Here is a 56704-nt window from a genome sequence, read left to right on the forward strand (position 1 = left end):
ACGCGGTGCGCGAAGCCCGCCGCCGCGCCAAGAATGCGCGCCGGTTCTGGACCAAACCCACCGCCGACGGGATGGCGCAGGTCGCGGCGACCATGTCGGCCGAGGACGCGCAGATCGCCGCCGCGGCGGTGACCGCCCTGGCTACGTCGGTGTGCGGACATGATCCGCGGACCACCGGGCAGCGCGAGTCCGATGCGTCGTTCGCGCTGCTGACCGGAAACCCGTTCGAGTGCCTGTGCGGCTCGGCCGAGTGCACCGCCGCGATTCCCGAGCCCGCCACCACGCCACCCTCGACGGCGGTAGTCATCCACGTCGTCGCCGACGCATCCACCGTCGCCGGCACCGCCGAACACGCCGGGTTCCTCGCCGGCCACGGTGTGATCGCCGACGAACACGTGCGCGACCTCGTTGCCCGCCCCGACGCGGTCATCCGGCCGCTGATCCCGAATGGGACGCCGGAGAACCCGGACGGCAGTTTCACACTGCACGCGCACTCGGCGGACAACCCGTACCGGCCCTCCACCGCGCTGGACACCTTCGTGCGCATCCGGGACGGCTACAGCGTGATCCCCGGTGACGCCACCTCGGCATTCGACGCCGACCTCGATCATGTCGACGAATTCGACCATATCGACCCGGCATTCGGCGGTCAGACCACCGCCGAAAACATCAATGCCAAAGGCAGATTCGGGCACCTGCTCAAAACGTTCGGGATGTGGGTCGACGACCAGATGCCCGGCCCTGACGGCACCACCATCACCGAGTTCACCACGCCCGAAGGCCTGATCATCCCCGGTGAGCCGGAAACCCTGGAGAACCTGCTCCCCGGACTCTGGCGCATCAGGTTCAAAAGCCCACCGGCGAAAGAGGATTCGGAGGAACACGGTACACCACCGGCGACGACCCTACCGCCCGCTCGCAGGCAGAGCCGGGTGGCGAACAAGCACGCCCGACGCCGCCGAGAACGGGAGCGCAACCGCCGACGCCGCGGGTAGGGCTCAGAAGTCCCAGTCCTCGTCCTCGGTGTTGACGGCCTTGCCGATGACATAGCTCGAGCCCGACCCGGAGAAGAAGTCGTGGTTCTCGTCGGCGTTCGGCGAGAGCGCGGACAGGATCGCCGGGTTCACGTCGGTGTCGTCCTTGGGGAACATCGCCTCGTAGCCGAGGTTCATCAGGGCCTTGTTCGCGTTGTAGCGCAAGAACTTCTTGACGTCCTCGGTCAGGCCGACCTCGTCGTAGAGGGCTTCGGTGTAGTCGGACTCGTTGTCGTAGAGCTCGAAGAGCAACTCGAAGGTGTAGTCCTTGAGTTCGGCGCGACGTTCGGCTGACTGCACCTCGAGACCGCGCTGGTACTTGTAGCCGATGTAGTAGCCGTGCACCGCCTCGTCGCGGATGATGAGACGGATCAGGTCGGCGGTGTTGGTGAGCTTGGCGCGGCTCGACCAGTACATCGGCAGGTAGAAGCCGGAGTAGAACAGGAACGACTCGAGCAGCGTCGAGGCGACCTTCCGCTTGAGCGGATCGTCGCCGCGGTAGTAGTCCATGACGATCTGCGCCTTGCGCTGCAGCTGCTCGTTCTCCTCCGACCAGCGGAACGCCTCGTCGATCTCCTTGGTGGAGCACAACGTCGAGAAGATGGAGCTGTAGCTCTTGGCGTGTACCGACTCCATGAACGCGATGTTGGTGAGCACCGCCTCCTCGTGCGGTGTCGTGGCATCCGGGATGAGCGATACCGCTCCGACCGTGCCCTGGATGGTGTCGAGCAGTGTCAGCCCGGTGAACACCCGCATGGTGAGTTGCTTCTCGTACGCGGTCAGCGTGCCCCAGGACGGGATGTCGTTGGAGACCGGCACCTTCTCCGGCAGCCAGAAGTTGCCGGTGAGGCGATCCCACACCTCGGCGTCCTTCTCGTCGGGCACGCGGTTCCAGTTGATCGCCGAGACCCGGCTCACCAGCTTGATGGGTGCGCCGTCGGCGGGACTGTGGGTTCCTGCGGTCATGCTGATCGCCTCCTGCGGCGGGTGTGATGGGCGGGGAGTCATTGCACGTGGACGAGATCGAGAATCGGTTCGACCAGCGACGCATCGCCGACGACGTCGAGGTCTTTGTACGATCGCCGGTGCCACAGCATGAGATCGAGGTCCGAGACCGGACCGCGCACCGCGACATCGGCTTTCGCGTGTTCCCGACGATGATCGAAGCCGTCGGCGGTGACCTCGATCAGCCATTCGGCATCCGGCGCGTCGGTGGCATGCAGGTGCAGCGTGTGGCCGACGAGTTCGGCCGGTACACCGGGACCGAAGCCGATGAACCGCGACGCGAACACCTCGAGCCACTCGTCGATCCCGTCGGTGGCCAGCGCGGCGTCGATCGGCCGCTGCTCCCCCGGCCGCATCGCCGACTCCAGATCCCAGCGATGCACCGCGAGTTCGTTGGCCTGCCGGCGATACCAGAACGCGACGGTGCCGTCGCCGACGAACGTGCGAGCCGGTTCGCCGGGATCACGGCCGGTGAGTGCCTCCATGATCAGGTCGCGGCCGTCGACGTACCAGTCGACGACCGCCGCGCCCTCGGGCACCGGGATGCCGTCGTACCCGCGGTAGAGGCGGGTGCCCTCGACCTTGTCGGCGGCCCACCGGTGCACGGCCCCAACATGTCCCAGCAGATCGTGCACGGTCCAGTCCGCGCACGTGGGTACCGGGAGCTCCATGGCGTCGGCGGGAGTCGCCGCCAGCACCGCACTCTCCTGCCCGATCGCCGCCATCCAGTCGTCGGGGTTCATCGTGTCCGTCCGCTCACAACATGCACGAGACGCAGCCCTCCACCTCGGTCCCCTCGAGCGCCATCTGCCGGAGCCGGATGTAGTAGAGCGTCTTGATGCCCTTGCGCCACGCGTAGATCTGCGCCTTGTTGACGTCGCGGGTGGTCGCGGTGTCCTTGAAGAACAGTGTGAGACTCAACCCCTGGTCGACGTGCTGTGTCGCCGCCGCGTAGGTGTCGATGATCTTCTCGTACCCGATCTCGTATGCGTCCTGGTAGTACTCCAGGTTGTCGTTGGTCAGGTAGGGGGCCGGGTAGTAGACGCGCCCGATCTTGCCTTCCTTGCGGATCTCGATCTTCGACGCCACCGGGTGGATGGAACTCGTCGAGTGGTTGATGTAACTGATCGACCCGGTCGGCGGCACCGCCTGCAGGTTCTGGTTGTAGATGCCGTGGGCCTGCACCGATTGCTTCAGCTCCCGCCAGTCGTCCTGGTTGGGGATGTGAATCCCGGCCTGGCCGAACAGATCCCGCACCTTCTGGGTTTCCGGCTCCCACGCCTTGTCGATGTATTTCGCGAAGAACTCACCGCTGGCGTACTTCGAGTTCTCGAAGCCGACGAAGGCCCGGCCGCGCTCCTTGGCGATCTTGTTCGACGCCCGCAACGCGTGGTAGAGCACCGTGTAGAAGTAGATGTTCGTGAAGTCGATGCCCTCCTCGCTACCGTAGTGCACCCGTTCCCGGGCGAGGTAGCCGTGCAGGTTCATCTGGCCGAGGCCGATCGCGTGGGAGTCGTTGTTGCCCTTCTCGATCGACGGCACCGACGTGATGGCGGTCTGGTCGCTGACCGCGGTCAGCCCACGGATCGCGGTTTCGATGGTCTGCCCGATGTCCGGGGAGTCCATCGTCTTGGCGATGTTGAGCGAGCCGAGGTTGCACGAGATGTCCTTGCCCACTTGGGCATAGGACAGGTCGTCGTTGTAGCGCGACGGCGTGGACACCTGCAGGATCTCCGAGCACAGGTTGGAGTGGGTGATCTTGCCCTCGATCGGGTTCGCCCGGTTCACTGTGTCCTCGAACATGATGTACGGATAGCCCGACTCGAACTGCAACTCAGCGAGCGTCTGGAAGAACTCGCGCGCCTTGATCTTGGTCTTGCGAATCCGCTTGTCCTCCACCATCTCGTGATAGGTGTCGGTGATGTTGACGTCGGCGAACGGTTTGCCGTAGACGCGTTCCACGTCGTACGGGCTGAACAGGTACATGTCGTCGTTGGCCTTGGCGAGCTGGAAGGTGATGTCCGGGATCACCACGCCGAGCGACAGTGTCTTGATGCGGATCTTCTCGTCGGCGTTCTCCCGCTTGGTGTCGAGGAAGCGGTAGATGTCGGGGTGATGCGCGTGCAGGTACACCGCGCCCGCCCCCTGACGTGCGCCGAGCTGGTTGGCGTAGGAGAACGAGTCCTCGAGCAGCTTCATGATCGGGATGACACCCGAGCTCTGGTTCTCGATCTTCTTGATCGGGGCGCCGTGCTCGCGGATGTTGCTCAGCAGCAGCGCGACACCACCGCCGCGCTTGGACAGTTGGAGAGCCGAATTGATCGATCTACCAATGGATTCCATGTCATCTTCGATGCGAAGAAGAAAGCAACTGACCGGCTCACCGCGCTGCTTCTTCCCCGAGTTGAGGAACGTCGGCGTGGCCGGCTGGAACCGCCCCTCCATGATCTCGTCGACCAGATTGCGGGCCAGCGCGGTGTCACCATCGGCCAGCGTGAGCGCCACCATGCACACCCGGTCCTCGAACCGCTCGAGGTAGCGCTTGCCGTCGAAGGTCTTCAGCGTGTAGCTCGTGTAGTACTTGAACGCCCCGAGGAAGGTCGGGAAGCGGAACTTCTTGGCATAGGCGTGGCCGAAGAGCAGTTTCACGAACTCGCGGTCGTATGCGGCCAGCACCTCGGGTTCGTAATAGTTCTCCTCGATGAGGTAGTCGAGCTTCTCGTCGAGGTCGTGGAAGAACACCGTGTTCTGGTTGACGTGCTGCAGGAAATACTGGTGGGCCGCTTCGCGATCCTTCTCGAACTGGATCTTGCCGTCGTTGTCGTACAGGTTGAGCATCGCGTTGAGCGCGTGGTAGTCGAGCTCACCCGGCTCGTGTCCGGACGGACCGGCATGCACCCCCGACTGGCTGGCGGATGCGGTGTCAGAGACGGCGGCGGTTGGCGACACGAAGACTCCCGGGATCGATGTGAGGATGTATGTCTGTGTGAGAACGAAGCTAGCGCGTGGGTCCGACAGGATTTCAGGCCCGCGCGGCGCCGACGACGGCTGCGGCCGGATCGGCGAATGCCGCACTCGCGGCGAAATCGGTGAGCCCCCGGCGCACCCGCTCGACGTCGTCGGCGGTGCCCATGAGCTCGAAGCGGTACAGATACGGCACCGAACACTTCCGCGCGATGATGTCGCCGGCGTAGCAGAACTCCTCACCGAAGTTCGTGTTGCCGGCCGCGATGACCCCGCGGATCAGTGATCGATTGTGCTCGTTGTTGAGGAACTTGATGACCTGCTTGGGTACATAGCCCGCCCGGTCACCGGTGGCCTTGCCGCCACCGTAGGTCGGGCAGACGAGCACATACGGCTCGTCGACTCCGAACGCGCCGGGATCGCCGACGATCGGGATACGCGCGGTGCGCATGCCCAGCTTGTCGACGAACCGGCGGGTGTTCTCCGAGACCGACGAGAAGTAGACGATCAACGGCAACGGGGCCGGCATGGCATCCACCTCCCGACGGTGTCTCGTCTGCGAATGGTTGATCGGCGCGATGATCCGGCTTCCCCTTCGGATCGCGACGCCGGTCGTCTGCTGCTCAGGCCGCCTTGGTCGCCAGCGCCTTGATCCGGTCCAGCCGGAAACCCGACCAGTGCTCGTCTCCGGCCACGACGACCGGAGCCTGCAGGTAGCCCAGCGCCATCACATAGTCACGCGCCTCGTCGTCCTGGCTGATGTCCACGACCTCGTACTCCAGGCCCATCTTGTCGAGCGCCTTGTAGGTCGCATTGCACTGAACGCAAGCCGGCTTGGTGTAGACGGTGATGCCCATGGAATCTCCTCGCTTGGTGATGTCAGCAGCAGTCGGTAGCTCTGGAACCCTCTGGTTGTCCCAACCCAGTCCAACGCCGTGACGTGCAGTTTCCCACCGTGAAGATTGTGATTCGCATCACGCTCTCCCTGCCTCTTCCGATCGACTTTCCGGCCTCTCGGACGTCCGCCGCGTTGGTAGTCAAAACACTACACCTAGTGGGTGACATTTCCCCCGACCACAACAACTTGTGAATAACATTCGTGAAACTCGCAGGTCGGAGGCCTGTGCACGATCACGAACCCGGCGTGTCCGGCGTGTCGTCCACAACTTGTCCCGTATCACTCCACAAACAACGCCGAGCAGTCCACAGGTAGTCCACTTCCCGACACGCCGAGCAGAAAAAGTCACCCCACCGATCCCCCTCGTTCTCCGCTGCGATGGGGGAACGAGAGCGATCGGTGGGGTGGGACATCGGCGAGGCACACGGCCGGATCAGACGGCCGGGTCACCCTGCCGATCAGTCGGCGATGCCGATCAGTCGGCGATGCCGATCAGGCGGCGACGGCCACCTCGGCGACGAGGCGCTCGACGGCCGAGACGACCTGCTCCACGACGGCGGCGTCGGTGACACCGGCCTCGCCGAGCGTCCCGGTGGCGATGCCGACCTCGATCTCCTCGATCACACGACCACCGGCGATGCCGACGGACTTGCGGCTGTCCTCACGCGACCAGGTTCCGGCGAAGCGACCCAGCGCGGCACCGATGACGCCGACCGGCTTGCCCGAGAGCGCACCGGCCCCGTAGGGCCGCGACAGCCAGTCGATGGCGTTCTTCAGGACCGCCGGAATGGTGCCGTTGTACTCGGGGGTCACCAACAGCACCGCATCGGCGCCACCGACCTGCTCACGCAACTCGGCAACACCCGCGGGCAGCGCGGCGCCCGAATCGGCCGACGGATCGTCGTCCTCGTTGTAGAACGGCAACGCGCCCAACCCCTCGACGATGCGCACATTGACCCCGGACGGTGCGTTGGCGACGGCGACCTCCGCCAACTGCCGGTTGATCGACGCCTTCCGCAGGCTTCCCACCAGCACGGCGATCTCCATGGTGCGTTCGGTCACGGAATACTCCTTGTTCTCGATGACGTTTAACAGGATGACTAACCGGACCGCGGTCCGATTAATTCCGATCCATCCCCACGCGTTAGGCTCATCACATGTCGAATGGTTCCGACGGCAATCTCATCCGCCTCCGACTGACCGGGAGCGTGGACACCGAGCGAGCCGACGCTGCGCGGAATCGGCAGCTGCTGCTGGCCGCGGCGCAGAACCTCATCGACAACCACGGGGCCGCGGCGGTCACCATGGACGCGGTCGCCCGCGAGGCCGGCGTCGGCAAGGGCACCGTGTTCCGTCGGTTCGGCAGCCGCACCGGCTTGATGCACGCCCTGGTCGATCACTCGGAGTCGCAGATCCAGCAGGCGTATCTGTCCGGTCCGGTGCCGATGGGCCCGGGCGCGCCACCGCTCGACCGTCTCCTCGCGTACGGTCGCGCACGCCTGAAGATGACCATCGATCATCTCGACATCCTGCTCGAGGCGGTGGCCCCCGACGGCGACACGCTCGCCCACCCCGCCTACGCGGCGTCGAACCGCCACGTGCAGATCCTGTTGGGGCAGCTCGGATTCGGTGATCGCATCGACGTCGTCGCGGTCGCCATCCAGGCGCCGCTGGGCGCACCCGCGGTCAAGCACCTCATCGACGCGCTGGGCCTCGACTTCGAGACCATCGTCGCGGAGTGGGAACAGATGGTCCGCAGCCTCGTCGTCGGCACCACCCGCTGAAGACCGGACCCCATCCCGCATCCCGTTCGGCGGGCCGCGACAGGACCAGTCGGGTGAGTGCTCGCAAACCACTCACCGCGCGCCACCGGCGCGACGGTTCTAGCCTGATGGGGCACACCTCGGGGCTCAGCGGAAGGAACGCGACGTGAAGGCTGTCATCATCGGCGCCGGGATGGGCGGCCTGTCCGCCGCCATCGCCTTGAAGCAGATCGGCGTGGATGTCGAGGTCTACGAACAGGTCACCGAGAACAAGCCCGTCGGTGCGGCCATCTCCGTGTGGTCCAACGGGGTCAAATGCCTGAACTATCTGGGCCTGGAGTCGGAGGCCGCCGAGCTCGGCGGGATCGTCGACACGATGTCCTATGTGGACGCCCACACCGGGGACACGCTGTGCCGGTTCAGCATGCAGCCGCTGATCGACGAGGTCGGCCAGCGACCCTATCCGATGGCCCGGGCCGAGTTGCAGCTGATGCTGATGCAGGCCTACGGCCTCGACGACATCCACTTCGGCAAGAAGATGGTCTCGGTCAGCGACGGCCCGGACGCGGCGACCGTCGAGTTCTCTGATGGCACAACAGATTCCGCGGACCTGGTGATCGGCGCGGACGGCGCCAAATCGCTCACACGAGAGTATGTCCTCGGTGGTCCGGTGACACGCCGGTACGCCGGGTACGTCAACTTCAACGGCCTGGTCGAGGTCGACGAGGAGATCGGGCCCGCCACCGAGTGGACCACCTATGTCGGAGATCACCGCCGCGTCTCGGTGATGCCGGTGGCGCAGGGCCGCTTCTACTTCTTCTTCGACGTGCCGATGCCCGAGGGGGAACCGTTCGAGCGCGGCACGGCGCGCGAGGTGCTGAGCACGGAGTTCGCCGATTGGGCGCCGGGGGTGCAGGCGCTCATCGAGAAACTCGACCCGGCCACCACCAACCGGGTGGAGATCCTGGATCTCGATCCGTTCCACACCTGGGTCAAGGGCCGGGTCGCGGTGCTCGGCGACGCCGCGCACAACACCACCCCCGACATCGGCCAGGGCGGGTGTTCGGCGATGGAGGACTCCGTGGCGCTGCAGTTCGCGTTCCGCGACCATCCCGACGACGTGTATGCGGCGCTGGCGGCCTACGAGGCGTCGCGCACCGAACGGGCCGGCGATCTGGTGCTGCGCGCCCGCAAACGCTGCGACGTGACCCACGGCAAGGACCCGGTCGCCACCCAGGCGTGGTACAACGAACTGCGAGATGAGGACGGCACCAACATCATTCGCGGCATCGTCGGCAACATCATGGGCGGCCCGCTCACGTCGTGAGCCGAGCCCGCGGCGGTCACCCCGACGGCTCCGCGACAGCACGGCCATCGGCATCGGGTGAGATCCCGTCGTGGGCGACGAGTGCGGCGGTCCGCGACAGCGACGGGCCCGGCATGAGCAGTCCGATCATCGACCACGGCGCCCGCGCCGGGGTGTCGCCGAGGCCGAGGATCCGTCCGGCGGCGGCGTTGGCCACGCCGAAGCGGACGCCGACATCGGAGATGAAGTACCGGGATTCGGCACGGCCGCTGTCCAATTCGGAGCCGGTGACCTGAATGTATTCGCCCGAACCCGGACGCAGGTAGACCGCGTCGACGCCGGGTCCCGCACCGTCGGCGGAGGTCACGGCGACCGGCGTGGCTCCGGGCGGCAACGGCAGCGCGCGGCCGAGCAGGAGGCGGGTGGTCGCCGTCGGCTCGTCGGCCCCCCGCGACCAGGTCTGACACACGGTTCCCGCCGCCCTTGCATCAACGAGATCCGGTGCGCGCCTGGGGAAATCGCCGACCGGGAGGCTTGTCATGGTCCGGACGGCGGCCACCAGACCGGGCGCGAGGGCCGGCACCGGCGCGCCGTCGCGGTGATCGGCGAGCCGCAGGATCTCGGCCGTCGCCTCGCTGATCTGCTGGACGCCGCCGGCGAGCACGACGTAATAGGTCGTCCGGTCGTCGACGCCGACCGTCTTGATGACCGAGCCGACCCGCACCGCGTCCGACGGGAGCGGACCAGGCTCACCTCCGCCGTCGATCACGGGTACGGCGAGGGGCGCCACCTCCTCGACGGTGTTGAGGAGCCCGGGACTGATGGCCCGGGGCACGACCCCTTCGAGGTGCAGCGCACGCATCACCGCGACACTGGCCGTGTCCACCGCCGCACGGACCGCGACACGCTCGTCTCCGCGATCGATCGTGTAGATCAGGTATGTCGTTGCGCCGCTGGTCACCAGCAGACCGTCGTCGTCGGATGCGGCGTCGATCCCGCGGCCGAGGACCGGACGGTCGCCGATGACCGTCAGCTCGGTTGATTCGCCCGCGGCATCGGGCGAGGTGCGCGCGGTGTCACAGACCGACCAGTACGACCGCCCGGGATGAGCGGAGGCCGGCAGCGCGGAGGGTGCACCGGGAATGCCGAGCAGTGGGCCGCGTGGGTAGGCGCCGAGCTTGCCGTCGCTCACCGTCGCGGGACTCTCCGCACTGCCGGTGACGAGCCGGGCGGACGCAAGGTTGAGCACCGGATGCAGGGTGCCGTCGACGAGCACGTAGGTGCCACCGCCGGTCCGGCTGACCACGATCGTCGCGTCGCCCACCGACCCCTGCGGCCGGATCAGCGCCCACACGCCGCAGCCACCGAGCAGCATCAATCCGAGCACGCCGCCCACGACCAGCGCCTGCAGGTGCGCGCGCATCGGGTCGTGCAGCATCCGGACATCGCGCCGGACGAGTGCGTGCTCGAGTCGTCGCACCAGAAAGCGATAGCCGTTGACCTGTGCCTTGGTCGTGAGCTGCCGGGCCATCGATCCCCCTCGACATGGTGCGGTGCACCGCCTCTGACCTGTGGATGAACGGACCGCCGACGGTTCGACGCGTAGTAGCGTAACCGGCAATTGCGGCGCGGGGGCCTGCCTGCTCGCCCCTGTGGACAAGGGGAATCATGACGAACCGAGACACCCCGGTGCTCGACCCGACCCCGACGACGGTGGCGTCGGTGGGCGGGTCGGCCCTGCGTCGGGGGCTGCCGGTGGGGTCGCTGGTCGTCGTCGAGATCGTGCTCGCCGCCGGCCTCGCGGCCTGGGCGATCATCGGCGGCCGACCGGGCGTCACCGCGATGATCGTCGCCGCGGTGGCATCGTCGACGCTGCTCCCGGTGCGCGGCGGACAGTCGATCGTCGGCCGCGGCGCGCGACGTGCCGGCTTCCGCTGGGCCCGCTCCCGTCGCCGCCCCAAGACCCTCGCGCCGCCGCCCTTCGACATTCCGCTCGCCCGCGCATGTGTCCAGGCGACAGACGGCATGACCATCGGTGCGCGGTGGGTCGCCGACACGCTGATCACCGTGCTGCGAATCGCACCCATGTCCCCGACACCGACCTACCTCACCCCGCGGGGCGCGTCCGTCGCCGACCCGGTCGGCCAGACCGTCCCGCTGACCGCGCTGGCCGAGTGCATCGATAGGTACGACGTCGCGCTCGACTCGATCGAGGTGATCAGCCACGGGGTCCGTACCTTCGGGGCGGGTCCGGCGGCGCAGAGCTACCACCGCACCCTCGGACCGCTGCCGGCGACGGCGCATCGATCGGTGTTCGTGGTGCTGCGACTCGATCCGCTCACCTGCGCCGACGCGGTCGCCCGCCGCGGTGGAGGTGCCGTCGGCGCGTTGCGCGCCGCCACCGTCACGACCCGCCGCATCGCGAACCGACTGGCGGAGAACGGGTTACGGGTCTCGATCCTCGACGCCGCGCAGATCGCCGCGGTCACCGGGCAGCTCGCCGAGGGTGTCCGGATCGGCGATCTCGACGAGCAGTGGGACGCGATCGAGGCCGGCGCGCTGCGTTTCCGCAGCGCCGCCGTCGACCCGACGATGCTGCCGTCGGTCCTCACGTCGGTGTGGGCCAACGCCGCACTGTCCACCACTGCGACCATCAGGATGCGGCACGATGCCGCCGGGCGCCTCGAGGTCAGTGGGCTGATCCGCGTCGCCGAACGTCCCGACGCGGGCCGCGTCGTCGGCACCTGGCCGCCGGGCCTGACACCGCTGGCCGGCCACCAATTCGATGCGCTCGCCGCGACTCTGCCGATCGCGGTCTCCGCGCGCCTCGATCGCCGACTCCCGGCGGTACTAGGCGATGCCGCGGCGGACATTCTGCGCGCGGTGCTCCTGCCGGCCGGCGGCTGCGGGCAGCTCATCGGCGCCGATCACGCCGGGCGGGCGGTTGCCGTGCCGCTGCTCGGACCAGACGTGCGGTCGGTCGCGGTCGCGGCCACGTCCCGCCTGATTGCCCAGATCGCGGTGCGCGCCATCGCCATCGGCGCGGCGGTCACGATCCACACGGTGCGCCCGGCGCACTGGCGGGCGATGGTCGCGGCCGTCGGCGATCCGCGAGTGCTGGCGCTCGGTACCGATCGGGTCTCCCCCTCACCGGGGCATCGGGTGATCATCGTCGACGGTGTGCCGGACCCACCGCCCGAACCGCACACGACCCGGATCACCGTCGTGGCGCCGGGCGATCGCGTCGCAGCGGCCACCGATCCCCCGGCCACCGATCCCCCGGTCACCATCGAACAGAATCCCGATGCGCCAGAAGAGATTCTGGTGACCACGCCAACAGAACGGGTGCGCGTGCGGATGGTGGCCACCGCAGACGAGTGGGATCTGGCCGGTCGCGCCGGAAGCGCCACCGGGTACCGATCTCAGTCCGGCGCGCCGACCGGTACCAGCGCCCGGAAGAACACCGCCCGCGACGACGCCGCCCGCACCACGACGTCGGGTTCGTCGTCGGTGATCCACAACGCCCGGCCGGCGGGCACCGCGGTCACCTCACCGCCGGCCGACCGCGCCTCGATCGTGCCGTGCAGCACCGCGAGGATCTGGGGTCCGGGCATGTCGAAGCAGATCGACGACGCGTGATGCATTCCGGTGCCGTCGAGTTCGACTCGCGACAACCGGAATTCGGGTGCGGGCGTGAGATAGACGCGTTCGTCACCGACCGTACGGATGGGCGGGGACAGGTCGGACGGTTCGGCGGGGGTGAAATCGAGCACGCGCAACAGTTCCGGGACGTCGATGTGTTTGGGGGTGAGGCCCCCGCGTAACACGTTGTCCGAGTTGGCCATGATCTCCACCCCGGTACCCCGCAGGTAGGCGTGCAGGTTGCCGGCCGGCAGGTAGAGCCCTTCACCGGGTTCGAGGTGAATCCGGTTGAGCAACAACGACGCCAGCACGCCGGGGTCGCGTGCATAGTCCTCGCCGAGTTGCAGCACGGTGCGCAGTTCGGGGGCGAACTCCGTCTCCCCCGCCCCGAGTACCTCCACCGCGGCACCCAGCACCGCGGGCACCAGAGTCGCTATCAAAGCGTCCGGAAGCGTCAGCCACGTGGTGAACAGCGCTCGCAGGCCTTCCGAATCCGGTTGCCCGGCAAGCATTCCCAGATACGGATCGAGTTCGGATACCTGCAGCTGACGTAACAGCTCGACCGTCGCGACGGGATCGCGGAAGCCGGCGAGTGCCTCGAACTCGGTGAGGGCGACGATGAGCTCGGGCTTGTGCCACGGGTCACGATAGTTGCGGTTCGTCGCGTCGAGCGCGAGCCCGTGCGCGTTCTCCCGCTCGAAGCCCTCGCGCGCCTGCGCCGCGCTCGGATGCGCCTGCAACGACAACGGCTCCTCGGCGGCGAGCAGCTTGAGCAGAAACGGCAGCCGGCCGCCGAACCGTTCCGCCGTCGGCGCACCCAACGTCGCGGTGCGGTCGGAGTCGATCGCCGACAGCAGATCGGTGTCACCGGTCCCGTCGTCGCCCAGACACTCGGCCGGGCCGGCCGGGTGGGCTCCGAACCACAGCTCGGCCTCGGGATGTGGCGACGGGACGGTCTTGCCCCGCACCGACGCGATCGCGGTGCGCGAACCCCACGCATAGGGGCGCACCACCCCCTCCAGAATCCGCATCACAGTCAGTTCCTGATCAATCTGAGATACACGGCGGCCATCTCGATTCGTAACAACAGCAACAGCAACGACATCAGGTCGGCGGGCGCATCGGCGGCGATGTCCTCGTGGCCGAGCGGCGGTAGCGGAGGGGCCGCCGCGGGCCCTCCGACGTCATCGCCGACGAGGACTTCGACGTCGCCGACACCCTCGAGACGGTGGCGGACGTACCATTCCCGCGCCGGTGTGGTGGTGACGAACACTCGTGGGGGGACTTCCGGTGGCGGACCGTCGATCTCGGGGTCGTAGAAGATCGAATCGGTCGACGACGTCCCGGTGCGCACCGACCATTCGCGCGCCATCCGCGCGACGTCGCCGATCTGGGCGGCCGCGCTCATCACACCGGCCAGTGCGACCAGGGTGCGTGCCGCGTGGACGGCCACCACCGACGTCCCGGCGGTGTCGCCGACCCACACCGACGGTGGGCCGTCGAGCCGCGCGGCCAGCAGTTTCGCCCGGTTGTGAAAGCTCTCGTTGCCGGGGTGGTTGGCGCCCGCCTCGTCATCGAGGGCATCGGCGAGTTCGGCCACCTGCGGCACCTTTCCGGTGAAACGGACCGCGGACAGCGACGAGAACACCGCGAGCAGCGCCGCCACGAAACCGGGGAACCGGAACCGGGGGTCCACGTGCACCCGCGGCGAGAGGTCGATCCCACTGCCGCCCAAGGCATCTCGCAGTGGCCCTTCGATCGGCGCGGCCACCACGACCTCGGCACGACGCCGCAGCGACCGGGCCGCGGCATCGGCCAGCGACTTCTCGCCCGCGTCGTCACCGGCGAGGACCACCACGTCGAGGGGGCCGATCCAGCCGGGCAGAACCGGGGCGTAGACGATCGGGACATCCACGCGCGCGCCGATGGCGGCGATCACCAGATGGGCGGCGGGCGTCGCCGCGCCGGCCGAACCGCAGACGATGACCACGCTTCGCGGCCGGAGGTGAGACAGGGGTTCGAGCACGCCCTCGCGCTGCGCCTCGGCCACCGACCGAACCTGCGCGCCGGCGGATGCGACAGCCGGCAGGAGGCCGTCCACATCGGCGGCGATCAGCTCCTCGACATCGTCGAGATCGGGGGCACCGGTACGCATGACACCACCCTAACGCGCGGCGGGTGGCGCGGGTCAGTCGATCGGATCCGGCAGCACTCTCAGATGCCCACGACGTCCCGGACGCGGTGTGTTCGAGCGTGATGTGCGCCGGGGGGCTTCGTCGCCGACCGGCGTCTCGACGGGCCGGCCGGGGATCCGGTTGGCGCGATGACGGCCGGCCGCACCGTCGTCGGTTCCCTCGAACAGGTCCGGCCACCGCTGGGTCGTCGGCACGCGTCCGGCGTTGCCGACCTCGCGGACGGCCTCGGCCAGGGCGGTGAGTTCGTGGTCCTCGGCGACCGGGGCGGAGAAGCCGCGCTCGCTGCGCAGCATCTCCCAGCCGCGGGGCACGGTGATCCGACGGGCGTGGTCTTCGCAGAGATCCCACGAGTGCGGCTCGGCGCTGATCGCCAGCGGACCGATGACCGCCGTCGATTCGGCATACACAAAGGTGAGGGTCGCCACCGCGGAGCGGGCGCAGCCGGGCCTGCAGCACTGTCGGGGTAGCTTCACGCAGTCGAGGTTATCCCCCCGGCCGCCCGGGGGCGACGACGACACGCGCAGCCGGAAACGACCGTGACGACCCGCCGCCGACCCACGCGCGAGCGCCGCGACGGCGAACTACACTCTCGGCATGCGTTTCGATCCGCACCGAGCCTCCCGCGGGCGTGCCGACGACCCGCGCGGCCGGGACCGGGGACGGGCCGCCGAGGGCCGCACCCGCGGTGTACCGCGGGCGGAGAGTCCCCGTGTCGCCCGGCCCGCTCGGGTCCGTGACCGGCGCGGGCGGGGCCTGCGCTCACCGCTGCTGCCCCAGTACGTTCCGGCGTTCACCAGCCGCGCCGACGAGTTCGACGCCGTCGCGCTCGAGGCGTTCGCGGAGATCGACTCCCGGTGGCACGACCAGCTCGCCGGCCTCGACATCGCCGTCGACGACATTCCGCGGATGCTGCCGCGTGACCCCGAGTCGATCCAGTGGCCGGACGAGGTGACGGCCGACGGCGCGGTACCGCTGGCGCGGTTGATACCGGCCGGCGTCGACACGCTCGGGCATCCGACGCGGGCCCAGATCATCCTGTTTCGCCGACCGCTGGAGATCCGCGCCAAGCGCGGCGCGGATCTGCTGGAGTTGGTTCACGAGGTGCTCGTACAGCAGGTCGCGACCCACCTGGGCGTCGACGAGGACATCGTCGACCGTGGGCCGGAGTGACCGGCGCACGCCGATCCCCGACATGACGACGCGGCGGGCCCCGTCGGGGACCCGCCGCGTCGACGTCCAGGTTCAGATGATGCCGCGCTTGAGCCGCCGGCGCTCACGCTCGGACAGCCCGCCCCAGATCCCGAAGCGCTCGTCGTTGTGCAACGCGTACTCCAGGCACTCGGATTTCACCTCGCACCCCTGGCAGATCCGCTTGGCCTCGCGTGTCGATCCACCCTTCTCGGGAAAGAACGCCTCCGGATCGGTCTGCGCGCAGAGCGCACGGTCCTGCCACTGTTCCTCGACGGAGTCGAAGAGATCGTCGAAGTCGTTGGGCACCAACGAGAGATGACGCCGCTGCGGCCACGACGCATCGCCGTCGGGGTCCGGCAGCGATGACGGGCACGCCGCGGCGGCCGAATCACCTGCTACCCCAAGGTGATTCACGCCGAGCTCGGCCCCGGCAAGTAGTGGATTCGAAAAATTGCGTGGTTCAAGGGGATTGCCGATCGGGTTGTCGAAAGCCATCGTCGGCGCCTCCTAGCTCGAGAGTCTGTCAATTCCAGTCTTCGTCGTTCTGCGATGCACCCGGCCGCCCTGCCGCCACACCACCGCACCCACACCGTCGATCTTCACCGTGTGTCCGGGCGCTCCACCCACCGAGCCGTTCGAACACCTGATCGAAACCGTTGCGCTCCTTCGGTTCTCGATCGCGAACCCGGAATGACACTGATGTGATTAGACACGCTCGGCACAGGTGCGGTCAAGTTAAAGCGAAAGATTCCTTAATACCATCTTCAGTCGATCACCGATCGTCTCGACACGGGGGCGTGTCACAGTCGCCGCGAATCTCACAGGTGGGCCTCTCTCCGGCGAACCGTGACCCATCGTAGCGAATCGCATCGGTGTGATTCGCCGGCGCTCGTCCGGGGCCGGCCGGTGCCCGTGGATCCGCAGGTGACCACCGTGCCGTTCGCCGTGCGGTGCGCGGTCACTAGAGTGGCGGTGTGAAAGTGACGGTCCTCGTCGGTGGTGTCGGCGGCGCGCGATTCCTCTCCGGCGTACGCGAATTACTCGGCCCCACACCTTTTCCCGACATCGCGGATGAGTCCGCCGGTGTCGACGGGAGTCGTCGGGCCGGGCGACATGAGATCACCGCGATCGTGAATGTCGGCGACGACGCCTGGATGCACGGCGTGCGGATCTGCCCCGACCTCGACACCTGCATGTACACCCTCGGCGGCGGCATCGACCGCGAGCGCGGCTGGGGGCGCGTCGACGAGTCGTGGCATGCCAAGGAGGAGTTGGCGGCCTACGGTGCCGACCCCGACTGGTTCGGTCTCGGCGACCGGGATCTCGCCACCCATCTGATCCGCACCCAGATGCTCGACGCGGGCTATAGGCTCTCCGATGTCACGGCCGCGCTGTGCCGGCGCTGGCAACCCGGGGTGCGCCTGTTGCCGGCCACCGACGACCGCCACGAGACCCACGTCGTGGTGGCCAAGCCGGACGGTACCGACGACGAACGGATCGCGATCCACTTCCAGGAGTGGTGGGTGCGCCACCGCGCCAAGATCCCCACTTTCGGTTTCGCGCAGGTCGGTTCCGACGACACCGCCGCGGCCCCGGGTGTCGTCGACGCCATCGCGTCGGCCGACGTCGTGCTGCTCGCCCCCAGCAACCCGGTCGTGAGCATCGGGGCCGTCGTGAGCGTGCCGGGTGTGCGGGCCGCGCTGCGGACCACGTCGGCACCCGTCGTCGGCATCTCCCCGGTGATCGACAACCGCCCGCTGCGTGGCATGGCCGACGAATGCCTGGCGGTGATCGGGGTCGAGACGTCGGCCGAGGCGATCGCGGCGCACTACGGGGCGCGCAGTGCCAACGGCATCCTCGACGGCTGGCTGATCGCCGAGGGCGACCACGCCGCCGTCGACGGGATCGCCGTGGGCCACGCCCCCCTGCTGATGACCGACCCCGCGACGACGGCCCAGATGGTGCGTGACGCCTGCGCCCTGGTCGGGGTGGCCACCCCGCCGGGCAACGTCGGCGCCGATGCGGCCGAGCGCGCATGAGCGTCGGTCGACCCGGCGATCGGCATGCCGCCGATCACCGCGCGGAGGGCGCACTCGAGATCCGGCCCGTCACCGGTCTCGGCGAGTTCGGACCGGACAGCGACATCGCCGCCGAACTGCTGTCCGCGGCACCATGGCTGCGCGACGGTGACGTGGTGGTGGTCACCAGCAAGATCTTCTCCAAGACCGAGGGCCGGATGGTCGCCGCACCCACCGATCCGGAGGAGCGGGATGCGTTGCGGCGTAACCTCGTCGACGACGAATCGGTTCGGGTGCTGGCCCGCCGGGGCCGCACGCTGATCACCGAGAACCGGATCGGCCTCGTCCAGGCCGCGGCCGGCGTCGACGGATCGAATGTGGCCGCCGACCAGTTGGCGTTGCTGCCCGTCGACCCGGACGCCAGCGCCGCGCGGCTGCGCGCACGCCTCGCCGACGCCGGCGGAATCGATGTCGCGGTGGTGGTCACCGACACCATGGGCCGGGCCTGGCGCACCGGCCAGACCGATGTGGCGATCGGCGCGGCGGGTATCCGCGTGATCCATCCGTACGAGGGGTCGGTCGACGCCTACGGCAACCCGCTGATCGTCACCGAGATCGCCGTCGCCGACGAGATCGCGGCCGCCGCAGATCTGGTGAAGGGCAAACTGACCGGCGTCCCGATCGCCGTCGTGCGCGGACTCGATCCGGTCGACGACGGTTCGGCCGCGTCGGCTCTGGTGCGGCCCGCCGACGAGGATCTGTTCCGGCTCGGCACGGCCGAAGCCATCGAGCAGGGTCGTCGCGAGGCGATCCGAACCCGGCGCTCGGTCCGCGCCTTCGCGTCCGGCGCCGTCGACGCCGACATCATGCATGCCGCCTTCGCCGACGCCCTCACCGCACCGGCACCCCATCACACGCATCCGGTGCGGTTCGTGTGGGTACGGTCGGCGGACGCGCGCACGACGCTGCTCGATGCGATGACCGCCGCGTGGCGTGCCGACCTCGAAGGCGACGAGAAGACATCGGAATCGGTCGCCAAGCGACTGCGCCGCGGCCGCATCCTGTACGACGCACCCGAATTGGTGATCCCGTTCCTGACGCCCGAGGGCCGGCACGCCTACCCCGACGAGCGCCGCAACGACGCCGAGCACACGATGTTCACCGTGGCCGGCGGCGGCGCGGTCGCGGCCCTGCTGATCGCGCTGTCGACGCGCGGCGTCGGCAGCTGCTGGGTCGGCTCCACGATCTTCGCCCCACCGGTGGTCCGCACCGCGCTCGACGTCGACGACGACTGGGAACCGTTGGGCGCGATAGCGATCGGATGGCCGCTCGACGACGCGCCACTGCGTCCGGCCGCCCCGACCGACGGGCTGGTGATCGAGCGATGAGTGCCGACGGGCTTCGGAGATCGACGATCGACGCGCTGCAGCAGTGGGCGGCGCCCGACCCCGAACAGGACTCGCTGCGCCACACCTATCTCGCGTTCCTCGACGCGGCACCCGACGGATGTCTGCGCGCCTCGGTGCCCGGACACATCACCGCCTCGGTCATCGTGTTCGACGCGACCCTGCGTCACGTACTGCTGACGCTGCACCCGCGCGTGGGCCGATGGATTCAGCTCGGCGGCCACTGCGAGGCGACCGACCCGACGCTGCGCGATGCGGCCGCCCGTGAGGGGGCCGAGGAGTCGGGGTTGGGAGATCTGACGCTGACCGCGGCACCGGTGCATCTGCACACGCATCCGATCACGTGCTCGCTCGGCGTGCCGACCCGGCATCTCGACGTGCGCTTCGCCGCCGTCGCCGCACCAACCGCCGACGGTGATCCGCCGCCGGTGATCTGCAGCGACGAGTCGGTGGATCTCGCGTGGTGGCCGGTGGACGCGCTGCCGGCCGGCGCCGGCGACGTGACGGTCCTCATCGCACGCGGCCTCGCCGCGTGCCGCGCATCCCGATCGGACTGACGGCCGCGCCGGCGGATCAGACCTGGATGCCCTTGCCGACGGTGACCACGCCACCGCCGCTGACCGAGAAGCGTTCGCGGTCGGCGTCGGTGTCGACCCCGAGGTGCGCACCGTCGCCGACGACGACGTTCTTGTCCAGGATCGCCCTTCGGACCACCGCACCCTTGCCCACCCGGACACCGGGCATCAGCACGCTGCCCTCGATGATCGCGCCGTTCTCCACCATCACGTTGGACGACAGCACCGAATCGCGAACCGTCGCAGCCGAAATGATGCATCCGGCCCCGACTACCGAATCCTGCGCGAGCCCGCCCTGCACGAACTTGGCCGGCGGCAGATTCTCCATCTCCCCGCGGATCGGCCAGCGCCGGTTGTAGAGGTTGAAGATCGGGTGCACCGAGACCAGGTCCATGTGGGCGTCGTAGAACGCGTCGAGTGTGCCGACGTCGCGCCAGTAGCCCTTGTCCCGTTCGGTCGCGCCGGGCACCTCGTTGTACTTGAAGTCGTAGACGAACGCCGAGCCCTTGCTCACGAACGCCGGGATGATGTCGCCGCCCATGTCGTGGTCGGAGTCGGCATCGGCGGCGTCGGCGCGCAGGGCCTCGACGAGCGCATCGGTGGTGAACACGTAGTTGCCCATCGACGCGAAGGTGGCGTTCGGATCGTCCGGGGTGCCGGGCGGATCGCTCGGCTTCTCCAGGAAGCGGGTGATCTTGGCGGACTCGTCCGCGTCGATGCACCCGAACGCGAACGCCTCCGACCGCGGCACCCGAATCCCGGCGACGGTGACGTCCGCACCGGAATCGATGTGTGCCTCCACCATCTGCGACGGATCCATCCGGTACACGTGATCGGCGCCGAACACGACGATGTATTCCGGCTTCTCGTCGGTGATCAGATTCATCGACTGGAAGATGGCGTCGGCGCTGCCGGTGTACCAGCGCGGCCCCAGACGCTGCTGCGCCGGGACCGGCGTGATGTATTCGCCATGGAAACCCGACGCCCACCACGTCTGCGAGATGTGCCGGTCCAGCGAATGCGACTTGTACTGCGTGAGTACGCAGATCCGTTCATAGCCGGCGTTGACGAGGTTGGACAACACGAAGTCGATGAGGCGGTATGCACCGCCGAACGGGACCGCGGGTTTCGCGCGATCGGCCGTCAAGGGATACAGGCGTTTTCCCTCGCCGCCTGCGAGAACTATTCCGAGCACGTGCGGCTGTGATCTCACAGTCACCAACTTAACCGGCATCGAACCTCTGGGCTAGGCGAATCGGCGTGCTGGGCAAGCCAGTTTCACACATCGTTGGCGAAGTCGGGGTGTTGGCGTTAGCGTCATGCCCATGAGGGTGGCGATGATGACCCGGGAATACCCACCCGAGGTGTACGGCGGAGCCGGTGTGCACGTCACCGAGTTGGTCCGGCATCTGCGGGCGTTGACGACCGTCGACGTTCATTGCATGGGTGCCGACCGCGAGGGCGCCCACGTGTATCAGCCCGATCCCGCGCTGGCGGGCGCGAACGCGGCGATCACCACGCTGTCCACGGATCTGCGGATGGCGGTGGGCGCCCAGGGCGCAGACCTGGTGCACTCGCACACCTGGTACACCGGTCTCGCGGGTCACATCGCGGGTCAGTTGTACGGGGTACCGCACGTGCTGACCGCGCATTCGCTGGAGCCGAGCCGGCCGTGGAAGGCCGAGCAGCTCGGCGGCGGATATCGGGTGTCGAGCTGGGTGGAACGCAACGCCGTGGAATACGCGGACGCCGTGATCGCGGTGAGTTCCGGCATGAGCGCCGAGGTGTGCCGCACCTATCCGCGGCTCGATCCGGACCGAGTTCACGTGGTGCGCAACGGTATCGACACCACGGAGTGGTATCCGGTGGACGATCCCTTCGGCCCCGACTCGCCGCTGGTGTCATTGGGCGTCGACCCGAACAGGCCGATCGCGGCGTTCGTCGGACGCATCACGCGCCAGAAGGGTGTGGCGCATCTGGTAGCCGCCGCACACAGTTTCGATCCGTCGATTCAGCTGGTGCTGTGCGCGGGAGCGCCCGACACCCCGGAGATCGGCGCCGAGATCGAGGCCGCGGTGGCGTCACTGTCGGAGTCCCGCGACGGCGTGTACTGGGTCCGCGAGATGCTTGCCCGCCCCAAGATCCGCCAGATCCTCACCGCGGCAACGGTTTTCCTGTGCCCGTCGGTGTACGAGCCGCTGGGCATCGTGAATCTCGAGGCGATGGCCTGCAACACCGCCGTCGTCGCATCCGCGGTCGGCGGCATCCCGGAGGTGGTCCGCGACAACGTGACCGGACGCCTGGTCCCCTATGACCCGGCGGATCCGCGGGCGTTCGAAGCGGGGCTCGCCGAGGCCGTGAACGCCGTCGTCGGCGACCCGGAGGCGGCCGCGGCCATGGGTGTCGCCGGGCGGGAACGCGCCGAGGCCGAGTTCTCCTGGGAGACCATCGCCGAGCAGACCCTGGCGGTCTACACCTCGCTGTTGGGTTGATCGGCGCGCAGCCGACAGGTGGTGACGGTGACCGAGACGGACACGTCGACGGGTGCGGTGTCACCGGCGGTCAACGCGTCTGCAGCCGAAGCGATCTCGTCGATTCCCCGGTGAAAGGCGGAGGGCCCCATCGCGACGAGGTCGGTGATGGTGCCCGAACGCAGGGAGTGGGTGACCCGCACCGCCTGCTCGTCGACGATGTCGAAGGCACCCGACACCGCGGCGGCCAGCCGCGTGTCCTTGTCGGCCCCGACGCTCAACATGCGCATCGGGTGGACGATCTCGGCGAGGTGATCCGGTTCGGGGGTCACCACGACGAGGATGCCGTTCGGTCGGAGCGCGCGTGCGAACTCGTCGACGTTGCGAGGCGAGAAGATCGAGAGCACCGCATCGAGCGATGCGGTGCGCACCGGCAGCGGGCGCCAGATGTCGGCGACCACCCCGGCGGCCCGGGGGTGAGCGCGCGCGATGGCGCGGGCGCAGTACTTGGAGAGGTCGATGCCGATCCCGTGGGCCTGCTCGTCCGCCGCGAGCGCGGCGGCCAGGTAGTGACCGGTGCCGGCCCCGGCGTCGAGGATGACGCCCGCGCCGGGTGACGGCCGGGACCGGGCGACGACACCGGCGGCCGCGGCGGCCACCGGGGTGAACAGGCCGGCGTCATGTACCCGACGCCGTGCGGCGACCATCTCCGCGGTATCCGAGCGGTGTGGCGTCGACCGACCGTCGATCAGTGAGACATAGCCTTGTCGGGCGATGTCGAACCGATGCGCGAAACCACAGCTCAGGGACCGCTGGTCGGCGGAAACGGTGAGGCCGTCGCCGCAGACCGGGCATCTCAGGGCGGACTCGACGTCGGCCAGCGATGCCGTCCGACGGTCCGGGTCGTTCAGCCGGTGACCCCGCGGAGTTCTTCGCCCAGTGCGGCCGCCTCGTCGGCGGTTAGTTCGACCACGAGACGCCCACCGCCTTCGATCGGAATCCGGACAACGATTCCACGTCCTTCCTTGGCCGCTTCGAGGGGGCCGTCCCCAGTACGTGGCTTCATCGCCGCCATTCTCGAACTCCTTCCAGAGCCTTTTCACCGAGTGCAATAACACCCGAGCATCGGTCGGGAATGCTGCAGGTGCCACGACAATGATACGTGTTCACCCTGACGTCCCTGCGGCGCACGTGCCGGGGCGTCACCCGTCGACGGACTCCGGCCCCGGCCGATCGGCGGGGCCCACCGAGAAATCGTTGGCATCGCGGGCCTGCAGGTCGAGCACGACGTCGCGCAACTCGTCGAGCTCACGCGCCAGCTTCTCCAGCGCCCAGTCGACCTCGTGTGGTGAATAGCCGCGCAGGGTCTGGGTGAAAGTGAGTCCTCGCACGTCCTCCCCCGTGATGCCGGCACGCGGCAGCCTGGTCAGTGTGGTGCCGCGCGCCAGGGGTGGCAGATCTTCGCCGCGCCCGAAGACGAACCACACCGCCGCGAACACGACGGCCACCACCACGGCCATGATGAGCAGGTAGAGCAGGATCGTCTGCATGCGGTCAATAGTCGCAGACGGGCGGGCGCCGGAAAGCTACGAGGCCATCTCCTCGTCGTCGGTCTCGAGCGGACGCAGCGTGTTCATCGCGGGCCGGTCCTCGAGGTAGACCTCGGTGGTGTGTGGGGTGAACGAGCCGTCGGGTTCGGCGGTGAACTGGGTGAGTCCGATCCCGGAGTCGTCGATGCCGCAGCGCCGCATCAGGGTGCCCACGATCTGCCGGCTCATCACGCCGAGCTCGATCAGCGGTCGGTTGCGGTGGGTGCGGACGCCGAGGTTGACCTGGCCGATGCCCTCGAGGCCGTAGCGGTCGAAGGTGTCGATGAGCAGCCCGATCTCCACGCCGTACCCGGGTGCGAACGGCACCGAGGAGAGCAGTTCGCGGGTGCCGGCGTATTCACCGCCGAGCGGCTGGAGCACGCCGGTGAGATCGGGGCGCTGAGAGGCGAGCAGGGGTCGTGCGACGAGTTCGGTCACCCGGCCGCCGCCGTTGGCGTCGTGCTGACCGCCGGTCCGCAGCGGCCGCCGGTAATAGCCCTTGACCAGCTGGATCTTCGGGTCGACGAGCAGCGGGCCGAGCATCTTCGGCACGAACATCGGGTCGGGATCGATCAGGTCGGAGTCGACGAACGCGATGATGTCACCGGTCACCGCGGCGATGGACCGCCACAGCACCTCGCCCTTGCCCTTGACCGGCTCGACCTCGGGAACGGCCTGCTCACGGCTGATGACCTGGGCCCCGGCCGCGCGGGCGCGTTCGGCGGTGGCGTCGGTCGAGCCGGAGTCGAGCACGATGAGTTCGTCCACGAGGGTGCCGAACAAGGGGTAGATGGAGGCGATGACGTCGGCGACGGTCTCCTCCTCGTTGAGCGCGGGGAGCACCACCGACACGGTGCGCCCGTCCTTGGCGGCGACGAGTTCGTCGACGGTCCAGTCGGGACGTTCCCACGTGTTGGTGGATGCCCAGCGCTGCTTGGCGCCGAGGGTGTCGGCAGCGGTGGGCCAGATGGTGGTCTTGTTCCGGTTGTTGCCGGCGGTTGCCTTGCGCGATTTACGCTTGCGGGTCCGACGAACCTCTTCGGTCATGCGAGTCCCCTGACTGTTCGGGCGGGAGATCGTGTCCCCGCGATGGCAGCGACCATGTCGACCACTCGACGGGTGGCGGCCACTTCGTGCACGCGGAAGATCCGAGCGCCTGCGGCGGCGCTCAGAGCTGTTGCGGCAAGAGTGCCCTCCAACCGTTGATCAAGGTCCACTCCCAGAGTCTCCCCCACGAAATCCTTGTTGCTGAGCGCCATAAGCACTGGCCAGCCGGTATTAACAAGATCTTTTACACCACGTAACAAGGCGAGCCCGTGGTGGGTGTTCTTGCCGAAGTCATGTGTCGGATCGATCACGATCGAATCCTCGGCGACACCTTCGGCCAGCGCTCGTTCGGCGGACGCGGTCACCTCGGCGACCACGTCGGCGACGACGTCGTCATAGGCGACGCGGTGCGGACGGGTGCGCACCGTCGCCCCGCCGGTGTGCGAACAGACGATGCCGGACCCGGTCGCGGCGGCGACCTTCACCAGGTCGGGATCGGCTCCGGCCCAGGTGTCGTTGATGAGGTCGGCGCCGGCGGCGCAGGCTCGTTCGGCGACCTCGCTGCGCCAGGTGTCCACGCTGATCACGATGTCCGGGTGACGGTCGCGGACCCAGGCGATCATCGGCACCACCCGGGCGATCTCGGTGGCGGCGTCCACCTCGGCACCCGGCCCGGCCTTCACCCCGCCGATGTCGATGATGTCGGCTCCCTCGGCGACGACCTGATCGATCCGTGACTGCGCTGCGGTGTCGGCAAAACTGGCGCCCTTGTCGTAGAACGAGTCGGGCGTGCGGTTGACGATGGCCATGACGAGGGCACGGTCGGTCGCCACGGGTTTGCCGCACAGGGTCGAGAGCATGGGTTCCAGCGTAAGTCAGCCCTTCGGCGCCTTCGCTTTCGCGACGTCGGAGGGATAGTCGTCGTAGAACTCGACGTAGCCCTTCTCCTTGCCGGCGAGCACGTAGATCTGGTCGTCGCCCGCGTCGGTGTAGCCCTCGTCGCGCAGTTCGACCTTGCGGTTCTTGAACGTCGAGGTCTGTTCGAAGTCATCGACGACCCGGACGAACAGCGGTACCGCGTACGACGGCAGGTTGTCGTAGAGGTGGCCGGCCAGCTTCTCCGGATCGAGTTCCTGACCGTCGCGGATCTTGATCGCGGCCATTCCGGCCCGCCCGTCGGTGCCCTCGACCTCGACGCCGTAGACCACCGACTGTGCGATCGAGCCGAACGAGTCGAGCGCTCCTTCTACCTCGGTGGTGGCGACGTTCTCCCCTTTCCAGCGGAAGGTGTCGCCGAGCCGGTCGACGAAGGCGATGTGGGAGAAGCCCTGATCGCGCACCAGGTCCCCGGAGTTGAAGTAGGCGTCGCCGTCCTTGAAGGCGTCGCGGATGACCTTCTTCTCGGTCTCGTCGGGGTCGGTGTAGCCGTCGAGCGGCACGCGTTCGCTGATCTCGGCGATCAGCAGACCGGTGCCCCCCTTCGCCACCTCGATCAACCGACCGTTCTTGTCGCGCTTGGGGTCCCCGTGTTCGTCGTAGGCGACGATCTTGTACGGGAGCGGGCAGAAGCCCGCAGTGCGGGCGACGTCGAACGCGTTGACGAACGCCAGGTTCAGTTCACTGGCGCCGTAGAACTCCACGATGCGTTCGATGCCGAACCGCTCGGAGAACTCGTCCCAGATCTCGGGGCGCATGCCGTTGCCGATGATCACCTTGACGGCGTGCTGGCGGTCGGTCGGCTTCTCCGGCTGCGCGAGCAGGTAGCGGCACAGCTCGCCGATGTAGCAGAACGCGGTGGCGCGGTTGCGGATGACGTCATCCCAGAACTTCGACGCGGAGAACGAGCGCCCGATCGCGATGCAGGCGCCGGAGGCCAGCACCGAACCGAGCGACACCGAGAGCGCGTTGTTGTGATAGAGCGGCAGGGCGACGTACATGGTGTCGCTGTGCTTGAGCCGCACCGCCAGCCCGCCGATGCCGGAGAGGTTCGCCAGCCACCGGTTGTGGCTCATCACGCTGGCCTTCGGCATGCCGGTCGTCCCCGAGGTGAAGATGTAGAAGGCCTTGGTGGACGCGGGCAGAGTGGCGGTGATCTGGGGGTCGTGCTCGGATTTTCCCTCGGCCGCCGCGTCGAAGGCGTCGAAGTCGAACACGTGCTTCGGCCGGTCGTCGGCGGGGATGTCCTCGAACGCCTCGGCACAGTCCGGGTCGTACACGAGGACCTTCGCGCCGAGAAGAGAAACGCTGTGCGCCAACACTTTTCCACGCTGGTTGTAGTTCAGCATGCCGGCGGTGGCCCCGAGTTTGACCGTCGCGAGGATCAGCATCAGGTCGGTGGGGTTGTTCTTCGACAGGATGGCGACGACGTCGTCTCGCTCCACCCCGTTCTCGGCGAGTACCTCGGCGTAGCGGTTGACGCGCCGGTTGACCTCGCCGTAGGTCATCGAGCGACCCTCGAACCGGATGAACGGACGGTCCGGGTGTGCCGCGGCGTGCTTCTGGAAGATCGAGCCGATGGTGCGCTGCGCCTCCGGCGGCCGGTGGATCAGCCGCGGCAGATGCCGGACCATGTTGGGGGCGTGTGGCGCCATCTTCACGACGCCTCGGATGAGATCCGTGAGACCGACGGCAGTGTGGGTATCACTACTCGACATCAGCTGCTACTCCGCTTCCACGAGGAAATCTGGGGGTGACGCACGGCGATCGTCTCAACCACCGTTGCGATCATCACCCCTACATTACCGGCCAGTAGCAAGACGGATCGCGGACGGCACGGAATCGGTCACCAGCAGGCGGTCGAGCGCGGCTCGGGCGACGAATCCCCGACCGGACAGATCGTCGAGCCAGGTCAGCAGCGGCTCGTAGAAGCCGAACGGGTCGAGCAGCACGACCGGTTTGTCGTGCATCCCGAGGTACCCACCGGTCCACGTCTCGAACAGTTCCTCGAGCGTGCCGATGCCACCGGGCATCGTGATGAACCCGTCGGCCCGTTCGTCCATCTGCCGCTTGCGTTCCCGCATGGTCTCGGTGACGACGAGTTCGTCGGCACCGAGGTCGGCGACCTCGCGTTCCATCAGTGCGCGCGGGATGATGCCGATGGTCCGGCCCCCGCCGGCGCGCGTCGCCTTCGCGATCGCGCCCATCATTGAGACGTTGCCGCCGCCGGAGACCAGCGTGTGCCCATCGGCGGCCAGCGCGGTGCCCAGTTCGGTGGCGAGATCGAGGAACTCCGGCGCCACCGGGCCGGAGGCACAGTAGACGCAGATCGCGCTCATCGGGCACGTCCGGCCGCCGCGGCGGCGATGATCTCGACGACCTCGGCGGGTTCGTCGACGACCTGCAGGATCTCGAGGTCGTCGTCGGAGATCATCCCCTTGGCCAGCAGGACATCGCGCATCCAGTCGATCAGCCCCGCCCAGTGGTCGCGGCCGAGCAGCACGATCGGGAACCGCACCACCTTCTCGGTCTGCACCAGGGTCAGCGCCTCGAAGAGTTCGTCGAGCGACCCGAATCCGCCCGGCAAGCAGACGAAGGCCTGGGCGTACTTCACGAACATCGTCTTGCGGACGAAGAAGTAGCGGAAGTTCATGCCGACGTCGACCCAGCGGTTGAGGTGCTGCTCGAACGGCAGCTCGATGTTGAGTCCGATCGACTGTGCCCCCGCCTCCCAGGCTCCTTTGTTGGCGGCCTCCATCGCGCCCGGTCCGCCGCCGGTGATGACGGCGTATCCGGCCTCGCCGAGGGCCCGACCCAGACGTATCGCGAGGTCGTAGTACTCGCTGCCGGGTGCCAGGCGCGCGGAGCCGAACACCGTGACGGCCTCGGCGACCTCGCTCATGGCGTCGAAGCCGGCCACGAACTCCGACTGGATACGCAGCACCCGCCAGGAGTCGCGGATCGTGCGGTCGGCACGCACCTGCGCGTCGCGCGGGTCGACCCATTCGAGAAATCGGCGATCGGTGGTGGTGGCGTCTTCCGCGGTGGGGTCGCGCCGGACTCGCACCGGCCCGACGTAACACGTTTCGAGGTCCCCGAGGTCGGGATCCTCGACGCGATGGCGGCCGGGGTTGCTGTCATCCGACGACATGGTCACCCACGCTACCCCGCGCTCAGGACAGATAACGCCGCAAGAGCTCGGTCACCTCCCGGATCTGCGCGACCGGTACCCGCTCGTCGGCGCGGTGCGCGAGATTCGGATCGCCGGGACCGAGGTTGACCGCCGGGATGCCGAGCGCGGAGAACCGGGAGACGTCGGTCCACCCGTACTTGGCGCGGAAACGTCCGTCGGCCGCCTCGACCAGGGCGGCGGCGGCCGGATTCGACAGTCCCGGAAGGGCTCCCGCGGCCGAGTCGGTGACCTCGAAACCCACTTCGCCGTCGGCGAGGTGATCGGCGAAGACGTCGCGGACGTGATCGGTGGCCTGCTCGACGCTGCGGTCCGGGGCGAAGCGGAAGTTCACGTCGACCCAGGCCGTGTCGGGGACGACGTTCCCGGCGACACCGCCGCCGACACCGACCGCCGAGAGCCCTTCCCGGTACTCGCAGCCGTCGATGTCCACGCGGCGCGGCCGGTAGCCTGCCAGCGTGGTGAGGACGGCACCGAGTTTGTGAATCGCGTTGTCGCCCATCCATGATCGCGCGGAGTGGGCACGCACACCGGTGGTGGACAGACGCACCCGCAGCGTCCCCTGGCAGCCTGCCTCGATCAGCCCGGCGGTGGGTTCGCCGAGGATCGCGACGTCGCCGGCCAACCACTCGGGCGCGTCGCGCTCGATGAACCCGAGGCCGTTGTACTTCGCGGCGATCTCCTCGCAGTCGTAGAAGATCAGCGTGAGGTCGCACGACGGCTCGGTCAGGGTGGCCGCGAGGTGGAGGAACACCGCGTCACCGGATTTCATGTCGACGGTGCCGCAGCCGTGCAGCACGTCGCCTTCGTCGTCGTCGGTGGTCCGCCGGGACGGCAGGTTGCCCGCCACCGGCACCGTATCGAGATGCCCGGCGAGGATGACCCGGCGACCCGAACCGCGGTCGGTGCGTGCGAGCACCCGGTCGCCGTCTCGGACGATCTCGAAACCCGTTGTCTGCGTGCGTAAAGCGTGCTCGACCGCGTCGGCGATGGCGGTCTCGTGGCGGGACTCGCTCGCGATGTCGACGAGGGCGGCGGTCAGGTCGACGGGGTCGGCGTGCAGGTCGAGGGCGGGGATGGTCTCGGGCGCGGTCGTCACCCGACCAACCTAACCCGCACACCCGGACCGCGACCACACCCGCGTCGGCGGCTCCGACGAATCAGAGATCCACCTGCTCGAGATGCCACTCGATCGACGCGAAGTGCGGCATCTGGCGACCGTCGTCAACCCCGATCTCGTCGGCGATGATCGCCTCGAGGTTGGCGCTCGACGCCCTCCGGCTCGGACTCAAGCTGGCACTGCGGCGGCGCGACGAGGAGCCGTCGGGCCGAACGATCTATCTCGACAGCCGGACACTCACCGTCGACCGATTCGCCGCCCTGGTCCGCGACGCGGCTCCCGACCTCACCGAACGAAGCGTCGCGCTCATCGCGACCTATGCGATCGCCGGAGCCGACGGCCTGTTCATCGCACGTGAAATCGACGGAGATGCCATCGATTTCACGGCACTATTCGAGCTGCACGCGCGTCTGATCTTCACCGCCGCGATCGACATCGTGGCCGCCGACGAGAAGAGCAGATCGTCGTGAGCCGCCTGGTCTCATTTCTGATAGCGCGGCTCGTAGAGCTGCACCGTGAAGCCACCGGGAACGTGGAAATGGGTCACGAGTCCGTACCCGTGGTCCTCGACGGGTCCGGTGAACTCGACGCCGCGACCGGTGAGCTCCGCGACGGTCTGCTCGATGTCGTCGCAGTAGAACGAGATGTCGGCGGTGCCCGACGGTGGCTGCTCACCATCGGTGGGGTGCACGCCGAGATCGGCCTCCGGGGCGTCGAAGATGAGCCAGCCGCCGCCGGTGTCGCTGCCGGGTAGCTGCAGCTTGTCGCGGAGGAACTCGCGCAGTGCGCCGTCGTCGGAGGAATAGAACATGGCATGCATACCGCGGATCATGAGGTCCTCCTCGTGCCGACCGACGTGACCCCAAGTTACGCGTTTCGTCGTGCGCGTGGATGACACCGGACCGACGGACGGCGGTCGACAGGGGTCCTCGCCGTATCATCGTGATGCTCAACGGGGGAAGGACCGACATGATCATCTTCGGGAGCCGGACGACGACGGCGTTTCTGGCCGCGCTGTTCTTCACCTGCGGGTTCTGCCACACGCAGGCCGCTCAGCGACTGTTCCGGGTCCGTACCTGGTTCACGCTGTTCTTCCTGCCGATCTTTCCGTTCGGCCACGGCAACTACCAGATGACCTGCTCCTATTGCGGCCGGGCGTCGACATTGAGCCGGGAGAACGCGGAGCGTTTCGTCGCCGACGCGCGGGCGAAGCAGCACGGGGCGGCAGCGCCGTATCCGGCGCCGCAGCAGCACGCCGCGACGCAGCATCCCCAGCACCCGCAGCATCATCACCCGCAACAGCCGCAATCCTCGATGCGGCAGGGCGGGTTCTGACCGGCAGCGGTTCACGCCGACGACTCTCCGCAAACCTCACGACCGTCGCCGCACGCGCGGATAACGTCGGGGCATGACCACCGATTCTCCGGCCCCGACCTTCAACGCCCTGTCCCTCGTGACGCGCGACATGGGCGCGGCGCTGGCGTTCTACCGCATGGTCGGCCTCGAGTTCCCCGACGGCGCAGACAACCAACCTCATGCCGAGACTGTCGCCGGAGGGATCCGGATCCTGTTCGACACGTATGCCGTGGTCGAGTCCTTCACGCCGGGCTGGCATCCGCCCACCGGCGGTCATCGGATGGCGCTCGCTTTCGAGTGCGCGACACCCGACGCCGTGGATGCCGCATATGCCCGCCTCGATGCCGGGAATCGTTCGGCGGTGGAGCCGTTCGACGCGGTCTGGGGTCAGCGCTATGCGGTGGTGCTCGACCCGGATGACAATCCCGTCGACTTCTACTGCCCGCTCGGCTGACCCGTCCCAGCACGGCCCGGCCGTGGCCGTGGCGAGGCGCTCATGGCATCGGCTGTCCCCGCCCCGGTAGGCTTTTCTCCCGTGACGACGAATGGCGCTTACGCAACCGGCATAGCCACCGTGACGAACGGCGGGTCCGCTGATCCCGGTGTGGTTCTCGACGTGTGGTTCCCCTCCCCCGAGCTCGGCAGCCCGGAGGCGTCGGGAACGACGATCCTGGCGGCGGACGAGGTCTCCGAGGGTCTGCGCGACCTGGTCGGCGTCGACTCCGCGCGGGGCGTCAAGACGGTCGCGGTGCGGACCGCCATCACCGATCTGTCGTCGACCCCCGATGACGCCTACGACATCTACCTTCGGCTGCATCTGCTGTCGCATCGGCTGGTCACCCCTCACGGCACCAACCTGGAGGGGATCTTCGGCCTGCTGTCCAACGTCGTCTGGACCAACCACGGACCCTGCGCCACACACGATTTCGAGGCGACCCGGGCCCGGCTGCGTCGTCGTGGCCCGGTGACCGTCTACAGCGTCGACAAGTTCCCGCGGATGGTCGACTACGTGGTGCCCGGTGGCGTCCGGATCGGCGACGCCGATCGGGTGCGGCTCGGCGCACACCTGGCGGCCGGCACCACCGTGATGCACGAGGGATTCGTGAACTACAACGCCGGCACGCTCGGCTCGTCGATGGTCGAGGGCCGGATCTCGGCCGGTGTGGTCGTCGGCGACGGCTCGGACATCGGCGGCGGCGCGTCCACCATGGGCACGCTCTCCGGCGGCGGCAAGGAGATCATCTCGCTCGGCAAGCGGTGCCTGCTCGGCGCCAACTCCGGATGCGGTATCCCGCTCGGCGACGACTGCGTCATCGAAGCCGGCCTCTATGTCACCGCGGGAACCAAGGTGACCGGTCCGGACGGCACCGCGATCAAGGCGCGCGACCTCGCCGGGCAGTCGAATCTGCTGTTCCGCCGCAACAGCCTCACCGGCGGCGTCGAGGTCACGCCGTGGAAGGGCGACGGGATCGCTCTGAACGAGGCGCTGCACAAGCACAACTGAGGCTGTTTCTCGCTCGTCGCGCACCGCCTGTTCGTTGAGCGCGACGAGCGAGCGAAGCGAACCCGACGCTGGACGAACGGCGGAGGTCCGACGACATGCGCGGTTTCGACAAGCTCAACCAGCGGTAGGCGCTCAACCTGCGGGTGTGGTTTCGACAGGCTCAACCAGCCGTGTGGTTTCGACGGGCTCAACCAGCGCTGAGGCGATCGGCCGCCGCGGCGATGCGCTCGTCGGTGGCGGTCAACGCGATCCGCACGTGGCGGGTGCCGGCGGGGCCGTAGAAGTCGCCGGGCGCGACGAGGATGCCGCGGTCGGCGAACCAGTCCAGCGTGGCGCGGGAGTCCTCGCCGCGGGTGGTCCAGAGGTAGAGGCCGGCCTCCGAGTGATCGACCTGGAATCCGGCGCCGCGGACGGCGGCCAGCAGGGTGTCGCGGCGCGCGCGGTAGCGGTCGCGCTGTACGGCCACGTGTGCGTCGTCGTTCAGCGCGGCAACCATCGCGCCCTGCACCGGGAACGGCACCATCATCCCGGCGTGCTTGCGCACGGCGAGCAGTTCGGCGATCAGCTCGCGGTCACCGGCGAGGAAACCGGCACGGTAGGACGCCAGATTGGACACCTTGGACAGCGAGAACACCGCGAGCAGGCCGGTGTGGTCGCCGTCGCTGACGCGCGGGTCCAGGATCGAGTACGCATCCTGCTCCCACTCGAGGCCCAGGTAGCACTCGTCGGACACGACGATCGCACCCCGGTCGCGCGCCCAGTCGATGACCTTGCGCAGATGGTCGATGCCGAGCACCCGGCCGGTCGGGTTGGACGGCGAGTTGAGGAACACCAGCGCGGGTGCGCTCGGTCCGAGCGCCACCGTCGAGTCCGCGCGCACCGGTGTCGCCCCGGCCAGCAGAGCGCTGACTTCGTATGTGGGATAAGCGACTTCGGGCACCACCACGAGGTCGCCGGCGCCGATGCCGAGGGTCGAGGTGAGACCGGCGATGGCCTCTTTGGTGCCGATGACCGGTAGCACGCCCCGCTCGTCCAGACCGGCAACACCGTAGCGCCGGCCGACCGCCGAGACCGCCGCACGACGCAACTCCGGGGTGCCGATCGTCGTCGGATACCCGGGAAATCCGGAGGCATCGGCGAGCGCCGTGCGGATCACCGGGTCGACCGGGTCGACGGGGGTGCCCACCGACAGGTCGACGATGCCGCCCGGATGCGATGCGGCACGGGCCTTCGCGTCGGCGATCGTGTCCCAGGGGAAGTCCGGCAGGACCGAACTGACCCGACGGCGTGTGCGCGGCGTGTTCACGATCGCCGGATCAGGCTTCTTCGCCCATCGGGGGCAGGCCCTTGATGAAGGGCGGGTCGGCCTCGACCTTGCCGACCTTGCTCGCGCCACCGGGCGACCCGAGGTCGTCGAAGAAGTCCGCGTTGGCGCCGACGTAGGGTTCCCAGTCGTCGGGCACATCATCTTCGTAGAAGATCGCCTCGACCGGGCACACCGGTTCACAGGCACCGCAGTCGACGCACTCGTCGGGCTGGATGTAGAGCATCCGGCCGCCCTCGTAGATGCAGTCCACCGGGCATTCCTCGACGCAGGCCTTGTCCAGCACATCCACACAAGGCTCCGCGATGATGTACGTCACCACACTCTCCTTCACTGCAAAACTCTCACCCGGCCCTCGCCCGCACCCGCGTGTGGTCGGCGGAACGGCGCGTGGGCTGGACGCGCCGCAGGTCGGACACATGCGGGACCCACCGTCGGGTCGGCACACAGATATCCGAGTCCAGACTATCGGGCGGGTCGCCCGAACGACGAAACCATCCCCCGCCCGGCCCCGGGTGAGTAACGGGCATCACACCGGACGGTCCACCTTGTGCTCACCGTGCGGATAACCGTCGACGGGCGCACCTCGGGGCATCATGGTGGATTCCGTGATCGACCAGGCCACCGCTGTCGCCCCCATCCACGCCCGCACCGCGAATCTCCCGACTCGCCTGCGGCCCGCCGACCTGCTGCGGATCACCGACCAGGGGGTCGCCGACGTCGTCGACGGCGTCTACGACCACCTGCTGCCCGACTGCTGGGACCCGGTCGAACGCTGGTCGATGCGCCTGGAATCCGACGACGACCTCGATCTGTGGCTGATCAGCTGGACCCCGGACCGGTCGACGGAACTGCACGACCACGCCGGCTCCCTCGGCGCGCTGACCGTCCTGTCCGGATCGCTGCGGGAGTACCGCTGGACCGGCCGCGACCTGGCGCTGCGCATCCTCGACGCCGGCGACCAGGCGGCGTTTCCGCTGGGCTGGGTGCACGATGTGCAGCGCCACGATCCGCTCCCCGGACGCCACGACTCGGACGCACAGGCGCCCGCTCCGACGGCCGGACCGACACTCAGCGTGCACGCGTATTCGCCGCCGCTGACCGCGATGTCGTACTACGCGGTCACCGATCATGCGACGCTACGACGGACCCGCACCGAACTGACCGACGAACCGGAGTGATGCCGTGCCCACCATCGACGATCTGCTGGCGCAGGCGCGCGACGGCCTCGACCGGGTGTCGCCCGCCGACGTCGCCGGCGAGGTCGCGGCCGGCGCGGTGCTGGTCGACATCCGTCCGCAAGCGCAGCGCACGGCGACCGGCGGACCTCCTGGAGCGGTGGTCATCGAGCGCAACGTGCTCGAGTGGCGCTGCGATCCGGCCAGCGACGCGCGCATCGCCGAGGCCGTCGACCACGATGTCCGCTGGATCATCCTGTGCCAGCAAGGCTATGCGTCGAGTCTGGCCGCGGCCACGCTGCGCAGCATCGGACTGCACCGTGCCACCGATGTGATCGGCGGCTGGGACGCCTGGCGGCAGACCGCCGGCTGACGCCCGCACCGGGCCCGGGTCAGGCGACGGCCGGCCAGGGTCGCCCGTGCGGGATCACGTCGGCGGCCAGCCCGGTCACCGGATCTGCCAGGGCGGCAACGTGTTCGGCCAGTGACGCGTCGATCCACCCGTCGCCGGCGAGCACATAGCGGGGCTGCGCGGTGATCCGTTCGGCGAGGACGTAGCCGGATTCGGCGGTGATCTCCGCGAGCGCGTCGAGGTTGGGCCACGGCCGTTCGGGGTTGACGTGATCGGGGGTCAGCGGTGATACGCCACCCCAGTCGTCGATACCCGATGCGATGAGAGCCGCGCATTCGGAGCGCGACACCAGGTTCGGCGGCGCCTGCACCCGCATGTCCGGGCCCAGCACGATGCGGGCGACGGCCACGGCGGCGAGGAACTCGGTCATCTCCGCGTCGGGTGTACCGCGCATGGCGGTGTCGGGTTTCGCGCGGAAGTTCTGCACGATGACCTCTTGGATATGGCCGTACGCGCGATGTGCATCCGCGATCGCGACGATGGATTCGGCCCGCTCCCACAAGGTTTCGCCGATGCCGACGAGGATTCCGGTGGTGAACGGGACGCGGGTTCGGCCGGCGTCGTCGAGCACCTGCAGGCGGACGAGGGGGTCCTTGTCGGGGCTGCCGTAGTGCGGCTGCCCCTTCTCGGTGAACAGCCGCCGCGACGTCGTCTCGAGCATCATGCCCATCGAGGGTGCGACCGGCCGCAGCCATCGGAGTTCGTCGGCGCTCATCACCCCGGGGTTCAGGTGCGGCAACAGGCCGGTCTGCTCGAGCACCGCGACCGCGGCGGCACGAACGTAGTCCAGCGTCGAGGTGTAGCCATGCGCGGCGAGCCACTCCCCGGCCTGCGGCCACCTGTCCTCGGGCCGGTCGCCGAGCGTGAACAACGCTTCCTTGCAGCCGAGTTCGGCGCCCTGACGGGCGATGTCGAGGACCTCGTCGAGCTCGAGGTACATGCCGTGTCCGTCACGGGTCAGTTTGCCGGGCACGGTGACGAACGTGCAGTAGTGGCATCGGTCGCGACACAGTCGGGTGAGCGGCACGAAGACCTTGCGCGAGTAGGTGATCTGCCGGTCCCGGCCCACCGACGCCAGGCCGGCGTCGCGTAGCCGTCCGGCGACGGACTGCAGTTCCACCAGGTCGTCGCCAGCGCATGCCAGTAGCGCGGTGGCCGCGTCGACGGAGATCGGCGCACCGTTGTCCGCAGCGCTGCGCGCCGCGGACAGTGCTTCGGGAATTGTTGTGTGATGACTCATCTCGGCACTTACCCGTCCCCATCGATGGTGTCGAAAAGATAGGGCGCCGGGTCGAAGGTGCCGTTGCGCTCACGGAAGGACACCGCGGTCCCGGGCCACAGCAGCGTCAGGCGACCGCTTCGGGGATCGACGTACCAACTGTCGCACCCGGTGAGCCACACCGTGGAGGCGCTGCGTTCGTCGATCTCGGCCGTGTAGTCGCGCTCGGCGTCGGCGGTCACCTCCATCGTGGCGACTCCGTTGTGCGACAAGTACTCCAGCGCTCCCAGCACGTAGTCCAGCTGTGTCTCGATCATGTAGATGGCGGAGTTGTGGCCGAGCGCGGCGTTGGGGCCGTCGAGGACGAACATGTTGGGGAATCCGCTGACCGTCGTGGACGCGTACGAGGTCATCCCGCGGCTCCAGTGATCGTCGAGCACGAGCCCGCGGGCACCTCGGATGCGGGTGGCCACCGGGGGTCGAGTCGCCTCGAAACCCGTTGCCATCACGAGGACATCGAGATCGTAGGAGCGTCCGCTGGCGGCGCACGCCTTGCTCTCGAGGACCGACGCCAGTGCGCTGGGCTCGTAGACGACGTTGGGGCGCTGCAGGGCCGGGTAGAAGTCGTCGGACAGCAGGATGCGCTTGCAGCCGATCTCGTAGTCCGGCGTCAGCGCCGCGCGCAGGTCGGGGTCGGCGACGTGGTCGGCGAGATGGCGCAGCGACCGGTCCCGGATCTCGTCGATGTCGGGGCGCAACCCGAGCCGTTGCCGAAATGCCTTGTCCGCGTCGGTGAGCAGCCTCTCGCGCAGTGCCGCCGCGTTGTCCGGCACCTGGAGGTCGGCGCGCTCGCCCGGGGAGAACGCGCGGTCGCCGCGGGGCACCACATACGGTGGGGTGCGGCCGAAGACGACGATCTCCTCGGCATCCTCGACGAGGTGCGGGATCACCTGGACCGCCGACGCCCCGGTCCCGACGACACCGATGCGTTCGCCGCCGCGCAGCAGATCCGGGCGCCAGGCCGCGGTGTGCACGACGGCGCCCGCGAAGTCGCCGAGGCCGTCGACATCGGGCATCCGGGGTTCGGACAGACGCCCGACGGCGAGCACCAGCACCCGGGCGCGGATCGGCCCGGAGTCGGTGGACAGTTCCCACCGGGCGGCCTCGACGTCCCAGCGTGCGTGGTGGAGAGCACAGTTGAGCCGGATGTTCGGTGTGAGCCCCTCGTCGTCGACGGTCTGCTGCAGGTATCGCTGGATCTCGGCCCCGCTGGGGAACATGCGCGCCCAGTCCGACGGTGGGCGGAACGAGAACGAATACAGGTGTGCGGGGATGTCGCAGGCGATCCCGGGATACGTGTTGTCGCGCCAGGTGCCGCCGACCGCATCGGCACGTTCGATGACGACGAAGGATTCGCTTGCGCGCCTGGCCAATTGGGTGGCCATCCCGATGCCGGCGAAGCCCGCACCGACGATGGCGACGTCGACGTCGGTCACCGGCGCACCTGCGGGATCGGCAGCAGGCGGTCCGCTTCGGGCTCGCCGTATCCGGTGGTGCGCTGGCGCGGGGTGCGCCCGACGCGGGCGGCGATGTCGACGAGGTCGTCGACGGTCAGCACCCGGCCCGACTCCTGGCCGGCCGAGGGCATGAGCTCACCGTCGAGGAGTAGGCCACCGATGTCGTCGGCACCACCGGTGAGCAGCGCGAGGACGGTGTCGGGCTCCTGCTTGGTCCACGCCACCTGCAGGTGATCGAAGTGGCGCAGCGTGATCAGTCGGGCGACGGCGTGCACGGCCCGCGACTCCCGCTCCGACACCGTCGCGACCGCCTCGTCGGCGACCGGTGGCGGCGCATTCTGCGGGAGCAGCGGCATCAGGATCAGCTCACTGAATCCGCTTGTGCGGCGCTGGATCTCGGTGAGCAGTCGCAGATGCGCGACTTGCTGGGCCGGAGTCTCCACGTGGCCGTACAACAGTGTCGCGGTGGAGAACAGACCCACCGAATGTGCGGCCTCGATGGATGCGACCCAGTCGGACACCGGTGGCGCGGTGTTGCCGGACAGGCGGGCACGCACCTCGTCGTCGAGCACCTGCGCGGCGGTGCCCGGGACCGAACCGAGGCCGGCGGCGCGTGCGCGACGCAGGAACTCGGTGCGGTCGATGCCCATGCGCGCCGCGGCATCGGCCACCTCCGGCGGCCGGTATGCATGCAGATGCACATCGGGCGCGGCGGCGTGAATGCGCTCGACGAGCCGCAGGTAGGTGTCGGCGGGGGCGTCGGCGGGGATCGGCCCTTGCATGCAGATCTCGGTGGCACCGAGTTGCCACGCCTCGCCGACGAGGTCCTCGACGCTCGGCCCGCTGCGACGCTCGTCGGCGATGACGGCGGTGTCGAGGTTGCGGTTCACCACAAAGGTGAGCGCCGACGGGTCGGTCACCTCGCGCCGCACGGCGTCGGCGAGCGCGGTCAGTTCGTCGAGTTCGTCACCGGACGCGCCGAGCAGTGCCACCCATTCGTCATCGGTCAGCGCCGACGGGTCGTCGGATACGTGTCGCACCGCAGCGCGAACATCGTCTACCGCGGCGTGCGTGTCGGCAGCCCACTGACGCAGGACCATTCCCCCACTGTAACCGTCGGTCAGGACACATCCGGAGCGGGCAGTCGTCCGGTCCAGGCCAGCACGGCGGGCAGTCCCGCACCGATCACCAGCAACAGCAACGTCGGGATGGTCAGCGCGCCCGACGGGTCGAGTTCGACGTCCCCGCCGGGTCCCGGCAGACTGCCGATCACCAACGCGAGCAGCCACGCGAGCAGCGGCAGATACCGTGCGGGTCCGTCGGTGAACGACGACGCCAGCCACAGGAAGACACAGTTGAGAACTCCGGCGATGACCGCCGCGACGGGCAGGACCACACCGCCGAAGCGCAGGTACGCGAAGGCCACCGACAGCACACCGACGACGAAACCGTCGAGCACCAGGAAGGCCAGCAGCAGTCGGTCGGCCCACCGCATCAGGCGACCCCGTCGAACAGGTCGGTCTCGCGAGGTGCGGATGGGTCTGCGGGCGGCGCGGTACGGATGAAGAACTCGTGATCGGTGATCGGCTGCAGCACGTTGTTGGACAACGCGTATTCGGTGCCCGACGGGGCCACGGTGACCTGGGTGGCGTGCGCGGCAAGCGCAGCGACCTTTCTGTCGTACACGTCGGAGACGTCGATCTCGGCGGTGACGTGCCGGTCGGGATATCGCGGAAGCTCGCCGGGTTCCGGCATCCGCCAGCCGGCGGGGACGCGATCGACGGCGGCGTCGAGACCCGCGTCGAGCGCCGAGTGTTCGGTCACCGCCTCGTAGACCTTGATCGGGTGGCCGAGACGGTCGACGGCGATCGGGAGGGCGGCCATCGACACGTCGTGCACCATCACGTGATCGGGGTGCCCGTAGGTGCCGACCTTGTCGTAGGTGACGACCACCTGGGGCGCGAATTCGACGACGACTTCGAGCAGCGCGTCGACGAGCGCGTCGAACGGTGCCTGCACCAGCGCCCGGGGATGGGCGGCCGACGGCGACCCCGCCATCCCGGAGTCCCGCCAGCGGCCCGCGCCCCCGAGGAATCGGGGTCGCAACGGTTCACCGCCGGCGGGACTGAGTGCGGCCAGCGCCCGCGTCAGTTCCAGGATGCGGTAGCCGCCGAGCTGGTCGGCGCCGCCGTCGGCGACGAGCTGCGCCCATTCGTCGCCGATGACCTCCCCCTCCTCACCGAGGCTGAACGTCACCACCCGCACGTCGACACCCTCGGCGAGATACCGGGCGATGGTGCCACCGGTCTGGATCGTCTCGTCGTCGGGATGGGCGTGGACGAGCAGCAGCCGGCGGGCCGCGGGTGACGCGGCGGCGGATTCGGTCACGGAAGCTCCCACGAGACGGTGTCGCCGTAGATGGCAACCTGGATCGGGCCGGTCAGCGGCACGTTGCGGACCTTGCCGGTGGATCCGGCGAGCATGCTGTCCTGATAGATCGGCAGGTAGACGGACTGGGCGGCGAGCAGCGGTTCGGCCTCGGTGAGCTGCGGGGTGGGGTCGGGCGCCGACAGCGCCGTCCGCGCCAGACCGATCAGCTGGGGATCGCACACGCCGGAGATATTGCTCGCATAGCTGTCGTCGGCGCTGGTGCCGGTCTGGCCGGGTGCGACGCTGGTCGGGGTCGGCGGCGTGGACAACGACGGGGCCGTGCCCGGCTTGGGCTGGTCACAGTCGACCTGCGAGGCGAGTCCCGCGGCGGGGGTCTCACCCAGCCCGGTCCACCCGACGACGAGGTCGACGCGTGCGTTGGTCAGTGCCGCACCGTAGAGGTCGCTGTTGGGCAGGGCCACCACGCCGGCCCGCACGCCCTGGCCGCGGAGCTGGTCGACGATGTTGGAGGCGGCCGACGTCGAACGCGGGTCGCCGCTGATGGCACCCACCCGGACCGTGAGGTCTCCGGTGCCGTTGCGGTAGGGGTCGACCCCGGCGGGGAGCGGTTTGATCTCGGTCGTCTCCGACGCGGTTCCGTCGGCCGTGCTCGCGTCGGTGCTCGATGCGGCGGCGCTGCCCGACGGCGACGCGGTGGCCGATGCTCCGGCGCTCGGCGCCGGCGTCGACACCTCCGGTGCACGCACGTAGCCCGCCTCCCCGAGGAGTGCGGTGATCTCCGCCTCCGACGGCCGCGGCCGGTCCACCGGGGTGTAGCCGGGATCGGTGGGCGCGTAGACGGTATTGGCGAACGGCGTGACGATGTCGTCGCCGGCGGCGGCGTACGCGACGAGTCCCGAGTTGATCATGCCGAGGACGGCGGTGCGCACCTGCACCGACCGCATCGTGGAGGTCCGGGCGTTGACGCTCACCGTCAGGGCGCGTGCGGTGGGATTGCGCTGCGAGGCGAATCCGGGCACCGCGGTGAGTTCGGCGGTGGTGGCGGGTCCGGTCGCCACGGTCACGACCGACGAGTCGCCCGATCGCACGGTGTCCACCATCTGCGAGGCGGTGCCGGCGCGTCGCAGCACGATCTGGTCGAGGCTCGGCGGGGTCATCCAGTAGCGGTCGTTGCGTGCCAGGCGAACCTCGTCGCGGGTCTGGTCGATCGACACCACCTGGAACGGTCCCGCCGACAGCGGTTTGCCGGTGTCCATGCCGGTCTGGAAGCCGGCCGGGGCGCCGCGCAGCACGTGACTCGGCAGCAGTCCGCTGAACAGTTCCCGCCACGCCGGATACGGCCGCGCGAAGGTCACCTGAACCTCCTTGCCGCCGGCGCGGGACTGCACGGAATCGATCAGCCGATATCCGGCCGGGGCGACCACGTTGGGCTGCCGCGACATCTGCTGCCACAGGTAGGTGAAGTCGTCGCCGGTGACCGGCAGGCCGTCGGACCACTGGGCGTCGTTGTGGATCTGGTAGGTGACGGTGAACGGGGTGGTCGCGGTGACCGCGGCGGACGTGACCAACGCGTCCTGCCGGCGCCACACGACGCCCGTCGGCGTGGTCACCGGGCGGAAGGCACTCGGCAGGGTCATCGCGGCGATCGCGGTGGTGACCGTGCTCTGGTCGGCACCGATGTGCGGATTGAAGCCGTTGCCGATCGAGTCGGTCGCGATGTAGATGGTCTTCTCGGTCGGATACTCGGCCGGGGTCGCGGGTGCCGCGGTCTCGCGCACCGGGGGCGGCGGACTGGCCGAGCACGCGGCGAGCAGCATGGCCACCACGCCGACCATCAGCACCGACAGCGGCGCCGTGGCTCGCCGGGATCTTCCGTCTGCACGAGTCACCTGCAACCACCCCCACGCATTCCGCACGCGCCGACGACTCCCGGGTCGGCTGTCACTGCCGCAGCTACTGCCCAACCCGGGTTATCCGACCGCCTGATCGCGCGTCTTGGCGCGGGAACGCTCGCGGGCACGGGTCGTCGCATCGAGGTGAACCTTACGCACCCGGACCACCTCCGGCGTGGCCTCGACACACTCGTCGGCGGCGCAGAATTCCATCGCGCCCTCGAGTTCGAGCTGCATCGGTTTCGCGAGCGTCTCCATCACATCGGCCGACGACTGCCGCATGTTGGTGAGCTTCTTCTCGCGGGTGACATTGATGTCGAGGTCCTCGGCGCGTGGGTTGATACCCACGACGTGGCCCTCATAGGTGTCGTCGCCCGGGTTCACGAAGAAGGTGCCGCGGTCGGCGAGCTGGATCATCGCGAACGGTGTCACGCTTCCCGCACGGTCGCTGACCAGCGAACCGGTGTGGCGGGCGCGGATCTCGCCGGCCCACGAGTCATAGCCGTTGAACACGGCGTTGGCGATGCCGGTGCCGCGGGTCTCGGTGAGGAAATCGGTCCGGAACCCGATCAGACCACGCGACGGCACGGTGAACTCCATGCGCACCCAGCCGGATCCGTGGTTGTTCATCTGGTCCATACGACCCTTGCGCGCGGCCAGCAACTGGGTGACCGCACCCAGGTATTCCTCCGGAACGTCGATGGTGAGGTGCTCGAACGGCTCGTGGACCTTGCCGTCGACCTTGCGGGTGACCACCTGCGGCTTGCCGACGGTGAGTTCGAAACCCTCGCGTCGCATCTGCTCGACGAGGATTGCCAGCGCGAGCTCACCGCGCCCCTGCACCTCCCAGGCGTCGGGGCGGCCGATGTCGAGGACGCGCAGCGACACGTTGCCGACGAGTTCGGTGTCGAGCCGGTCCTTGACCATGCGTGCGGTCAGTTTGTGACCCTTGACGCGGCCGGCCAGCGGTGAGGTGTTGGTGCCGATGAACACCGAGATGGCGGGTTCGTCGACGGTGATGCGTGGCAGCGCAACCGGGCTCTCGGCGTCGGCGAGGGTGTCGCCGATCATGATCTCGCTCATGCCGGCGACCGCGACGATGTCGCCGGCCACGGCGGACTCCGCCGGGCTGCGGTCGACGCCGACGGTGGCGAGCAACTCGGTGATCTTCGCGCGTTCGACGATCGCTTCGGCGGTGCCGTCAGCGTTGGCGACCTCGCGACACCACGCGACCGTCTGCCCCTTGCGCAGGGTGCCGTTGTGGATGCGGACCAGCCCGAGGCGGCCCAGGAACGGTGACGCGTCGAGGTTGGTGACATGCGCCTGCAGCGGGGCCTCGGAGTCGCCCTTGGGCGCGGGAACGTGCTCGAGCAGCACGTCGAAGAACGGGTCGAGGTTCTCGCCCTCGGGCACTTCGCCGTTGGCGGGTTCGACAGTGCTGGCGATGCCAGCGCGACCCGACGCGTAGAGCACCGGCAGATCGAGGACCTGCTCGGCGGCTGCGGCCGCGTCCTCGTCGAGGTCGGAGGCGAGGTCGAGGAGCAGGTCGTGGGTTTCCTCGACGACCTCGGCGATGCGCGCGTCCGGCCGGTCGGTCTTGTTGACCAGCAGGATGACCGGCAACGAGGCCGAAAGAGCCTTGCGGAGCACGAATCGGGTCTGGGGCAGAGGCCCCTCGGACGCGTCGACGAGCAGCACGACACCGTCGACCATGGACAGTCCGCGCTCCACCTCGCCGCCGAAGTCGGCGTGGCCGGGCGTGTCGATGACGTTGATGACGACCTCGGTGCCGTCGGGCTGGCGACGGTGCACGGCGGTGTTCTTCGCGAGAATGGTGATGCCTTTTTCCCGCTCGAGGTCGCCGGAGTCCATCACGCGGTCGACGAGTTCGGCGCGCTCACCGAAGACACCGGACTGGCGCAGCATCGCGTCGACCAGGGTGGTCTTGCCGTGGTCGACGTGCGCGACGATCGCGACGTTGCGGAAATTGGGGACAGCGCTCACTGGGATCTCTTTCACTGCGGTTTGTCACCGGCGATCACCGGCAGGCAAGTCAACCTGTACAGGGTACCGGCCGGGCCGCTGAGATCGGTATCACAGCCGGTGAACACTCACTTATCCGCCGCCGAACTCGGCGCGTTCGTCGTCCGGTGCGCCGGTCGACCGCACGGCCACGGCGGCGGCCACCGCGAGGATGCCGACCGCCTCGACGGGCTGCGGGATCTGACCGAGCGCGACCGCGCCCACGACGCAGGCCGTCACCGGCAACAGCGCCAGCATGAGTGCGAACTGCGCCTGCCCGACGCGGGCGAGCACGACCTGATCGAGTGCGTACGGGATCGCGGTGGACGCCACGCCCACCCCGAGTCCGGCCAGCAGCAGTCGAGCGGTCGGAGCGCCGGCGGCGAAGGCCGGTCCGAGACCGAGCGCGAGCGGTGAGGTCGCGACGGCGGCGACGGCGAACCCGGTGGCGAGATCCTCGATCCCGCGTCCCCGCCGGGCGACGCGTTTGCCCAGCACGATGTACCCGGCCCAGCACGCCGCCGCGGTCAGCGCGAGCAGCACGCCCGCCGGGGTGCCCGCCCAGCGGACATCGGCGATCAGCAGGACCCCGACGACGGCCAGCACCAATGCCGCCGCATCACGTCGCGTCCGCGAGCCGAGCGCGGCGACGGCGACCGGACCCAGGAACTCGAGCGCGACCGTGGTGCCGAGCGGCAGCCGTGCGAGTGCCTCGTAGAAGGCGATGTTCATCGCGGCGGTGATCAGGCCGAACGATCCGGCCAACAGCAACCGCGACGGACGCCACGCGGCCCACCCGGGTCGCACCCAGGCGAGCAGGACGACCGCGGCCCCGGCGATCCGCAACCACGCGACCGTGCCCGGCGCCAGGGTGTCGAACAGGACGACGGCGATCGCCGCACCGACGTACATGGAGGTGGCGCCGAGGATCATCAGCCCCGGGGCCATGAGCTTCGTCGAGGTGGTCATTCGAGGTCGGCGAGCAGCTCCGGCACCCACACCGAGTCGGCGGGCACGAGCAGGCCGTCGTGTGCCATCGCCGCGAGCGCCGCCGCGTCCACCCATCGGATCGCCTGATGTTCGGCCGGGTGCGGGACGCCGTCGGTGATCTCGGCCCGCATCGCGATCAGGGTGAGGTCGACGCGCAACGCGACCCGCTCGACAAGCTCCGTCCCGACGCCCACCCACACCCCGAGCTCCTCGTGAAGTTCCCGGCGCAGGGCGTCGGCCGGCGTCTCGCCGTCCTCGACCTTGCCGCCGGGCAGCTCCCACAGTCCGGCCACCTCGGTGGGATACCTGCGCTGCGCGAGCAGCAGACGCCGCCGGGCGGGATCGACGATCGCCCCTCCGACCACCAGACGCGACGCCGTCACGACCCGATCACCGCCACCCGCTCGGGCACCAGAAGCAGCGCGACGTCGTCACCGACCGCGAGGTGCTCGGCGGTGACCGCATCGAGGACACCGATGCCCGACGTCACCCGCAGGCGCCGCCCGGTGGGCAGGTCCGCCGCCGCGGCGACCACTCCCGAGACGGCGTCGGCATCTCCGGCGGCGACGGCCCGCACCGACTCCGGACGCAAACCGAGTTGTACCGGCCCGTCCGGCAGGCCCAGATCGGCGCGACCAAGCGCAGTGTCGGCGACGCCGTCGACGATCCGCGCGTCCACGACGGTGGTCACGCCGAGGAACCGGGCGATCCACTCGTCTGCCGGCCTGCTCCAGAGCTGTTGCGGCACAGCTGTTTGCACGATGTCACCGCCGCGCATCACCGAGATGGTGTCCCCCATCAGCGCGGCTTCGGTGTGGTCGTGGGTCACCACGATCGTCGGAGTGTCGGTGGCCCGGACGATGTCGGCGATCTCGGCGGCCAGTTGGTCGCGCAGCAGTCGGTCGAGGGCGGCGAGCGGTTCGTCGAGCAGCAGCAGACGGGGACGCGGCGCGAGCGCGCGGGCCAGCGCGACGCGCTGGGCCTGGCCGCCGGACAATTCGTCGACGCGGCGTTCACCGAGATCGGGCAGCCGCACCAGGGCGAGCATCTCGGTGACCCGTTCGGCGATCGCCGCGCGCGACCAGCGGCGCATCTTCAGGCCGTACGCGACGTTGGCCGCCACACTGCGACCGGCGAACAGCTGACCGTCCTGGAAGACGACGCCGAAGTCGCGGCGATGGGCGGGCACGCCGTCGAGGTCGGCGCCGTCGAAGCGAATTCGTCCGCCGCTCAATGGTTCCAGTCCGGCGACCGCCCGCAGCAGCGTCGACTTCCCGCAGCCGGACGGACCGAGCAGCGCCGTCACCACCGACCCCGAGGTGCCGACCGTCCAGTCGACCCCGTCGAGCACGACCGTCGGGCCGTAGCGCACCCCCACGTTCTCGATCTCCAGCATGACTACCGAATCTCCACCATCGCTACAGGGGCGTCCCGGTCCGGGGCCGGAACATCTCGACGAGAACCACGGCCCCCGTCGTGATGGCGACGAGCAGCATCGAGGCGGCCATCGCGGTCGCCAGGTTCTGCGCACCCGGCCGGTTGAGGGCCGAACCGATCAGGACCGGGAGGGTGGTGGTGTCGGCGCGGGCCAGGAAGCTCGTCGCACCGAACTCGCCGAGCGCCATGACAAAAGCGAATCCGCCTGCCGCGGTGAGTGATCGGCCGATCAGCGGAAGGTCGACGGTGAGAAAGACCCGCATCGGCCCGGCGCCGAGGGTGGCCGCGGCCTGCCGGACCCGGTCGGGTACGGACTGCAGGGCCGGAATCGTGATCCGCACGACCACCGGGATCGCGATCAGCGCCTGCACGCACGGGATCACCAGCGGGGAGTCCGACACCTCCGACGGCATCGACGCGAGGACGATCAGGTAGCCGAAACCGAGGGTGACCGCGCTGATGCCGAGCGGGATGGTCGCGACGACGTTACCGACGGTGCCGGCCACCCCCCGGGACCGGTGCAGTGCCAGCGCCGCCAACAGGCCGACGAGCAAGGCGATGACCATCGCCAGTGCGGCGGTGACCAACGAATACCGCAGTGTCGCAAGCGGAGTCACACCGTTGACCGACTCCCCCAGCGCGCGGTACCCGTCGAGGGTCCAACTGCCGCCCGACGCCGGGCGCACCGACCGCAGGGCGAGCACCGCGATCGGACCGACGAGCACCACCACGGTCCAGACGATCGCCGCGCCCACCGGCAGCCACTGGCGGCCGCGGGGCGTGAAACGGGTATCGGTGACACGACCACCCGCACCGCCCGACGACGGGTCTTCGAACAGTCGGGTGAGCAGGAGCGCCGCGACCACCACGACGATCTGCAGCATCGACAGCGCCACCGCCTCGGGGATGCGGAAGTAGCCGATCGCCTGGGTGTAGATCTCCGTCTCCAGCGTGCGGATCTCACCGTTGCCGAGGATGATGATGACGCCGAAACTGGTGGAGCAGAACAGGAATACGAGCGACGTGGCCGCCCCGACGGCCGGCGCGAGCCGCGGCGCGACGACGCCGAGGAACGCGCGGAGCCGGCCGGCGCCGAGCGTCCACGCCGCCTCGACGACCCGCGGGTCGAGCGAGCGCCACGCCGCACCGACGATACGGGCGACGACCGCGACATTGAGGAATGCGTGGGCGAGGAGGATGGGCCACAGCCCGCCGTCGAGTCCCAGGACACCGAGCGGCCCGCCGAGCAACGCCCGGAACGCCACGCCGACGACGACGGTCGGCAGGACGAACGGCACGGTGATGATCACCGTGAGCAACAACGATCCCCGGATGCGGACGCGCGCGATGAGCCAGACCATCGGTATCGCGACCACCAACGCCAGCACCGCGGAGGCCGCCGCCTGAAAAAGGGTGAAACCCAAGAGGTGCCACGCGTGCGTTCGCTGCAGGAGGACCCCGACGCCGTCGCCAGAGCTCTCCGACACCGCGCGGGCCACCAGTGCCGCGACCGGCCAGACGAACAGGATCAGGATGAACGCGCCCGGCACCGCCCGCAACGCCAGCGAACCGAGCCGGGAAACGGTCACCGACCGACGGCGTCGCGCCATTGCTGCAGCCAGGTCTCCCGGTTGGCTGCGATCACGGCCGGGGGCAGGTTCACGGTCCACGTCGGGGCCGGCGCGCGCTCCTCCCAGCCGTCGGGCATCTTCGTCCCGTTCTGCACGGGATAGACGTACATGGCGTCGGGCAGCGCCTCCTGCACCGTCGGGCTCAGCATGAAGTCGACGAGTTTCCGTGCACCGTCGGAGTTCTTGGCGCCCTTGAGGACTCCGATGTATTCGACCTGCCCGAAGCAGCTGTCGAGGATTGCCGAGGTCCCCGGCGTCGCGGCGGGCGAGGAGGCATACGACAGCACGATCGGCTTGTCCCCCTTGCCTTCACCGGCGGTGAACAGCTGGTTGTAGGCGATCTCCCATCCGGACACGATCGATGCGCCACCGGCTTCCACGGTCTTCCAGTAGTCCTGCCAGCCCTGGGGGAACAACCCGATGGTGGCGAGCAGGAACGCCATCCCCGGCGACGACGTCGAGGGGTCGAGCAGCGCCGCCTGCGCGGCGTATCGCGGTTCGCGAAGGTCGCGCACGCTCTTCGGCGCCTGCTGCTGGTTGCGGGTGTACCAGGCATCGTCGACGTTGAGACACACGTCGCCGCGGTCGACGGCGGTCAGCTCGTTGTTCGAGTCGGGCACGGCATACTCGGCGGCGCCCTTCGCCGCGGCCGGCGACACATAGGGTTCGAGAGCACCCGCCTCGATCGGGCGCGACGCGAAGGTGTTGTCGATGCCGTACACGGCGTCGGCCTTCGGCGAGCCGGGCGTCAGCGAGACCGTCGACGCGAGTTGACCGGCGTCGCCCGACTTCACCACCTTCAACGTCAGACCGGTCTGCTGCTTGAAGGCGTCGAACACCGAATCGGGCAGCGAGAAGGAGTCGTGGGTGAGCAGGGTGACCTCGGTCGTCGACGACGAGTCGTCACCGCAGGCGGTGGCCCCGACCAGGACGGCAACCGCCGTCAGCGCCACGATCATCGCCCGGACCCGGATGGTGCGTTGTCTCGCCACGGATCGATCCAACCAGATCGGCACCCGGCGGACGACCGCGACAGGCTCGACACGAGAGAAACCAGAATCTATCGTTCACATTAGCCACATCAATAACAATTGTATCAATAATCACAGGAGTCACACAGGTTCGGAGTAGCGTCCCACCACAGCGCTCATCGTCGGTGGGTGCATAGAATGACCCGCGACGTCCCGGGGGGCGTCGGAGTCACCGACCGCAACGTGTGCGACACCGTCGTCGCGCACCGACGATAGGACCGGACCAGTGCGCCTGTCAGCACTCCAGAGCCTGCGCGCGGCTCACCCGAAGAATCCCGCCGGCATCGGCCGTCGTGCCGTGCTGGCCGCGGTGGGTATCACCGCCGCCGCATCGCTCGGCCTGCCCGCAGTCGCGCAGGCCGCGCCGGCACCCGCGCCGGCGGCGCCGCTCTCGTCCACCTCCCTGCCGGAGATCGGCAAGATGAAGGTGGACCAGCACACGCTGGACTCCCTGGGCGCGTTCGCACCGGCGATCATCGGTGCGGTGACCACCAAGGGCGCCGACGGAAAGATCAATCCGCAGCTCATCGCGCAGGCCAGGGCGCTGGCGTCCGCGCCCGGAATGCCACCCCAGGTCGCCCAGACATGGCAGAAGATCATCGACTTCCTCGGCGAGCCGGGACGCAACGAGATGCTCCGTCAACAGAAGGCCGCCGAACGCAAGCCCGGTGAGCCGGAGATCCCGACCGGCCCGAACGCCCCCAAGATCCAGGAGTTCCTCTATCCGACTCTCGGCATCGGCTGCATGCCGCCCGAGAAGCCGGGTGGCATGATGGGCAACTCGCTGGGCCGCGCACTTGTGACCGCGGGGCCGCAGGCGGCACCCGCCCCCGGACCGAAGCGCGGCGAGGCGGGGTATGTCTACACGGCACTGGGCACCGGTCCGGCATTCAACAGCAGGACCCATCCGCTGTGGGTCAGCTGGATCAACATCGACACCGGCCAGACCGGGCAGTTCGCCCTCAAGCGCAACCCCAAGATCAACGCCGTCGACGGCCCGGGCACGTTCACCGGCATCGCGAAGACCGGCAAGGGCCGCGTCGTCTCGACCATCTACGGCAACGTCACCACCGTGATGGACAAGCACGTGATCTCCTGCGGCATCGTCCCCGTGATCGGTCTCGCGATCGTCTGATCCTCTCCCACCGCACCGCACCCCCGGCCGAACGGTCGGGGGTGCGGTCGTCTGGGCATCATGCGGGAGCACAGCGCGGTGTGATCCCGCACACATACCGACCTGCGTGAACAGGCCGAATCCGCTCACGCTGTCGCTGACCGGTCGCGGCCACGTCACAGGACGGACTCGTGGGTTGAAGTATTCGGCAGATTGATGAACTCTTTTAACTTGAGTCACACCAGCCACACCCGTAACAGCCCGCGCCGGTGGCACCGACGCGGATGTGAGGGGTTGATGAAGGAGAACAGCATGGTCGCCACGTCGCCGAGCACAGTGTCCGCCTCCCGTCGTCGTGCGTTGCGCGCCGGTGTCGTCGGTGTCGCCGCCACCGCCGCGCTGGCCTTCGGTGCACCCGGCATGAGTGCCGCCGAACCGGTCGTCGAGCCGAACTCGATGACCGTGCCGGCCATCCCGTACGACAGCGAACTCGCCGCCGCGGTGCGGATGCTCAAGGACGCCGGGGTCGATCGCATGGCGCTCGAGGCCGCGCAGGCCGTCGTCGGGAGCGCCAGCCAGATCACGGCGCAGGACGTGATCGACCGTCTCAACCAGCTGTCCGGGTTGCTGCCGACGCAGCAGGTCGCCGCCGACGGCGCACTGATCCCGGCCGCCTCCGGCGACGCCCTGTCGCTGCTCAAGCAGCTCGGCGTGCAAACGCTGACCCCGTCGGTCGCGCCGTTCTGCACCGCTCCCACCGCCGACAACCCGCTCGGCCTCGTCACCGCGGGCGCCGGCGCGGTCGCCGGACCGTGGCCGCTGAAATCCGAGCCCGTCCTGCCCTTCCCGATCCCCGGCGTCACCATCCCGAAGATCAACCTCGTCGACAAGGGCGAGACCGCCTACGCGTTCGTACCGGCCTCGGGCACGGCCGGCGACGGCGGCACCATGCAGGTCGCCTGGTTCAACCCGACGACCCTGAAGGGTGGCTTCGCCGACCTGACACCGATTGCCAAGAACGCGCCGGCGCTCAAGGTGATCCCGCTGCTGTCGGGTGTGCGTCTGGCTCCGGTGAAGACCGGCAGCGGCACGATCCTGTCCGCGGTGTACGGCACCGCCACCAACGACGGCCGCACCTGTGCGTTCCTCCCGGCAGTCGGCATCGTCGAGGCCTGAGCCGACGAGCACCCGGATGCCGGCCGGATCTCGCGCGTTCGCGGCCGGTTACCTCGCCGCCGCGACCGCGGCCACCGCGGCCGGTGCGCTGCATCGTCGTCGGGTCGCCGCGCTGACCAAACCACTGCCGATCGCGCTGCTCGCGGCCCGGACGGCGAGCGGCGCCGGCCGCCGCAGCCGGATCGACACCGCGGTGCTCGCCGGTGCGCTGGCGTTCTCCGCGGCCGGCGACCGCGCCATGCTGCTCGAGGAGTTCGCCGACGACCCGTCGGCCGAGGACCGGTGGCTTCTGCTCGGCGCGAGTATGTTCGCCGGCACCCAGCTGTGCCTGACCGCGGCGATGATGCGGCGCGGGGCCCGGCCGAGACCGGCCGGGATGCTGCTGCGCACCGCTATCCTCGCCGAGTCCGCGACGGTGATGGCGGTGCACAGGCCTCGCCTGCTGCCGGCGCTCGGGGCCTACGGCAACAGCCTGGCACTGATGTCGGCGACCGCCGACGACGCGAGTCTCCCCCAGCCCCGTCTGCGGATCGGTGGCGCGATGTTCCTCGCGTCGGACCTCACGATCCTCAACCGGCGCCACCTCCTGAACCACCCGACGTGGCGCGCGATTGCCGAAACATGGGTCCTGGCAAGCTATTTCACGGCGCAGTGGCTGTTGGTGACGGGGTTGGCCGACGACGACCGCGGGTGAACCGGGCGCCCGGTCAGCTTCCCGCCTTCCCCTTGGCCGCGCGTACCGCCTCGAAATCGGACAGCGACGTGGCCGCCACCGAATCCATCTCCTCGAGTTCCATGCCCTTGGTCTCGCGGACCTTGGCCCGGACGAAGAAGAACGACGCCGCCGCGCAGAACGCGAAGAACCCGTAGATCACACCGAGTCCGACGACCTTGCTCATCTCCGGGAACAGCATCGAGATGGTGAAGTTGGCGAGCCAGTTCACCGCGGTGCACACACCGAGCGCGACGCCGCGGATGCGGTTGGGGAACATCTCGCCGAGCATCACCCACATCACCGGACCCCATGTCGCGGCGAAGAAGATGACGAACAGGTTCGCGCCGATCAGCGCCAGCACGCCCCACGGATTGGGCAGCGACACCTCGGCCACGTCGTCGACCACCGTCGTCACCGACTGGGTGAAGGCCACGCAGGCCAGCACCAGGCCGACGAACATGCCGACCGAGCCGATGAGCAGGAGCTTCCGTCGGCCGATCCGGTCGACGAAGAGGATCGCGACGAAGGTCATGCCGACATTGATCGCCGAGGTGATCACCGACGTGGTGAATGCCTGTCCGGTGTCGAAGCCGACCGACTTCCAGAGCGTCGTCGAGTAGAGAAGATCGCGTTGATGCCGACGAACTGCTGGAAGATGGCCAGCCAGATGCCGACCCAGACCAGCGGATGCAGGCCGAACGACGGCCCGCGGATGTCGTGCAGCGACGCCGCCGCCTCCCGCTTGACGGTCAGCTTGATCTCCTTGACGCGGTCGAGCGGGTTCGCCTCCCCGGTCACCTCCTGCAGGATGCGGGCCGCTTCCTCGTCGCGGTTGCGCCCGACGAGGTAGCGCGGGGACTCGGGGATCGCCAGCGCGAGCGCGCCGTAGATGACGGCCGGGACGACGCCGACGAGGAACATCCAGCGCCAGGCCTCGAGGCCCCACCAGAGGTCGTTCATCGGGTCGCCGGCGGCGGACTGCAGCAGTTTGTCGGAGAGCAGCGCCGCGAAGATGCCGAGCGTGATGGCCAGCTGCTGCATCGACGCGAGGGCACCACGGTAGCGTGCCGGGGCGATCTCGGAGATGTAGGCCGGGGCGATCACCGACGCGATGCCGATACCCAGTCCGCCGAGCACGCGCCACAGCAACAGGTCCCAGATGGTCTGGGTGTACGCGGTGCCGATCGCCGAGACGGTGAACAGGATCGACCCGGCGAGCATGACGCGTTTGCGACCCCACACGTCGGCGATCCGGCCGGCGAACCAGGCGCCCACCGCACAGCCGAGCAACGCGATCGCGACCGCGAAGCCCTTCATCAGTTCCTCGAGGCCGAAGGTCTGCTGGATCGAGTCCACCGCGCCGTTCACGACGGAACTGTCGAATCCGAACAGGAACCCGCCGACCGCGGCGGCGATCGTCACCCCGAGGACCTTCGCCGTGTGCTGTTCGGCGACTTCGTTCTGGTGCGATTGCGACATGACCGGTCCTGCCTGTCGAGGTGGCGAGAAACCTCACGCTACTCGGCAGCACCATCCGAATCACGCGGTTGCGCGTCCCCCGCACGTCGACGTCTTGACGTTGACCATCAGCACGAACGCCATCAGGCCGATCTTCTGCTGGATGGTGAAGGTGACCGGCCCGCGCCCCGGATGCAGATCCACCTGCCACGTGACCGTGCGGGCGCGGGTCGGCACGGTCACCGAACCCGTCCGGCCGGTGGCCAGATTGCGCCAGGTCACGCGGGTTTCGATGGTGTAGTCGGTGATCACCGACGCACGCGAACGGTCCGATGCGTCCAACGAGATCGCCGGTGCGGGCAGGCCGTCGGACGGGAACGGGATCTGGTTGTAGACGTCGACCCAGACGGGGATCGGACCCGCATTAGGCCAGGGACTCGCACTGTCGCAGCGCAGTGTCGTGACCAGATTGGGACTTGTGTACTCCGGGTACGCGGCCGCCGGCCCCGTCCCCGTCAGTGTTCCCGCCAGCACCCCGGCCGCCGCGGCAAGCCCGATCGATCCCCTCCGACGCATCCCCATGGCGCGAGTGTAGGGGGTAACTACGATGAGGCCATGGCGAAAATCCAGATTGCGCAGGACCCGGCGGCCGACGAGTTATTGTCCACCGATTCGTTCGCGCTCTTGACGGGGATGCTGCTCGATCAGCAGTTTCCGATGGAGCGTGCCTTCGGCGGTCCGGCCAAGATCAGGGATCGCTTCGGCACGATGGATCCGGCGGCGATCGCCGATGCCGACCCCGAGGCGTTCGCCGATCTGTGCGCCACCCCGCCCGCGATCCACCGCTACGGGCGGTCGATGGCCGGCCGGGTGCAGGCCCTCGCGCGGGTCGTCGTCGACGAGTACGACGGTGACACCGAACGCATCTGGACCGAGGCGAAATCGGGTGCCGATCTGCTCGCCCGACTCCGTGAGCTACCGGGCTTCGGTGAGCAGAAGGCCAAGATCTTCACCGCACTGGTCGCCAAGCAGCTCGGGGTGAAGCCGGCCGGGTGGACGAAGGTCGTCGGCGACTACGGCAAGAGCGGATTCCGGTCGGTGGCCGACGTGACCGATCCGGACTCCCTGCAGAAGGTGCGCGACTTCAAGAAGGCCGCCAAGGCCGCGGCGCGTAACGCCTGACCGAGCCCTGGCGGAGATGGCGGCCCGGAAAATCGCGCGGGGCACTCCCGCGACAACCCTGACATCGCCTAATGTCAGGGTCATGGACTCGAACAACGCTCCCCCGCGCGCGGTCGAGCTGCCGTTCCGGCTCGGTTTCGCCGTCACCGGCGTGGTGCTGACGGCCGCCGAATCGGCGGTCACCATCGCCCGGCTCACCGCGAACAGCGTGCAACGCGAGGTGAACATCGCGCTCGGGCTCGGCGGCGACGAACTCGGCAGCGCCCGCACCCCTATCGCCCTGCTCAACCAACTCGCCGAGCTGCTCGGACCGGACCGGCCGTTCGGACGCATCCTGGCGACCGGCGGCCCGCTGGAACGACTGCTCAATCCCGGTGGCGTGGTCGACCGCCTCACCGCACCCGACGGCTTGCTGGAGAAGCTCACCGAGAGCGGCGGATTGCTCGACCAGATGGCCGAGGACGGCGGCATCCTGGTGCGGCTGACCGCGAAGGATGGGCCGCTGGACCGGCTCACCCGTCCCGGCGGCGTCGTCGACCAGTTCACCGAGAACGAGGGCATCCTGGAACGCCTCACCTCCGAGGGTGGGATCGTCGACAAGCTCACCGCGCCCGACGGCGTGCTGGAGAAGGTGACCGCGTCCGGTGGGGTGCTCGACCGGATGGCGGCCGAGGGCGGTCTCCTCGACCAGCTCGTCGGCGAGAACGGCGCGGTGGAGCGAGCCATCGCACCGGACGGGCCACTCGATCGGATCACCGAGCTGACCGAGGTGATCGGCCAACTCGCGCCGAACCTGCTGGCGATG

Annotated in this window: 56 protein-coding genes and 2 pseudogenes (1 of these 58 cut by a window edge); 20 read left to right on the forward strand and 38 right to left on the reverse strand. The window is 68.8% G+C overall.

From position 1 onward, the window contains the following. The coding region (locus tag ACWDTI_RS22950) for a DUF222 domain-containing protein (protein ID WP_449740439.1) at window positions 1-995 on the forward strand (995 nt) is incomplete at its 5' end. A gap of 3 nt (window positions 996-998) precedes the next feature. Here ACWDTI_RS22950 and nrdF read toward each other — a convergent pair. The 6 genes from nrdF to ACWDTI_RS22980 form a co-directional block, all read right to left on the reverse strand. Beyond that, on the reverse strand, window positions 999-2000 hold the full coding sequence (gene nrdF, locus ACWDTI_RS22955; protein ID WP_449740440.1) for a class 1b ribonucleoside-diphosphate reductase subunit beta: 1002 nt from the start codon (window positions 1998-2000) through the stop codon (window positions 999-1001). A gap of 38 nt (window positions 2001-2038) precedes the next feature. After that, the gene (locus ACWDTI_RS22960) at window positions 2039-2782 is read right to left on the reverse strand and encodes a maleylpyruvate isomerase family mycothiol-dependent enzyme (protein WP_449740441.1); all 744 of its coding nucleotides are present in this window, start codon (window positions 2780-2782) and stop codon (window positions 2039-2041) included. 13 nt (window positions 2783-2795) lie between these two features. After that, a complete protein-coding gene (gene nrdE / locus ACWDTI_RS22965; protein WP_449740442.1) occupies window positions 2796-4988 on the reverse strand; it encodes a class 1b ribonucleoside-diphosphate reductase subunit alpha in 2193 nt (730 codons plus the stop codon). 73 nt (window positions 4989-5061) lie between these two features. Next, window positions 5062-5532, reverse strand: a complete 471-nt coding sequence (nrdI, locus tag ACWDTI_RS22970) for a class Ib ribonucleoside-diphosphate reductase assembly flavoprotein NrdI (RefSeq protein WP_449740443.1) — start codon at window positions 5530-5532, stop codon at window positions 5062-5064. A 94-nt stretch (window positions 5533-5626) separates the two neighbouring features. Further along, window positions 5627-5860 carry a glutaredoxin-like protein NrdH gene (gene nrdH / locus ACWDTI_RS22975; RefSeq protein ID WP_449740444.1) on the reverse strand — a complete coding sequence of 78 codons (234 nt, stop codon included), beginning with the start codon at window positions 5858-5860 and terminating at the stop codon, window positions 5627-5629. Between the two features lie 533 nt (window positions 5861-6393). After that, window positions 6394-6963 carry an NAD(P)H-dependent oxidoreductase gene (locus ACWDTI_RS22980; RefSeq protein WP_449740445.1) on the reverse strand — a complete coding sequence of 190 codons (570 nt, stop codon included), beginning with the start codon at window positions 6961-6963 and terminating at the stop codon, window positions 6394-6396. A gap of 95 nt (window positions 6964-7058) precedes the next feature. On the opposite strand from ACWDTI_RS22980, the gene ACWDTI_RS22985 reads away from it, so the two are divergent. Both ACWDTI_RS22985 and hpxO read left to right on the forward strand, forming a co-directional pair. Continuing rightward, complete coding sequence (locus tag ACWDTI_RS22985; RefSeq protein WP_449740446.1) at window positions 7059-7685, forward strand: TetR/AcrR family transcriptional regulator; 627 nt, start codon at window positions 7059-7061, stop codon at window positions 7683-7685. A gap of 145 nt (window positions 7686-7830) precedes the next feature. Continuing rightward, entirely contained in the window at window positions 7831-8991 is a 1161-nt protein-coding gene (gene hpxO / locus ACWDTI_RS22990; protein WP_449740447.1) for an FAD-dependent urate hydroxylase HpxO, read from the forward strand. Between the two features lie 16 nt (window positions 8992-9007). On the opposite strand, the gene eccB is transcribed toward hpxO, so the two are convergent. Beyond that, window positions 9008-10501, reverse strand: coding sequence for a type VII secretion protein EccB (gene eccB / locus ACWDTI_RS22995; protein ID WP_449740448.1), 1494 nt, complete (start codon window positions 10499-10501; stop codon window positions 9008-9010). Window positions 10502-10638: 137 nt separating this feature from the next. On the opposite strand from eccB, the pseudogene eccE reads away from it, so the two are divergent. Then, a pseudogene (gene eccE, locus ACWDTI_RS23000) lies at window positions 10639-11724 on the forward strand (type VII secretion protein EccE); the annotation flags it as partial. A gap of 668 nt (window positions 11725-12392) precedes the next feature. Here the strand turns inward: eccE and manA are convergent. The 3 genes from manA to ACWDTI_RS23015 are packed head-to-tail and all read right to left on the reverse strand — an operon-like array spanning window position 12393 to window position 15280. Beyond that, complete coding sequence (gene manA, locus ACWDTI_RS23005; RefSeq protein WP_449740449.1) at window positions 12393-13643, reverse strand: mannose-6-phosphate isomerase, class I; 1251 nt, start codon at window positions 13641-13643, stop codon at window positions 12393-12395. Window positions 13644-13648: 5 nt separating this feature from the next. Further along, window positions 13649-14767, reverse strand: a complete 1119-nt coding sequence (locus ACWDTI_RS23010; RefSeq protein WP_449740450.1) for a hypothetical protein — start codon at window positions 14765-14767, stop codon at window positions 13649-13651. 33 nt (window positions 14768-14800) lie between these two features. Next, entirely contained in the window at window positions 14801-15280 is a 480-nt protein-coding gene (locus tag ACWDTI_RS23015) for a DUF3499 domain-containing protein (RefSeq protein ID WP_449740451.1), read from the reverse strand. Window positions 15281-15401: 121 nt separating this feature from the next. Here ACWDTI_RS23015 and ACWDTI_RS23020 point away from each other — a divergent pair, with 121 nt between their 5' ends. Next, window positions 15402-15977 carry a metallopeptidase family protein gene (locus tag ACWDTI_RS23020; RefSeq protein ID WP_449740452.1) on the forward strand — a complete coding sequence of 192 codons (576 nt, stop codon included), beginning with the start codon at window positions 15402-15404 and terminating at the stop codon, window positions 15975-15977. A 72-nt stretch (window positions 15978-16049) separates the two neighbouring features. Here ACWDTI_RS23020 and ACWDTI_RS23025 read toward each other — a convergent pair whose 3' ends face one another. Beyond that, a complete protein-coding gene (locus ACWDTI_RS23025) occupies window positions 16050-16307 on the reverse strand; it encodes a WhiB family transcriptional regulator (protein WP_449740529.1) in 258 nt (85 codons plus the stop codon). Between the two features lie 665 nt (window positions 16308-16972). Between ACWDTI_RS23025 and cofD the strand changes: the two genes are divergently transcribed. From cofD to ACWDTI_RS23040, 3 genes are read left to right on the forward strand one after another with little or no spacing between them, the layout of a single operon-like run. Beyond that, the gene (gene cofD, locus ACWDTI_RS23030; protein WP_449740453.1) at window positions 16973-18037 is read left to right on the forward strand and encodes a 2-phospho-L-lactate transferase; all 1065 of its coding nucleotides are present in this window, start codon (window positions 16973-16975) and stop codon (window positions 18035-18037) included. Further along, window positions 18034-19404, forward strand: coding sequence for a coenzyme F420-0:L-glutamate ligase (locus ACWDTI_RS23035; protein WP_449740454.1), 1371 nt, complete (start codon window positions 18034-18036; stop codon window positions 19402-19404). Before cofD ends, ACWDTI_RS23035 begins: the two co-directional genes overlap by 4 nt. After that, window positions 19401-19979 carry an NUDIX hydrolase gene (locus ACWDTI_RS23040; RefSeq protein ID WP_449740455.1) on the forward strand — a complete coding sequence of 193 codons (579 nt, stop codon included), beginning with the start codon at window positions 19401-19403 and terminating at the stop codon, window positions 19977-19979. Before ACWDTI_RS23035 ends, ACWDTI_RS23040 begins: the two co-directional genes overlap by 4 nt. A 16-nt stretch (window positions 19980-19995) precedes the next feature. Here ACWDTI_RS23040 and glgC read toward each other — a convergent pair whose 3' ends face one another. Beyond that, window positions 19996-21210, reverse strand: a complete 1215-nt coding sequence (glgC, locus tag ACWDTI_RS23045; RefSeq protein ID WP_449740456.1) for a glucose-1-phosphate adenylyltransferase — start codon at window positions 21208-21210, stop codon at window positions 19996-19998. Window positions 21211-21322: 112 nt separating this feature from the next. On the opposite strand from glgC, the gene glgA reads away from it, so the two are divergent. Next, on the forward strand, window positions 21323-22489 hold the full coding sequence (gene glgA, locus ACWDTI_RS23050) for a glycogen synthase (RefSeq protein WP_449740457.1): 1167 nt from the start codon (window positions 21323-21325) through the stop codon (window positions 22487-22489). On the opposite strand, the gene ACWDTI_RS23055 is transcribed toward glgA, so the two are convergent. The 9 genes from ACWDTI_RS23055 to dapE all read right to left on the reverse strand — a co-directional run bounded on the left by ACWDTI_RS23055 (window position 22468) and on the right by dapE (window position 30308). After that, window positions 22468-23379, reverse strand: coding sequence for a putative RNA methyltransferase (locus tag ACWDTI_RS23055; protein ID WP_449740530.1), 912 nt, complete (start codon window positions 23377-23379; stop codon window positions 22468-22470). The two genes, glgA and ACWDTI_RS23055, sit on opposite strands and share 22 nt — an antisense overlap. Continuing rightward, window positions 23376-23543 carry a DUF3117 domain-containing protein gene (locus ACWDTI_RS23060; RefSeq protein ID WP_004019232.1) on the reverse strand — a complete coding sequence of 56 codons (168 nt, stop codon included), beginning with the start codon at window positions 23541-23543 and terminating at the stop codon, window positions 23376-23378. The genes ACWDTI_RS23055 and ACWDTI_RS23060 overlap by 4 nt, the downstream gene beginning before the upstream one ends. 127 nt (window positions 23544-23670) lie before the next feature. Continuing rightward, window positions 23671-24018, reverse strand: a complete 348-nt coding sequence (locus ACWDTI_RS23065) for a DivIVA domain-containing protein (protein ID WP_449740458.1) — start codon at window positions 24016-24018, stop codon at window positions 23671-23673. A 36-nt stretch (window positions 24019-24054) separates the two neighbouring features. Continuing rightward, window positions 24055-25104, reverse strand: a complete 1050-nt coding sequence (locus tag ACWDTI_RS23070) for a glucosyl-3-phosphoglycerate synthase (protein WP_449740459.1) — start codon at window positions 25102-25104, stop codon at window positions 24055-24057. After that, the gene (folP, locus tag ACWDTI_RS23075; protein ID WP_449740460.1) at window positions 25101-25964 is read right to left on the reverse strand and encodes a dihydropteroate synthase; all 864 of its coding nucleotides are present in this window, start codon (window positions 25962-25964) and stop codon (window positions 25101-25103) included. The genes ACWDTI_RS23070 and folP overlap by 4 nt, the downstream gene beginning before the upstream one ends. Window positions 25965-25979: 15 nt before the next feature. Further along, window positions 25980-27758, reverse strand: a complete 1779-nt coding sequence (locus ACWDTI_RS23080) for a long-chain-acyl-CoA synthetase (RefSeq protein ID WP_449740461.1) — start codon at window positions 27756-27758, stop codon at window positions 25980-25982. Between the two features lie 84 nt (window positions 27759-27842). Then, complete coding sequence (locus ACWDTI_RS23085; RefSeq protein ID WP_449740462.1) at window positions 27843-28379, reverse strand: LOG family protein; 537 nt, start codon at window positions 28377-28379, stop codon at window positions 27843-27845. Continuing rightward, window positions 28376-29191 (reverse strand): LOG family protein, encoded by an 816-nt coding sequence (locus ACWDTI_RS23090; RefSeq protein ID WP_449740463.1) that lies wholly within the window; start codon window positions 29189-29191, stop codon window positions 28376-28378. The genes ACWDTI_RS23085 and ACWDTI_RS23090 overlap by 4 nt, the downstream gene beginning before the upstream one ends. A 22-nt stretch (window positions 29192-29213) precedes the next feature. Further along, the gene (gene dapE, locus ACWDTI_RS23095) at window positions 29214-30308 is read right to left on the reverse strand and encodes a succinyl-diaminopimelate desuccinylase (protein ID WP_449740531.1); all 1095 of its coding nucleotides are present in this window, start codon (window positions 30306-30308) and stop codon (window positions 29214-29216) included. 167 nt (window positions 30309-30475) lie between these two features. On the opposite strand from dapE, the gene ACWDTI_RS23100 reads away from it, so the two are divergent. Continuing rightward, window positions 30476-30820 carry a hypothetical protein gene (locus ACWDTI_RS23100; protein ID WP_449740464.1) on the forward strand — a complete coding sequence of 115 codons (345 nt, stop codon included), beginning with the start codon at window positions 30476-30478 and terminating at the stop codon, window positions 30818-30820. Between the two features lie 11 nt (window positions 30821-30831). On the opposite strand, the gene ACWDTI_RS23105 is transcribed toward ACWDTI_RS23100, so the two are convergent. After that, window positions 30832-31182, reverse strand: coding sequence for a VOC family protein (locus tag ACWDTI_RS23105; protein ID WP_449740465.1), 351 nt, complete (start codon window positions 31180-31182; stop codon window positions 30832-30834). 137 nt (window positions 31183-31319) lie between these two features. On the opposite strand from ACWDTI_RS23105, the gene ACWDTI_RS23110 reads away from it, so the two are divergent. The 3 genes from ACWDTI_RS23110 to dapD all read left to right on the forward strand — a co-directional run bounded on the left by ACWDTI_RS23110 (window position 31320) and on the right by dapD (window position 33210). Beyond that, the gene (locus tag ACWDTI_RS23110) at window positions 31320-31685 is read left to right on the forward strand and encodes a zinc-ribbon domain-containing protein (RefSeq protein WP_449740466.1); all 366 of its coding nucleotides are present in this window, start codon (window positions 31320-31322) and stop codon (window positions 31683-31685) included. 73 nt (window positions 31686-31758) lie between these two features. After that, complete coding sequence (locus ACWDTI_RS23115; protein ID WP_449740467.1) at window positions 31759-32160, forward strand: VOC family protein; 402 nt, start codon at window positions 31759-31761, stop codon at window positions 32158-32160. Window positions 32161-32241: 81 nt separating this feature from the next. Beyond that, on the forward strand, window positions 32242-33210 hold the full coding sequence (dapD, locus tag ACWDTI_RS23120; protein ID WP_449740468.1) for a 2,3,4,5-tetrahydropyridine-2,6-dicarboxylate N-succinyltransferase: 969 nt from the start codon (window positions 32242-32244) through the stop codon (window positions 33208-33210). Between the two features lie 187 nt (window positions 33211-33397). Here the strand turns inward: dapD and dapC are convergent, their stop codons facing one another. After that, on the reverse strand, window positions 33398-34516 hold the full coding sequence (gene dapC, locus ACWDTI_RS23125; protein ID WP_449740469.1) for a succinyldiaminopimelate transaminase: 1119 nt from the start codon (window positions 34514-34516) through the stop codon (window positions 33398-33400). Between the two features lie 10 nt (window positions 34517-34526). Further along, window positions 34527-34856: a ferredoxin gene (gene fdxA / locus ACWDTI_RS23130; RefSeq protein WP_449740470.1), complete on the reverse strand. Its 330-nt coding sequence runs from the start codon at window positions 34854-34856 to the stop codon at window positions 34527-34529. A 274-nt stretch (window positions 34857-35130) separates the two neighbouring features. On the opposite strand from fdxA, the gene ACWDTI_RS23135 reads away from it, so the two are divergent. Together ACWDTI_RS23135 and ACWDTI_RS23140 are read left to right on the forward strand one after the other, a co-directional pair. Next, window positions 35131-35715, forward strand: coding sequence for a cysteine dioxygenase (locus ACWDTI_RS23135; protein ID WP_449740471.1), 585 nt, complete (start codon window positions 35131-35133; stop codon window positions 35713-35715). A 4-nt stretch (window positions 35716-35719) separates the two neighbouring features. Beyond that, complete coding sequence (locus ACWDTI_RS23140) at window positions 35720-36085, forward strand: rhodanese-like domain-containing protein (RefSeq protein WP_449740472.1); 366 nt, start codon at window positions 35720-35722, stop codon at window positions 36083-36085. Between the two features lie 19 nt (window positions 36086-36104). Here the strand turns inward: ACWDTI_RS23140 and cofG are convergent, their stop codons facing one another. The 12 genes from cofG to ACWDTI_RS23200 all read right to left on the reverse strand — a co-directional run bounded on the left by cofG (window position 36105) and on the right by ACWDTI_RS23200 (window position 50182). Beyond that, on the reverse strand, window positions 36105-37364 hold the full coding sequence (gene cofG / locus ACWDTI_RS23145) for a 7,8-didemethyl-8-hydroxy-5-deazariboflavin synthase CofG (RefSeq protein WP_449740473.1): 1260 nt from the start codon (window positions 37362-37364) through the stop codon (window positions 36105-36107). An 8-nt stretch (window positions 37365-37372) separates the two neighbouring features. Then, window positions 37373-38839 (reverse strand): flavin-containing monooxygenase, encoded by a 1467-nt coding sequence (locus ACWDTI_RS23150; RefSeq protein WP_449740474.1) that lies wholly within the window; start codon window positions 38837-38839, stop codon window positions 37373-37375. Further along, window positions 38836-39960: an FO synthase gene (locus ACWDTI_RS23155; protein ID WP_449740475.1), complete on the reverse strand. Its 1125-nt coding sequence runs from the start codon at window positions 39958-39960 to the stop codon at window positions 38836-38838. Before ACWDTI_RS23155 ends, ACWDTI_RS23150 begins: the two co-directional genes overlap by 4 nt. 20 nt (window positions 39961-39980) lie before the next feature. After that, window positions 39981-40355, reverse strand: coding sequence for a facilitated glucose transporter (locus ACWDTI_RS23160; RefSeq protein WP_449740476.1), 375 nt, complete (start codon window positions 40353-40355; stop codon window positions 39981-39983). Continuing rightward, window positions 40355-41248, reverse strand: a complete 894-nt coding sequence (mshB, locus tag ACWDTI_RS23165) for an N-acetyl-1-D-myo-inositol-2-amino-2-deoxy-alpha-D-glucopyranoside deacetylase (protein WP_449740477.1) — start codon at window positions 41246-41248, stop codon at window positions 40355-40357. Before mshB ends, ACWDTI_RS23160 begins: the two co-directional genes overlap by 1 nt. Continuing rightward, the gene (locus tag ACWDTI_RS23170) at window positions 41245-43086 is read right to left on the reverse strand and encodes an ABC transporter family substrate-binding protein (RefSeq protein ID WP_449740532.1); all 1842 of its coding nucleotides are present in this window, start codon (window positions 43084-43086) and stop codon (window positions 41245-41247) included. Before ACWDTI_RS23170 ends, mshB begins: the two co-directional genes overlap by 4 nt. Before the next feature lie 135 nt (window positions 43087-43221). Then, entirely contained in the window at window positions 43222-45147 is a 1926-nt protein-coding gene (gene typA / locus ACWDTI_RS23175) for a translational GTPase TypA (protein ID WP_449740478.1), read from the reverse strand. 111 nt (window positions 45148-45258) lie between these two features. Beyond that, a complete protein-coding gene (locus ACWDTI_RS23180) occupies window positions 45259-46134 on the reverse strand; it encodes an EamA family transporter (protein ID WP_449740479.1) in 876 nt (291 codons plus the stop codon). Further along, window positions 46131-46538 (reverse strand): NUDIX domain-containing protein, encoded by a 408-nt coding sequence (locus ACWDTI_RS23185; protein ID WP_449740480.1) that lies wholly within the window; start codon window positions 46536-46538, stop codon window positions 46131-46133. The genes ACWDTI_RS23180 and ACWDTI_RS23185 overlap by 4 nt, the downstream gene beginning before the upstream one ends. Continuing rightward, a complete protein-coding gene (locus ACWDTI_RS23190; RefSeq protein ID WP_449740481.1) occupies window positions 46535-47551 on the reverse strand; it encodes an ABC transporter ATP-binding protein in 1017 nt (338 codons plus the stop codon). Before ACWDTI_RS23190 ends, ACWDTI_RS23185 begins: the two co-directional genes overlap by 4 nt. Window positions 47552-47573: 22 nt before the next feature. Continuing rightward, the gene (locus ACWDTI_RS23195) at window positions 47574-49202 is read right to left on the reverse strand and encodes an ABC transporter permease (RefSeq protein ID WP_449740482.1); all 1629 of its coding nucleotides are present in this window, start codon (window positions 49200-49202) and stop codon (window positions 47574-47576) included. Further along, window positions 49178-50182: a thiamine ABC transporter substrate-binding protein gene (locus ACWDTI_RS23200; RefSeq protein WP_449740533.1), complete on the reverse strand. Its 1005-nt coding sequence runs from the start codon at window positions 50180-50182 to the stop codon at window positions 49178-49180. Before ACWDTI_RS23200 ends, ACWDTI_RS23195 begins: the two co-directional genes overlap by 25 nt. Window positions 50183-50480: 298 nt before the next feature. Between ACWDTI_RS23200 and ACWDTI_RS23205 the strand changes: the two genes are divergently transcribed. From ACWDTI_RS23205 to ACWDTI_RS23215, 3 genes are all read left to right on the forward strand, one after another. Beyond that, on the forward strand, window positions 50481-51389 hold the full coding sequence (locus tag ACWDTI_RS23205; protein WP_449740483.1) for an Rv1157c family protein: 909 nt from the start codon (window positions 50481-50483) through the stop codon (window positions 51387-51389). 291 nt (window positions 51390-51680) lie between these two features. Beyond that, on the forward strand, window positions 51681-52544 hold the full coding sequence (locus tag ACWDTI_RS23210; protein WP_449740484.1) for a hypothetical protein: 864 nt from the start codon (window positions 51681-51683) through the stop codon (window positions 52542-52544). A gap of 16 nt (window positions 52545-52560) precedes the next feature. Further along, window positions 52561-53238 carry a lysoplasmalogenase gene (locus tag ACWDTI_RS23215; RefSeq protein WP_449740485.1) on the forward strand — a complete coding sequence of 226 codons (678 nt, stop codon included), beginning with the start codon at window positions 52561-52563 and terminating at the stop codon, window positions 53236-53238. A 13-nt stretch (window positions 53239-53251) separates the two neighbouring features. Here the strand turns inward: ACWDTI_RS23215 and ACWDTI_RS23220 are convergent. Then, window positions 53252-54738: pseudogene (locus tag ACWDTI_RS23220) on the reverse strand (sugar porter family MFS transporter). Window positions 54739-54798: 60 nt separating this feature from the next. Continuing rightward, on the reverse strand, window positions 54799-55293 hold the full coding sequence (locus tag ACWDTI_RS23225) for a hypothetical protein (RefSeq protein ID WP_449740534.1): 495 nt from the start codon (window positions 55291-55293) through the stop codon (window positions 54799-54801). Window positions 55294-55332: 39 nt separating this feature from the next. Between ACWDTI_RS23225 and ACWDTI_RS23230 the strand changes: the two genes are divergently transcribed. Beyond that, window positions 55333-55899, forward strand: coding sequence for an HhH-GPD-type base excision DNA repair protein (locus ACWDTI_RS23230; protein ID WP_449740486.1), 567 nt, complete (start codon window positions 55333-55335; stop codon window positions 55897-55899). An 82-nt stretch (window positions 55900-55981) separates the two neighbouring features. Continuing rightward, a protein-coding gene (locus ACWDTI_RS23235; protein ID WP_449740487.1) for a hypothetical protein crosses the window boundary here: on the forward strand, window positions 55982-56704 show its 5' portion. The gene runs 204 nt beyond the window's last position; 723 of the gene's 927 nt are visible here — the first part of the coding sequence; its start codon is at window positions 55982-55984; the stop codon falls past the right edge of the window.

Source organism: Gordonia sp. NPDC003424 (assembly GCF_053588655.1).

What these genes read in the sequence shown, in the direction of transcription:
- nrdF (WP_449740440.1), bottom strand. Translation starts at nt 2,000, where the DNA reads ATGACCGCAGGAACCCACAGTCCCGCCGACGGCGCACCCATCAAGCTG.
- ACWDTI_RS22960 (WP_449740441.1), bottom strand. Translation starts at nt 2,782, where the DNA reads ATGAACCCCGACGACTGGATGGCGGCGATCGGGCAGGAGAGTGCGGTG.
- nrdI (WP_449740443.1), bottom strand. Translation starts at nt 5,532, where the DNA reads ATGCCGGCCCCGTTGCCGTTGATCGTCTACTTCTCGTCGGTCTCGGAG.
- nrdH (WP_449740444.1), bottom strand. Translation starts at nt 5,860, where the DNA reads ATGGGCATCACCGTCTACACCAAGCCGGCTTGCGTTCAGTGCAATGCG.
- ACWDTI_RS22985 (WP_449740446.1), top strand. Translation starts at nt 7,059, where the DNA reads ATGTCGAATGGTTCCGACGGCAATCTCATCCGCCTCCGACTGACCGGG.
- eccB (WP_449740448.1), bottom strand. Translation starts at nt 10,501, where the DNA reads ATGGCCCGGCAGCTCACGACCAAGGCACAGGTCAACGGCTATCGCTTT.
- manA (WP_449740449.1), bottom strand. Translation starts at nt 13,643, where the DNA reads ATGCGGATTCTGGAGGGGGTGGTGCGCCCCTATGCGTGGGGTTCGCGC.
- ACWDTI_RS23010 (WP_449740450.1), bottom strand. Translation starts at nt 14,767, where the DNA reads ATGCGTACCGGTGCCCCCGATCTCGACGATGTCGAGGAGCTGATCGCC.
- ACWDTI_RS23020 (WP_449740452.1), top strand. Translation starts at nt 15,402, where the DNA reads ATGCGTTTCGATCCGCACCGAGCCTCCCGCGGGCGTGCCGACGACCCG.
- ACWDTI_RS23035 (WP_449740454.1), top strand. Translation starts at nt 18,034, where the DNA reads ATGAGCGTCGGTCGACCCGGCGATCGGCATGCCGCCGATCACCGCGCG.
- ACWDTI_RS23040 (WP_449740455.1), top strand. Translation starts at nt 19,401, where the DNA reads ATGAGTGCCGACGGGCTTCGGAGATCGACGATCGACGCGCTGCAGCAG.
- glgA (WP_449740457.1), top strand. Translation starts at nt 21,323, where the DNA reads ATGAGGGTGGCGATGATGACCCGGGAATACCCACCCGAGGTGTACGGC.
- ACWDTI_RS23060 (WP_004019232.1), bottom strand. Translation starts at nt 23,543, where the DNA reads ATGGCGGCGATGAAGCCACGTACTGGGGACGGCCCCCTCGAAGCGGCC.
- ACWDTI_RS23065 (WP_449740458.1), bottom strand. Translation starts at nt 24,018, where the DNA reads ATGCAGACGATCCTGCTCTACCTGCTCATCATGGCCGTGGTGGTGGCC.
- ACWDTI_RS23070 (WP_449740459.1), bottom strand. Translation starts at nt 25,104, where the DNA reads ATGACCGAAGAGGTTCGTCGGACCCGCAAGCGTAAATCGCGCAAGGCA.
- folP (WP_449740460.1), bottom strand. Translation starts at nt 25,964, where the DNA reads ATGCTCTCGACCCTGTGCGGCAAACCCGTGGCGACCGACCGTGCCCTC.
- ACWDTI_RS23080 (WP_449740461.1), bottom strand. Translation starts at nt 27,758, where the DNA reads ATGTCGAGTAGTGATACCCACACTGCCGTCGGTCTCACGGATCTCATC.
- ACWDTI_RS23085 (WP_449740462.1), bottom strand. Translation starts at nt 28,379, where the DNA reads ATGAGCGCGATCTGCGTCTACTGTGCCTCCGGCCCGGTGGCGCCGGAG.
- ACWDTI_RS23090 (WP_449740463.1), bottom strand. Translation starts at nt 29,191, where the DNA reads ATGTCGTCGGATGACAGCAACCCCGGCCGCCATCGCGTCGAGGATCCC.
- ACWDTI_RS23100 (WP_449740464.1), top strand. Translation starts at nt 30,476, where the DNA reads ATGATCGCCTCGAGGTTGGCGCTCGACGCCCTCCGGCTCGGACTCAAG.
- ACWDTI_RS23105 (WP_449740465.1), bottom strand. Translation starts at nt 31,182, where the DNA reads ATGATCCGCGGTATGCATGCCATGTTCTATTCCTCCGACGACGGCGCA.
- ACWDTI_RS23110 (WP_449740466.1), top strand. Translation starts at nt 31,320, where the DNA reads ATGATCATCTTCGGGAGCCGGACGACGACGGCGTTTCTGGCCGCGCTG.
- ACWDTI_RS23115 (WP_449740467.1), top strand. Translation starts at nt 31,759, where the DNA reads ATGACCACCGATTCTCCGGCCCCGACCTTCAACGCCCTGTCCCTCGTG.
- ACWDTI_RS23135 (WP_449740471.1), top strand. Translation starts at nt 35,131, where the DNA reads ATGGTGGATTCCGTGATCGACCAGGCCACCGCTGTCGCCCCCATCCAC.
- cofG (WP_449740473.1), bottom strand. Translation starts at nt 37,364, where the DNA reads ATGAGTCATCACACAACAATTCCCGAAGCACTGTCCGCGGCGCGCAGC.
- ACWDTI_RS23155 (WP_449740475.1), bottom strand. Translation starts at nt 39,960, where the DNA reads ATGGTCCTGCGTCAGTGGGCTGCCGACACGCACGCCGCGGTAGACGAT.
- ACWDTI_RS23160 (WP_449740476.1), bottom strand. Translation starts at nt 40,355, where the DNA reads ATGCGGTGGGCCGACCGACTGCTGCTGGCCTTCCTGGTGCTCGACGGT.
- ACWDTI_RS23170 (WP_449740532.1), bottom strand. Translation starts at nt 43,086, where the DNA reads ATGGTCGGCGTGGTGGCCATGCTGCTCGCCGCGTGCTCGGCCAGTCCG.
- ACWDTI_RS23180 (WP_449740479.1), bottom strand. Translation starts at nt 46,134, where the DNA reads ATGACCACCTCGACGAAGCTCATGGCCCCGGGGCTGATGATCCTCGGC.
- ACWDTI_RS23190 (WP_449740481.1), bottom strand. Translation starts at nt 47,551, where the DNA reads ATGCTGGAGATCGAGAACGTGGGGGTGCGCTACGGCCCGACGGTCGTG.
- ACWDTI_RS23195 (WP_449740482.1), bottom strand. Translation starts at nt 49,202, where the DNA reads ATGGCGCGACGCCGTCGGTCGGTGACCGTTTCCCGGCTCGGTTCGCTG.
- ACWDTI_RS23200 (WP_449740533.1), bottom strand. Translation starts at nt 50,182, where the DNA reads ATGATCGTGGCGCTGACGGCGGTTGCCGTCCTGGTCGGGGCCACCGCC.
- ACWDTI_RS23210 (WP_449740484.1), top strand. Translation starts at nt 51,681, where the DNA reads ATGGTCGCCACGTCGCCGAGCACAGTGTCCGCCTCCCGTCGTCGTGCG.
- ACWDTI_RS23215 (WP_449740485.1), top strand. Translation starts at nt 52,561, where the DNA reads ATGCCGGCCGGATCTCGCGCGTTCGCGGCCGGTTACCTCGCCGCCGCG.
- ACWDTI_RS23225 (WP_449740534.1), bottom strand. Translation starts at nt 55,293, where the DNA reads ATGCGTCGGAGGGGATCGATCGGGCTTGCCGCGGCGGCCGGGGTGCTG.
- ACWDTI_RS23230 (WP_449740486.1), top strand. Translation starts at nt 55,333, where the DNA reads ATGGCGAAAATCCAGATTGCGCAGGACCCGGCGGCCGACGAGTTATTG.